The 56672-nt window shown below is 51.2% G+C and carries 58 protein-coding genes (2 of these 58 cut by a window edge); 42 read left to right on the top strand and 16 right to left on the bottom strand.

Translation table 11 applies throughout. From position 1 onward, the window contains the following. On the bottom strand, positions 1–1370 hold the 5' end (the start) of the coding sequence (locus Q4551_RS10085; protein WP_303433494.1) for an alpha-2-macroglobulin. Its footprint begins 3670 nt before the window's first position; the window shows 1370 of its 5040 coding nt (coding positions 1–1370); the start codon lies at positions 1368–1370; its stop codon lies beyond the left edge, outside the window. Between the two features lie 311 nt (positions 1371–1681). On the opposite strand from Q4551_RS10085, the gene Q4551_RS10080 reads away from it, so the two are divergent. The 8 genes from Q4551_RS10080 (at position 1682) to Q4551_RS10045 (ending at position 7836) form a co-directional block, all read left to right on the top strand. Beyond that, positions 1682–2899 (top strand): argininosuccinate synthase, encoded by a 1218-nt coding sequence (locus Q4551_RS10080; RefSeq protein WP_303433492.1) that lies wholly within the window; start codon positions 1682–1684, stop codon positions 2897–2899. A 244-nt stretch (positions 2900–3143) separates the two neighbouring features. Continuing rightward, positions 3144–3575, top strand: a complete 432-nt coding sequence (locus Q4551_RS10075; RefSeq protein ID WP_303433490.1) for a hypothetical protein — start codon at positions 3144–3146, stop codon at positions 3573–3575. 163 nt (positions 3576–3738) lie between these two features. Further along, positions 3739–4395 (top strand): peroxiredoxin-like family protein, encoded by a 657-nt coding sequence (locus Q4551_RS10070; RefSeq protein ID WP_303433488.1) that lies wholly within the window; start codon positions 3739–3741, stop codon positions 4393–4395. A 41-nt stretch (positions 4396–4436) separates the two neighbouring features. Continuing rightward, positions 4437–4907: a DUF302 domain-containing protein gene (locus Q4551_RS10065; protein WP_303433486.1), complete on the top strand. Its 471-nt coding sequence runs from the start codon at positions 4437–4439 to the stop codon at positions 4905–4907. Positions 4908–5455: 548 nt separating this feature from the next. Continuing rightward, entirely contained in the window at positions 5456–5677 is a 222-nt protein-coding gene (locus Q4551_RS10060) for a type II toxin-antitoxin system RelE/ParE family toxin (RefSeq protein ID WP_303433484.1), read from the top strand. After that, the gene (gene nadS / locus Q4551_RS10055; protein WP_303433482.1) at positions 5670–5957 is read left to right on the top strand and encodes a NadS family protein; all 288 of its coding nucleotides are present in this window, start codon (positions 5670–5672) and stop codon (positions 5955–5957) included. The genes Q4551_RS10060 and nadS overlap by 8 nt, the downstream gene beginning before the upstream one ends. Positions 5958–6457: 500 nt before the next feature. Beyond that, positions 6458–7501, top strand: a complete 1044-nt coding sequence (locus Q4551_RS10050; protein WP_303433481.1) for a YHYH protein — start codon at positions 6458–6460, stop codon at positions 7499–7501. A 17-nt stretch (positions 7502–7518) separates the two neighbouring features. After that, entirely contained in the window at positions 7519–7836 is a 318-nt protein-coding gene (locus Q4551_RS10045) for a hypothetical protein (protein ID WP_303433479.1), read from the top strand. 191 nt (positions 7837–8027) lie between these two features. Here the strand turns inward: Q4551_RS10045 and Q4551_RS10040 are convergent, their stop codons facing one another. Then, positions 8028–8912, bottom strand: a complete 885-nt coding sequence (locus Q4551_RS10040) for a LysR family transcriptional regulator (RefSeq protein ID WP_303433477.1) — start codon at positions 8910–8912, stop codon at positions 8028–8030. Between the two features lie 140 nt (positions 8913–9052). On the opposite strand from Q4551_RS10040, the gene Q4551_RS10035 reads away from it, so the two are divergent. Then, positions 9053–9826, top strand: coding sequence for a ferredoxin--NADP reductase (locus Q4551_RS10035; RefSeq protein WP_303433476.1), 774 nt, complete (start codon positions 9053–9055; stop codon positions 9824–9826). A gap of 9 nt (positions 9827–9835) precedes the next feature. Here Q4551_RS10035 and Q4551_RS10030 read toward each other — a convergent pair whose 3' ends face one another. Next, positions 9836–10411, bottom strand: a complete 576-nt coding sequence (locus tag Q4551_RS10030; RefSeq protein WP_303433475.1) for a MarR family winged helix-turn-helix transcriptional regulator — start codon at positions 10409–10411, stop codon at positions 9836–9838. 169 nt (positions 10412–10580) lie between these two features. Here Q4551_RS10030 and Q4551_RS10025 point away from each other — a divergent pair, with 169 nt between their 5' ends. The 8 genes from Q4551_RS10025 to Q4551_RS09990 all read left to right on the top strand — a co-directional run bounded on the left by Q4551_RS10025 (position 10581) and on the right by Q4551_RS09990 (position 20779). Beyond that, complete coding sequence (locus tag Q4551_RS10025; RefSeq protein WP_303433473.1) at positions 10581–11438, top strand: DMT family transporter; 858 nt, start codon at positions 10581–10583, stop codon at positions 11436–11438. Between the two features lie 160 nt (positions 11439–11598). After that, positions 11599–12690 carry a phospholipase A gene (locus tag Q4551_RS10020; protein WP_303433472.1) on the top strand — a complete coding sequence of 364 codons (1092 nt, stop codon included), beginning with the start codon at positions 11599–11601 and terminating at the stop codon, positions 12688–12690. 28 nt (positions 12691–12718) lie between these two features. Continuing rightward, positions 12719–13840 carry an ATP-NAD kinase family protein gene (locus tag Q4551_RS10015; protein WP_303433470.1) on the top strand — a complete coding sequence of 374 codons (1122 nt, stop codon included), beginning with the start codon at positions 12719–12721 and terminating at the stop codon, positions 13838–13840. Between the two features lie 97 nt (positions 13841–13937). Continuing rightward, positions 13938–15824 carry a DUF1800 family protein gene (locus tag Q4551_RS10010; RefSeq protein ID WP_303433468.1) on the top strand — a complete coding sequence of 629 codons (1887 nt, stop codon included), beginning with the start codon at positions 13938–13940 and terminating at the stop codon, positions 15822–15824. Positions 15825–15842: 18 nt separating this feature from the next. Beyond that, positions 15843–17426, top strand: a complete 1584-nt coding sequence (locus tag Q4551_RS10005; protein WP_303433467.1) for a DUF1501 domain-containing protein — start codon at positions 15843–15845, stop codon at positions 17424–17426. A 189-nt stretch (positions 17427–17615) separates the two neighbouring features. After that, positions 17616–18281 (top strand): DsbA family oxidoreductase, encoded by a 666-nt coding sequence (locus tag Q4551_RS10000; protein WP_303433465.1) that lies wholly within the window; start codon positions 17616–17618, stop codon positions 18279–18281. 239 nt (positions 18282–18520) lie between these two features. Then, positions 18521–19855 carry a ferric reductase-like transmembrane domain-containing protein gene (locus Q4551_RS09995; protein WP_303433464.1) on the top strand — a complete coding sequence of 445 codons (1335 nt, stop codon included), beginning with the start codon at positions 18521–18523 and terminating at the stop codon, positions 19853–19855. A 54-nt stretch (positions 19856–19909) separates the two neighbouring features. Further along, the gene (locus Q4551_RS09990; protein ID WP_303433462.1) at positions 19910–20779 is read left to right on the top strand and encodes a CPBP family intramembrane glutamic endopeptidase; all 870 of its coding nucleotides are present in this window, start codon (positions 19910–19912) and stop codon (positions 20777–20779) included. Between the two features lie 48 nt (positions 20780–20827). On the opposite strand, the gene Q4551_RS09985 is transcribed toward Q4551_RS09990, so the two are convergent. From Q4551_RS09985 to Q4551_RS09975, 3 genes are all read right to left on the bottom strand, one after another. Then, positions 20828–21601, bottom strand: a complete 774-nt coding sequence (locus Q4551_RS09985) for a type IV pili methyl-accepting chemotaxis transducer N-terminal domain-containing protein (RefSeq protein ID WP_303433460.1) — start codon at positions 21599–21601, stop codon at positions 20828–20830. Between the two features lie 382 nt (positions 21602–21983). Beyond that, a complete protein-coding gene (locus Q4551_RS09980) occupies positions 21984–22409 on the bottom strand; it encodes a hypothetical protein (RefSeq protein ID WP_303433458.1) in 426 nt (141 codons plus the stop codon). A 123-nt stretch (positions 22410–22532) separates the two neighbouring features. Continuing rightward, positions 22533–24158, bottom strand: a complete 1626-nt coding sequence (locus tag Q4551_RS09975) for an NAD(P)/FAD-dependent oxidoreductase (protein WP_303433457.1) — start codon at positions 24156–24158, stop codon at positions 22533–22535. Between the two features lie 238 nt (positions 24159–24396). On the opposite strand from Q4551_RS09975, the gene Q4551_RS09970 reads away from it, so the two are divergent. Beyond that, positions 24397–24684 (top strand): DUF3817 domain-containing protein, encoded by a 288-nt coding sequence (locus Q4551_RS09970; protein ID WP_303433455.1) that lies wholly within the window; start codon positions 24397–24399, stop codon positions 24682–24684. A 101-nt stretch (positions 24685–24785) separates the two neighbouring features. Here Q4551_RS09970 and Q4551_RS09965 read toward each other — a convergent pair whose 3' ends face one another. Genes Q4551_RS09965 through Q4551_RS09950 form a run of 4 tightly spaced genes read right to left on the bottom strand, consistent with a single transcriptional unit; the run spans position 24786 to position 26987 of the window. After that, positions 24786–25148, bottom strand: coding sequence for a hypothetical protein (locus Q4551_RS09965; RefSeq protein WP_303433453.1), 363 nt, complete (start codon positions 25146–25148; stop codon positions 24786–24788). Between the two features lie 60 nt (positions 25149–25208). Further along, on the bottom strand, positions 25209–25589 hold the full coding sequence (locus tag Q4551_RS09960) for a roadblock/LC7 domain-containing protein (protein ID WP_303433452.1): 381 nt from the start codon (positions 25587–25589) through the stop codon (positions 25209–25211). After that, positions 25576–26154: an ATP/GTP-binding protein gene (locus tag Q4551_RS09955; protein ID WP_303433451.1), complete on the bottom strand. Its 579-nt coding sequence runs from the start codon at positions 26152–26154 to the stop codon at positions 25576–25578. The genes Q4551_RS09960 and Q4551_RS09955 overlap by 14 nt, the downstream gene beginning before the upstream one ends. Positions 26155–26156: 2 nt before the next feature. Next, positions 26157–26987, bottom strand: coding sequence for a BLUF domain-containing protein (locus Q4551_RS09950; RefSeq protein ID WP_303433449.1), 831 nt, complete (start codon positions 26985–26987; stop codon positions 26157–26159). Positions 26988–27592: 605 nt separating this feature from the next. Here Q4551_RS09950 and Q4551_RS09945 point away from each other — a divergent pair. From Q4551_RS09945 to Q4551_RS09935, 3 genes are all read left to right on the top strand, one after another. Next, positions 27593–28138, top strand: a complete 546-nt coding sequence (locus tag Q4551_RS09945; protein ID WP_303433447.1) for a Spy/CpxP family protein refolding chaperone — start codon at positions 27593–27595, stop codon at positions 28136–28138. Positions 28139–28369: 231 nt separating this feature from the next. Then, positions 28370–28561 carry a hypothetical protein gene (locus Q4551_RS09940; RefSeq protein ID WP_303433445.1) on the top strand — a complete coding sequence of 64 codons (192 nt, stop codon included), beginning with the start codon at positions 28370–28372 and terminating at the stop codon, positions 28559–28561. A 53-nt stretch (positions 28562–28614) separates the two neighbouring features. Continuing rightward, positions 28615–28746 (top strand): hypothetical protein, encoded by a 132-nt coding sequence (locus Q4551_RS09935; RefSeq protein WP_303433444.1) that lies wholly within the window; start codon positions 28615–28617, stop codon positions 28744–28746. Between the two features lie 129 nt (positions 28747–28875). Here the strand turns inward: Q4551_RS09935 and Q4551_RS09930 are convergent, their stop codons facing one another. Continuing rightward, the gene (locus Q4551_RS09930) at positions 28876–29442 is read right to left on the bottom strand and encodes a hypothetical protein (protein WP_303433442.1); all 567 of its coding nucleotides are present in this window, start codon (positions 29440–29442) and stop codon (positions 28876–28878) included. A gap of 274 nt (positions 29443–29716) precedes the next feature. Then, on the bottom strand, positions 29717–31057 hold the full coding sequence (locus Q4551_RS09925; RefSeq protein ID WP_303433441.1) for an RsmB/NOP family class I SAM-dependent RNA methyltransferase: 1341 nt from the start codon (positions 31055–31057) through the stop codon (positions 29717–29719). Positions 31058–31191: 134 nt separating this feature from the next. Here Q4551_RS09925 and Q4551_RS09920 point away from each other — a divergent pair, with 134 nt between their 5' ends. Further along, on the top strand, positions 31192–31755 hold the full coding sequence (locus tag Q4551_RS09920) for an alkylphosphonate utilization protein (RefSeq protein ID WP_303433439.1): 564 nt from the start codon (positions 31192–31194) through the stop codon (positions 31753–31755). 165 nt (positions 31756–31920) lie between these two features. On the opposite strand, the gene tsaA is transcribed toward Q4551_RS09920, so the two are convergent. After that, positions 31921–32733 (bottom strand): tRNA (N6-threonylcarbamoyladenosine(37)-N6)-methyltransferase TrmO, encoded by an 813-nt coding sequence (gene tsaA / locus Q4551_RS09915; protein ID WP_303433437.1) that lies wholly within the window; start codon positions 32731–32733, stop codon positions 31921–31923. A 124-nt stretch (positions 32734–32857) separates the two neighbouring features. On the opposite strand from tsaA, the gene Q4551_RS09910 reads away from it, so the two are divergent. From Q4551_RS09910 to Q4551_RS09870, 9 genes are all read left to right on the top strand, one after another. Beyond that, the gene (locus tag Q4551_RS09910; protein ID WP_368501383.1) at positions 32858–33910 is read left to right on the top strand and encodes a DUF2333 family protein; all 1053 of its coding nucleotides are present in this window, start codon (positions 32858–32860) and stop codon (positions 33908–33910) included. A gap of 319 nt (positions 33911–34229) precedes the next feature. Next, positions 34230–37277, top strand: coding sequence for a TonB-dependent receptor (locus Q4551_RS09905; protein WP_303433435.1), 3048 nt, complete (start codon positions 34230–34232; stop codon positions 37275–37277). Positions 37278–37375: 98 nt separating this feature from the next. Further along, complete coding sequence (locus Q4551_RS09900; RefSeq protein WP_303433434.1) at positions 37376–38953, top strand: hypothetical protein; 1578 nt, start codon at positions 37376–37378, stop codon at positions 38951–38953. A gap of 228 nt (positions 38954–39181) precedes the next feature. Beyond that, positions 39182–39946 carry a DUF3450 domain-containing protein gene (locus Q4551_RS09895; RefSeq protein WP_303433432.1) on the top strand — a complete coding sequence of 255 codons (765 nt, stop codon included), beginning with the start codon at positions 39182–39184 and terminating at the stop codon, positions 39944–39946. Then, on the top strand, positions 39946–41316 hold the full coding sequence (locus tag Q4551_RS09890; protein ID WP_303433430.1) for a MotA/TolQ/ExbB proton channel family protein: 1371 nt from the start codon (positions 39946–39948) through the stop codon (positions 41314–41316). The genes Q4551_RS09895 and Q4551_RS09890 overlap by 1 nt, the downstream gene beginning before the upstream one ends. A gap of 4 nt (positions 41317–41320) precedes the next feature. Next, positions 41321–41842, top strand: coding sequence for a MotA/TolQ/ExbB proton channel family protein (locus Q4551_RS09885; RefSeq protein WP_303433428.1), 522 nt, complete (start codon positions 41321–41323; stop codon positions 41840–41842). A gap of 17 nt (positions 41843–41859) precedes the next feature. Further along, a complete protein-coding gene (locus tag Q4551_RS09880; protein ID WP_303433427.1) occupies positions 41860–42270 on the top strand; it encodes a biopolymer transporter ExbD in 411 nt (136 codons plus the stop codon). Positions 42271–42272: 2 nt separating this feature from the next. Beyond that, complete coding sequence (locus tag Q4551_RS09875) at positions 42273–42899, top strand: energy transducer TonB (protein WP_303433425.1); 627 nt, start codon at positions 42273–42275, stop codon at positions 42897–42899. 11 nt (positions 42900–42910) lie between these two features. Next, complete coding sequence (locus Q4551_RS09870) at positions 42911–44206, top strand: tetratricopeptide repeat protein (RefSeq protein WP_303433424.1); 1296 nt, start codon at positions 42911–42913, stop codon at positions 44204–44206. An 83-nt stretch (positions 44207–44289) separates the two neighbouring features. On the opposite strand, the gene Q4551_RS09865 is transcribed toward Q4551_RS09870, so the two are convergent. Then, complete coding sequence (locus Q4551_RS09865; RefSeq protein ID WP_303433422.1) at positions 44290–44946, bottom strand: hypothetical protein; 657 nt, start codon at positions 44944–44946, stop codon at positions 44290–44292. A gap of 100 nt (positions 44947–45046) precedes the next feature. Between Q4551_RS09865 and Q4551_RS09860 the strand changes: the two genes are divergently transcribed. Beyond that, positions 45047–46168: an enoyl-CoA hydratase/isomerase family protein gene (locus Q4551_RS09860; RefSeq protein WP_303433420.1), complete on the top strand. Its 1122-nt coding sequence runs from the start codon at positions 45047–45049 to the stop codon at positions 46166–46168. Positions 46169–46203: 35 nt separating this feature from the next. Here Q4551_RS09860 and Q4551_RS09855 read toward each other — a convergent pair whose 3' ends face one another. Then, the gene (locus Q4551_RS09855; RefSeq protein WP_303433419.1) at positions 46204–47073 is read right to left on the bottom strand and encodes a folate-binding protein YgfZ; all 870 of its coding nucleotides are present in this window, start codon (positions 47071–47073) and stop codon (positions 46204–46206) included. A gap of 177 nt (positions 47074–47250) precedes the next feature. On the opposite strand from Q4551_RS09855, the gene Q4551_RS09850 reads away from it, so the two are divergent. Continuing rightward, positions 47251–47505 (top strand): succinate dehydrogenase assembly factor 2, encoded by a 255-nt coding sequence (locus Q4551_RS09850; protein ID WP_303433417.1) that lies wholly within the window; start codon positions 47251–47253, stop codon positions 47503–47505. Beyond that, entirely contained in the window at positions 47489–47917 is a 429-nt protein-coding gene (locus tag Q4551_RS09845) for a hypothetical protein (RefSeq protein ID WP_303433415.1), read from the top strand. The genes Q4551_RS09850 and Q4551_RS09845 overlap by 17 nt, the downstream gene beginning before the upstream one ends. Positions 47918–47944: 27 nt before the next feature. Here the strand turns inward: Q4551_RS09845 and nadB are convergent, their stop codons facing one another. Further along, entirely contained in the window at positions 47945–49570 is a 1626-nt protein-coding gene (gene nadB, locus Q4551_RS09840; RefSeq protein WP_303433413.1) for an L-aspartate oxidase, read from the bottom strand. A gap of 191 nt (positions 49571–49761) precedes the next feature. On the opposite strand from nadB, the gene rpoE reads away from it, so the two are divergent. The 8 genes from rpoE to rnc all read left to right on the top strand — a co-directional run. Next, positions 49762–50349, top strand: coding sequence for an RNA polymerase sigma factor RpoE (gene rpoE, locus Q4551_RS09835; protein ID WP_303433412.1), 588 nt, complete (start codon positions 49762–49764; stop codon positions 50347–50349). 20 nt (positions 50350–50369) lie between these two features. Continuing rightward, positions 50370–51098: a sigma-E factor negative regulatory protein gene (locus Q4551_RS09830; protein WP_303433411.1), complete on the top strand. Its 729-nt coding sequence runs from the start codon at positions 50370–50372 to the stop codon at positions 51096–51098. Further along, positions 51095–52114, top strand: coding sequence for a MucB/RseB C-terminal domain-containing protein (locus tag Q4551_RS09825; protein ID WP_303433409.1), 1020 nt, complete (start codon positions 51095–51097; stop codon positions 52112–52114). Before Q4551_RS09830 ends, Q4551_RS09825 begins: the two co-directional genes overlap by 4 nt. Before the next feature lie 6 nt (positions 52115–52120). Next, complete coding sequence (locus Q4551_RS09820; protein WP_303433408.1) at positions 52121–52543, top strand: SoxR reducing system RseC family protein; 423 nt, start codon at positions 52121–52123, stop codon at positions 52541–52543. Between the two features lie 96 nt (positions 52544–52639). Next, positions 52640–54034 carry a DegQ family serine endoprotease gene (locus Q4551_RS09815; protein ID WP_303433406.1) on the top strand — a complete coding sequence of 465 codons (1395 nt, stop codon included), beginning with the start codon at positions 52640–52642 and terminating at the stop codon, positions 54032–54034. Between the two features lie 156 nt (positions 54035–54190). Then, positions 54191–55990 carry a translation elongation factor 4 gene (lepA, locus tag Q4551_RS09810; protein WP_303433405.1) on the top strand — a complete coding sequence of 600 codons (1800 nt, stop codon included), beginning with the start codon at positions 54191–54193 and terminating at the stop codon, positions 55988–55990. Further along, positions 55990–56349, top strand: coding sequence for a DUF4845 domain-containing protein (locus Q4551_RS09805; protein WP_303433404.1), 360 nt, complete (start codon positions 55990–55992; stop codon positions 56347–56349). Before lepA ends, Q4551_RS09805 begins: the two co-directional genes overlap by 1 nt. Beyond that, positions 56350–56672, top strand: the beginning of a protein-coding gene (gene rnc, locus Q4551_RS09800; protein ID WP_303433403.1) for a ribonuclease III. Its footprint extends 364 nt past the window's final position; only the first 323 of its 687 coding nucleotides appear in the window; the start codon lies at positions 56350–56352; its stop codon lies off the right edge, out of view.

Here is a 56672-nt window from a genome sequence, read left to right as displayed (position 1 = left end):
CCGTCGGGGCGAGTGACAATGGCCTTGAGTTTGGGCTGACGAATTTTTTCGCCATCCTGGCCGCGCAGCAAGGCGGAAAACTCCGCGGTTTCGCCTCCTCGATACAAATCACGGGGGCTGTAAATAAACAGCTCCTGCTGATGGGGGGAGCGTTGGCTGAAATGAAAATCCGACAGGTCAATGGCACTGGTTTTCAGCGGTAACAGACTGACCGATTTTCCTTTGCGCACCACCAGTGCGGTACTGTTGGAATTACGACCATGAAGCAAGGTGTTACGAATACTCAGTTGGCCGCTCTGGTTGGTTGTACCCAGCCGGACGGCGGAGCCATCCCTGGACAGCAGTTCCACCTTGGCATTGGCAATTGGCTGGGTGGTTTCCAGGCTTTGCACCAGCAGTTCTGATTGATTGGCGTATTGATGCAGGTGCAAGCCGAGATCGGTCAGGCTGTAATACGTGGTGGCTTGTTGGGAGTCAAAGGTGCCGGGGATATTCATCACGACCAGGTAGACACCCGGTGCCGCCAGCTCGGGAATATCACCAATAGGCAGGTTGATCTGGCGGCGGCGGTTTTGTTCGTCGGTCAGCTTGAAACGGCCTTCATATTTCAGCTCGGCCACCTGTGACAGATACTGTCGGGTCCAGCTGGATGAGCGGATGTTTTTACCAAGATAGAGACCGGCCTGATGCAGTTGGTCATCCTGCATGCGGAAAAAACTGACATTGGCTTCAGGGACGTTTTGGGTAATAACCGGCAAGCCTTGCTGGCTGCTGAAGGCCAATACCCGGCCATCGCTGGCAAACGCCAGACTGGCGGGAGCTGCCTGGGTGTTAACGGTTGCCTTGCTGCTGCTGTTTAATACTGAGCCGTTGATGCCTTTCAAACCGGCGCTGACGGTCAGCTTGTATTGGGTTTCTGGCTCGGCACCCAGCATGTACAGAATGCGGCGATCATCCGACAGCACCCAACTTTTGCTTTTGGAGCTGTTGACGTTGATATATTCATCGAATGCCTGACGGTCGTCCAGTGGTACGGAGAACTGGATATGCACCGTGCTGCCGCCGTCGTAACTGGCTTCGCTGATACGCACGACCGAGAGCGGTATACCGTCGTAACGTTGTTGAATATCATCGGTTGGTATGGCATTGGCGGACTCAACGCCAGAAGTCGGGTCAGAAGTCGAGTCAGAAGTCGAGTCAGAAGTCGAGTCAGAAGTCGAGTCAGAAGTCGAGTCAGAAGTCGAGTCAGAAGTCGAGTCAGAAGTCGGGTCAGAAGTCGGGTCAGAAGTCGAGTCAGCGGTTGCCGTTGGGGCCGCCGGGAGCGTCTCTGCAGCGGCAGCAGCTTGTGCCGGCGCAGAGGTTTCACGCACAGCAGCATTATCTGTTTCTGGTTCCGATTGAGTACAACCGCCGGTGACTGTGATGACAGCCAATAGACCAGTCAGCGCGAGATGAGCGCAAGCCTTGCGCAGTAACCCGTTGGACATTTCCCTTCCCCCAAAAATAATGGGGCGGAATTAAGCCATATTTGCATGTGGGTAGCCAGTGACACCATCACACCAGCTGGCTAAAAGGGCGCAGGGCCGATAGAATGTCGCCCTTTTCTTTTCCCGGTCGTTTCATCCTCATTCTGATTGAAATGCCGGAGCCTTCCCAAGGCTGAATTCATCTGGAGAATTTCATGTCAGACATCAAAAAAGTGGTGCTGGCCTATTCTGGTGGTCTGGATACATCCGTGATCGCCAAATGGCTGCAAACTGAATACAACTGCGAAGTCGTCACCTTTACCGCTGACCTGGGTCAGGGCGAAGAAGTAGAGCCTGCGCGCGCCAAAGCAGAAGCGCTTGGTATTAAAGAAATCTTTATCGATGATCTGCGTGAAGAGTTTGCCCGTGACTTCGTTTTCCCGATGTTCCGCGCCAACACCATCTACGAAGGTGAATACCTGCTGGGCACTTCGATTGCACGGCCATTAATCGCCAAACGTTTGATCGAAATCGCCAACGCAACCGGTGCCGATGCCATTGCCCACGGCGCAACCGGTAAAGGTAACGACCAGGTGCGTTTTGAGCTGGGAGCCTACGCTCTCAAGCCCGGCGTTAAAGTAATTGCGCCATGGCGCGAATGGGAACTGACTTCCCGCGAAACCCTGATGGCTTACTGTGATGAGCACGACATCAAGGTCGAGAACAAAGCCGGTAAAAAATCCCCATACTCCATGGATGCCAACCTGCTGCACATCTCCTACGAAGGGGATCTGCTGGAAAACCCGTGGAACGAGCCGGAAGAAGACATGTGGCTGTGGTCTGTTTCACCGGAAAACGCCCCGGACGAAGCAACTTACCTGACACTGACCTTCAAGAACGGTGATCCGGTTGCCATCGATGGCGTGGAGAAATCCCCGGCCACCATTATGGAAGAACTGAACAAACTGGGTGGCGATAACGGCATTGGTCGTGTCGACATTGTTGAAAACCGCTACGTCGGCATGAAAGCCCGTGGCTGTTACGAAACCCCGGCCGGTACCATCATGCTGAAAGCACACCGGGCGATCGAATCCATCACCCTGGATCGTGAAGCGGCGCACCTGAAAGACGAGTTGATGCCGAAATACGCCAACCTGATCTACAACGGTTACTGGTGGTCGCCAGAACGCAAAATGCTGCAAGCCGCCATCGACGACACTCAAGCCGTCGTTAACGGCGACGTACGGGTGAAACTGTACAAAGGCAACGTTATTGTGGTTGGCCGTCAATCAGAAGGCTCGTTGTTCGATGAAGCCATCGCTACCTTCGAAGACGATGCCGGTGCCTACGACCAGAAAGACGCCGCAGGCTTTATCAAGCTCAACGCCTTGCGTCTGCGCACGGCTGCCAAAAAAGGCCGTGGCATGCTGTAATAGGGTCTGTAGTGGATGACCGCAAGACCAGAAACGGGAGCCTCGGCTCCCGTTTTTTATTGCCTTATGCCAGGCTCGCTCCAGATCAAACGGTGGGTGATGTAGCAAGCAATAAGCAGTAGCAACGGAAACAAGCCCTAAAGCCCGCTTGTGACTGAGAGAATGGGGTTGGGTATTTATAGAACGGCTGATAGAACAGCGGATAGAACGGCTAATAAAAGGGTAAAGGTGAAAGGTGAGTCAGATGAATAGATTGATTGGGTTATTGTTGGTTGTTTTATCATCGGTTTCTTACGCTAAAGACATCGATTCTGCCGCTGGTTTTCTGGCCGATTTTTTATCCGGTCATTACACCCTGGTCGGCAAGGCGGTTAATTCCGATGCCACTTACACCGGAAAAGTCACCCTCTATCAGGAACATGGTGCTCTGAAGGTGAAACGAGCGATCAATAACCGGGTTGTTCTGGCAGATGCAACGCTTGAAAAGTCATTCAGCGGCGATGCCGATGTGCTGAAGATCCAGTTTACGGATAACGGCGTGAACTATAAGGAAAGCTGTCTGTTCAGTGGCGACCTGGATAATTATGCTCGCATCAGCTGTTATCTGTATATGGCGGATGGAGAGACCAATAGCCGTGGACTGGAAACATTTTTTATCGACCCTGTGCCGCGCTAAGCAGTGAACACCCAGCGGCGGATTAACACACCTGCGGATACGGACAGCATTGGATTTACAGCGCCATGGCCCGTTGATATGGTCCGTTGGAATAATTGTTCAACTTTACTGACGCATTGTGGTCTGTACTCTGGCCCAATCCCTTTAGCTTGAAAGGAAAACCATGACCAGTCTCAGACAGCAAACCGACGCCCAGATCGAGAAAACCCGCCAGGCAAATCCTGTGTTTATGCAAGCCATTGAAGACGTGCTGGAATCCGCCCGGCGCTTTGAAGCTGGCAGTGAGGCCATTGCCGTCGGTCAGACAGCTCCCGATTTCAGCCTGCCCAATGCCAGTGGTGAACCTGTTTCACTGGCTGCCTTGTTGGCCAACGGGCCGGTGGTGATCGCCTTTTACCGGGGCAGCTGGTGCCCTTACTGCAACCTGGAATTACGGGCATTGCAGGCTCGGCTGGCAGACATTCATGGATTGGGTGCAGAGTTGATCGCAATCAGCCCACAAATGCCGGATGAGTCGTTAACACAGCCTGAACGAGGTGCCCTGGCCTTTCCGGTATTGTCGGATCAGGATGCCCTGGTGGCTGCTCAGTTTGGTGTGGCCTGGCAAGTACCGGATATCATTCTGGAGCATATGCGGGTCGATCGAAAACTGGATCTGGCCGATCTTAACAAGGGTAATGGCAGCATCTTGCCGATTCCGGCGACATTTGTACTGGATCGCCATGGGGTGGTGGCTTGGCAGTTTGTTGATGTCGACTACCGCAAACGTGCCGAGCCAGAGGATGTGGTTGCCGTACTGCAACAGCTGGCCGGTGAATAATCCCATGGCATGTTATCGATGGCTTAACAGGACCTATCAACATGATTAAATCAGTTTCAATCAGCCTGCTACTGGTGGCTGCGACATTTTCGACGACCACACAGGCTGCCGACGCAGCAGCGACTGACAGCCTGGTTCGCTATGAAAGCCGTTATTCGGTCGCTGAAACCGCCGACCGGTTTGAGCATATCGTCAAACAAAAAGGCCTGACGTTATTTACCCGGATAGATCATCAGAAAAATGCCCGTGGCGTTGACCTGGAGCTGAGGCCTACCGAAGTGATTATTTTTGGTAATCCAAAAGTCGGGACCCTGCTGATGCAATGCGCCCAGGATATGGCGATTGATTTACCGCAGAAAGTGTTAATCACAGAGGATGCCGATAATAAGGTCTGGCTGTCTTATAACAACCCGGAATATTTGAAGAAACGTCATCATATAACGGGCTGTGATGCGGTCATCGGTAAAATATCCGGTGTACTGGGCGCACTGTCACAAGCGGCGGTTCAGTAAGTATCAGCGATAGAAAAACATGCATGCGCGTTTTTGTGTTACTCGCTGTGCTCAAACATTAACACAAAAACACTCCGGCTTTGGCGCAGCTGAAGCGGGTGTTAGTACTACAACCCCATTTATTGATGATCTATAATCCAATGGATTACAATAAAGTCTATGCAGACAATTGTAGAGCTCCATGAATTCCAGAAACGCTCTGAAGGCTTACTCAAGCCTGATGAAAAGTCGAGCATTATTAATTACTTAGCATCTCATCCTCAGTCCGGTGATCTTATGCAGGGTACTGGAGGGGGCATCTATTTAATCCGGTGCTCACTCTGGGCTACCGGATGGTTTCGAATCACGAAGCCGACTTGCAGGCCTGACGGGTCAAGTCAAAAGTCGGCGACACCGAGTCGAGATCATCCGGCAGCCCCCGAAGGGCGCGGGTTGCCGCCGTCCAGTGCGGTGTTGACGAATTTGAAAAGGACTCGTCATTTCGCTGCATTCGTCGCCTTGCCCTGAACAACGGCAACACTCGCGCAGAGCCGTGCAGGATTAAATAGATGCCCCCTGGAGGTATCAGGAAGCTTCGATGGTCTGCTCAAGGAAAGGGGAAAAGTGGTGGAGTCAGAGTGATTTACTACTATCTCAATGGCGAGATTCCACTCTTTCTTTTAACGTTTTTTGGCAGGGGCGAAAAAGCTAATATCAACAAAGCCGAACGCAATGAACTTGCTAAGTTAACTCAACTTTTACTCAAGCACTATGGTGGTTCAAATGGCTAGCGCTTTCTCAAGTATCAAACAGGGCTTATCCGAGGCAATTGAGTTTTCTGAGGGTAAAGTTAAAAAAGCCATCGTTCACGAGTTTGGCCCGGTGGATGTAAAAAATATTCGGGCAAAGGTTGGCATGTCTCAAAATGAATTCGCATCTGCCTTTGGTATTAGTGTAAGTACGCTTCGCCATTGGGAGCGTGGTGACCGCACTCCACAAGGCCCGGCATTGGTTTTGCTTAATGTAGTCGCCAAAGAGCCTGGTGCTGTTCTTCGAGCTTTGGCCTCTTAAAAAGTGCTAACAAGCATATCAAATTCGCGGATCTTCCCCGTTTTAACAGACGCTAGCGGGGAACTGGAAATGCAGCCAGATTTCTAAACTGGATAGAAGATATATTGAACCAATAATTCGTGCGGACACTTCTTGCCAACTGAGCATTCTCAAGGAAAATTACTCGCTATGCTCCCGATTTTCCGGTGAGTAAGGCGTTATGTGAATCAGTATTCATAGTGGTGTCAGCCGGGGCCGTTGTGACCAAGCCATCCCAGAAAACAGATTGGGGTGGCGCAGGTACTTTGCTTATCCTGACAGTTATCTTTGGGAAGTAGCGTATAATCTGCTGTTTTGGGTCGGGCCATCAGATGAACAGCCTGTATAACAAACCGCAGAAATACGCGGGAAAGTCAGGCCTTCGGACGCCCTTGTCAGGGTGTTGCTGTGCTCTGTGTTATGCCGCCAACAGCGTTACATATGCTAGCCTCAAACGGTAAAGAAATACCAGGAGTAACGGAATGAAGTTTATAAACGCCTCAAGGCTTAGCCAATATATAGCCTTGCCTTTTGCTTGTACTTTCTTATTGGTTGCATGTGACCGTTCCTCTATAGAGACCGAGAATTCAGATTTAAATAATGAAAAGACCATAATGACGCAAGGTCTGGATATTTCTTTATTTAAAGATGAAGCATTTATTAAAGATCCTGAAATAGTCGATTGCGAAACAAACGCTGGCACCAAAACCACTTGTTACAAGTTAGTCTCATCAGGTGGCCCCGCAGGGCGTGAGCCTGGTGATTTTTGCCCAAGAAATATCACTGATGGGGCTGATGTATCGGGTGGCTGGTTTAGTAAAGATGGAGCCGGGGATCTGGTTGATTTAAGCGGGGAATTTATTGCCAATCTGGCAAGCTATTATGATGACCCTAATTGGAAACTCTATGATCCAGAGACAGGTAAAGTACGTTATACCGCGACAAAAGAGGCGTGTTTTGGGGCTGCAAAGCCCGATGTAGAGGAACAATACAAACAAAACTGTATCGAGTGTGAATTGGCTTACCTTGATGATGATTTTTCACGCACATATCTGATTCCTACCCAGCCTATCCAGGCTGCCAAGCCTGAACGTGTTCGAACCGTAGGTATTGCACTTGATGGAGCTGAGCTTGCAGGGCCTGCTCCGGTTGATGCTATTTTAGGAAGCTACACCATTGCTGCCTTTGATGATTGCGGTGGCCACATCAATGCACATCAATGGTATCATTATCATTCAACAACAGGTTGTACCGATACGCCGGTTAGTGATGACGGATATGCGCCACTGATCGGTTATGCGCCTGATGGCTATGCTATTTACGCTATGCTTGATGCCCTGGGTAATGAGGCTGAATCGCTCGATGAATGTCGCGGCACGAGCGACTCTGTCCGTGGATACCACTATCGTGCCGCCAGCCCTAGTGAAAATATGATTATTGGTTGTATACGAGGTGAGTTTGTCCTGCCTGAAGGCGGCCCTCGCGATGGTCAACGTCCACCACCTCCACATGAAAAACAACACTAATAAATGAGGTTGATTTGATGAAAAACAATTTATTCAGCATCTCTATTTTGTTGTTATCCAATGCGATGTGTTCCTGGGCTTATGCACATTCACTTCCACTCAACAGTATGGCGATAGAAGCTTGCCAAGCGAAAGAAAAATCTCAAGATTGCCAATACTCAGGTCATCATAATGATTTGTATATTGGCACCTGCCAATTAGCAACGGAAACAAAGCTTATTTGCGTAAGAAATAAACCAATTCAAAAAATTGAAGATGATATGGTGAAGCTCGAAGTAAATAAGAAAATCGAAAATTCCAATGAGCATAACCAGCAAATGCAAACGACACAGTAAACTGCGCGGCTGATTTGGGCGTTATATCCCATGCCGGGAGCTATGGAAACCATAGCGATCATTCTCTTTCTATCGTTTATCGGATTGGCAGCACTGTATCTGTGTGTCGCACGGCAGAAAGTGCTGCCCCGCCGGATGCAGGTGGTTATTAACGAAGCCAGCCAATGGCTTGACTGAATAGGGCTTGAAGGTCAGTCCAGCGCTGCATCACACAGTGCCAGCCAGGCAGTCAGTCCGGCGGTTCTGAATTTCTTTTTGTGCAATACGATGTACAGGTTGCGGCCAAAGTCCCGTTGGGGAGTACTGACTTCGCAAAGGTCGCCACGGCGAAAATTATCTTGCAGTGCAATACGCGATAAACAACTGATGCCCAAACCAGCCTGAACCGCCCGTTTAATGGCTTCAGTGTGTTCCAGCTCCATGGCAATGTTCAGATGGGGCAGCAAGCCGTACATTCCGCGGTCAAATGCTTGCCGGGTGCCAGAGCCTTCTTCTCGCAGAATCCAGCGTGCTTGTTGCAGCTGGTTATCTTCGGCCTGTTCTCCCTGGGCGAGAGGGTGGGATGGGTGGCAAAACACGACCAGTTCATCGGTTTGCCAGCGGCGGATATCCAGTTCGGGCTGGTTGATTTCCCCTTCGATCAGGCCGATATCCAGTTCAAAATTCAGTACCTTGTTGACGATATGTTCGGTGTTGTCGACGGTGAGGGTGACTTCGGCTTCCGGGTGTTGCTGCATGTAATCGGCGACCATGCGGACCGCGAGGTAGTTGCCGATGGTCAGGGTGGCGCCAACCCGTAATTTGCCGGTGCCCTGGTGTTGCAGCAATTTGTTTTGCAGCGCCATGGCCTGCTCTGCGAGTGCCATGGCTTCGGGCAGCAGCAACCGCCCTTGTTCATTCAGTTGCAAGCGTTTGCCAACCCGGTCGAACAGTTTGAGGTCAAACTGGGACTCTAGGTCTTTCAGGGCACTGGATGCGGCGCTTTGGGACATCGCCAGGTGATCGGCAGCGCGGGTGAGATTACCGCTCTGGGCAATGGCTATAAATACTTCCAGCTGGCGCAGGGTGTATCTCATCTTCGGTATTTCCGATTATAGATATTTGAACTCCTTGTTTTACCGAAAAGTGGGCTGGCAGTACAGTGTGACCATCAATTAATGCACAACGGGTGGTTTGTACCCGTGCAGCCAACGCCATTTATCGCGAGAGAGTCATCATGAGTAAACTGATCAAGGAAACCGTCACCAGCGTGCACCACTGGAATGAAACATTGTTCAGTTTTACCACCACGCGTCATCAAGGGCTACGTTTCAAGAATGGTCACTTCACTATGATCGGTCTGGAAATTGAAGATAAGCCGCTATTGCGGGCGTACAGTATTGCCAGTGCCAATTATGAAGATGAGATGGAATTTTTCTCCATCAAGGTGCAAGACGGCCCGCTGACTCAGCACCTGCAAAAGCTGGCGGTGGGGGATGAGCTGCTGGTGGGGACCAAGCCGGTCGGCACCCTGATTGCGGATAACCTCTTGCCAGGCAAGAACCTGTATTTGCTGAGCACCGGCACCGGGTTGGCGCCGTTTATGAGCATTATCAAGGATTACGAGGTTTATCAGCAGTTCGATAAGGTGATTTTGACACATGGGGTGCGGCAGGTAAGTGAGCTGGCGTACAAAGACCGGATTGAAAATGAGCTGCCCCAAAATGAATATTTTGGTGAAGAAATTCGTAATCAGCTGATTTATTACCCCACGGTGACCCGTGAGGCTTTCCGTAACCAGGGGCGGCTGACGGATCTGATTACATCCGGGAAGTTATTTGAGGATATTGGTCTGCCAGCTCCTGACCCGGAAACCGACCGTTTTATGCTGTGTGGCAGTCCGGCAATGCTGAATGATTTGACCAGCATTCTGGAAGGATTGGGATTTGAAGAAGCCCGTGCTGGTAAAGCAGGGCACTTTGTTATCGAACGGGCATTTGTGGAAAAATAGCGAATTTTCTCAAGGCTCGACAACGTTTTCAGACTGCTCCCCCGCTTCTGGCAGTTGGCCCGGTTCGGCTTGTCGATCCGGGCTTTTTTGCGTCTGCTGGTAACAGGCCAGCCATTGACGCAGTAAGGCGTTGAGCTGTTGTTGTTCGTCTTCCTGCAGCAGGCCGGTCAGTCGCTTCATTGTGGCAGCGTGACCCTTGAGTGCCTTTTCTGTGACTATCTTGCCTTGTTCGGTCAGCTGTACCAGCAGTGAGCGGCGGTCCTGCTCACTGGGCAGGCGCTGGATCAGTTTGGCTTTTTCCAGTCGATTCAGGCGATTGGTCATGGCCCCAGAAGTCAGCATGGCACTCTGGAACAGCTTGGTGGGGGTTAGTGTCCAGGGTTCACCACTGCGCAGCAGGGTCGCCAATACATCAAATTCTCCCGCGTTTAAGCCGGATTGTTTATGGCTGTCATTGATTTCCTGACGGAGTAAATGACTGAGCCGGTAAAAGCGTCCCATCAGCTGCATCGGGCCGGTATCGAGGTCGGGCTTTTCTGTGGCCCATTGGCTGGCAATAAAATCGACGTGATCGGGGTGGCTCATGGTGATTCCTCGGCGTGCAGCCGGACAGTCGGTAAAGAAGGTAACAGACGGCTTATTTTGCTGCCTGTGGTGAAGATAGTCGACAGCGAGGGGTGGGTAAAGTATCTTTACCTGAAATATCTTTGTTTGAAGATAAATTCAAAGCTGATTCATTCGGGAACCTGTGTTTATGTTGAAGTACGGCCTTATTGCCTTGATTGCTCCACTGCTGTGGGGCACGACGTACTCCGTTACACAACACTGGCTAAGTGAGGTGGACCCGATCTGGTTGTCGGCTTTGCGTACGTTATTACCCGGCGTGATGTTATTGCCATTTATTCGTATTGCCCCTTTGTTGCTGCGCTGGCGTCAGGTGGTGGTCTTGGGCACGTTTAATATCGCCCTGTTTACCGTCTTGCTGTTTAAAGCGATCCAGCTGTTACCCGGTGGCGTGGCGGCGACATTGGTGTCGACGGTACCGCTACAAATATTGCTGATTCGTTGGCTGCAAGGGCGAGCACCGGCACTGAGGCAGTTGCTGGCGGCGGTCGGTGGTGTTGCGGGTGTGGCGCTGCTGGTGTGGCAGGCTCCGGAACCGCTGAACTGGCTAGGGGTGATGTATGCGTTGCTGGCGGGGTTGTCGATGTCGATTGGTATTTTGCTGATTCCCGTGCTGGGAGCTGGTATTGCGCCCTTGGCAATGGCGACTGGCCAATTCCTGTTTTCTGGCGTGAGTTTGACCGTGTTGGCGTTCATGACTGCTGCACCGTTGCCAGAGATCACCTTACCGGCGGTGTTGGCGATGGGCTGGATCGGGCCGCTTGGGATGGGCGTCGGTTATTTCTGCTGGTTTCGGGCCATGGGGCATATTCCGGTGGAGCGTTTGAGTTTTCTTGGTTTATTGAATCCACTGGTCGCCGTGCTGTGTGGTCTGATGTTGATGGGGGAAACGATGACTCCGACCCAGTTGCTGGGCATGGTGGTGGTGCTGGCGTGTGTTGTGGCGGCCCAATGGCCAGTGAAAAAAGCGGTAATGGCACCGGTGTGAGCGAATTGTGGCAGGTGCAGATGGCAGGTGGTGTCCGTCCGTCATGAAGAATCATGGAGAAGGGAGAGTGGCTGAACTATCCTGTAGCAGTCTCTACTTTCTCGTGGTCGTGCCTGTGATAACAATCCTCCCTGTTGGTATATTTTGCTGTTGGCGAACGTTGGCTCGTGGGCTGTTGCTGGTGATGTTGCTGGGCAGTGCCCGTCTGGCTGCTGAAACCGTGGTGAGCCCATCGGCTGAGGTTGCCGGCACGGAGCTGGCAGACAAGCCCGAGGAGTCCATCAGCGCGTCCCGGTTATGGCGGGATGAGTTAAATGACCAGCAGGAGACTCCGTGGCTGGAAGATGAACCCCTGAAAACAGAAACCGTAGACGTCGAGATGATCTCGCCGGATGAATTCAAGCCGGCGATCCAGAAATATTATCCGCAGATGATACGTAAACGTCAGGTCGAAGCCTTGGCAGCGAACAGTCCTCATGTGTTGTTACCTCATCGGCCTAATTATGTGATGCCACTCACCTATCAGAGCAGCCCGAACAATCAGGAAGTCGAACGCCTGTTCGAGCATTATTCTGCCGATGATACATCGTATGACGGGGGCTTTGATCATGTGGAAGTGGTGATGCAGTTCAGCATCAAGTACGAATTGCTGGAAGGGATTCTGACCAAGCTTGATCGACTTGAAGTCGCCTATACCAACCGCTCTTACTGGCAGGCCTATAACTCCGATATTTCCAGACCCTTTCGGGAAACCAACCACGAACCAGAGATTATCTACTCCTGGCAGCCGGGTATTGACTGGCTGGATCGCGTGGGTATTGGTTTGAATCACCAGTCCAACGGTCAGACCAGTTCGTTATCCCGTAGCTGGAACCGGGTTATTCTCGAAGGGGCATCCGCTTTTTCGCATGGAATCTGGATGGGCAAGGTTTGGTGGCGTATCCCCGAAGGCAAGCAAGCCGATCCGTATGATCCATCCGATAACGATAACCCGGATATTGAAGATTATCTGGGATATGGCGAGCTGCGTTATATGCGGGTTTATGGTCAGCGCTCCGTGGGCATTATGTTGCGTAACAATCTGGATACCACAAACAATCGTGGCGCCGTCGAAATGGATTTTACGTTTCCTCTGACGCGCAAGCTCAAGGGTTTTGTGCAGTATTTTAATGGTTATGGCGACAGCCTGATTGACTACAACCATTGGCAGGAGCGGCTGGGAGTCGGTATCAAGCTGACGGACTGGTTATAATCATGACTTTTACCGCAACGGGAACGATATGATTCGACTGGGCTTGATTGTCAATCCATTGGCTGGAATCGGTGGGTCGGTGGGTCTGAAAGGCAGTGATGGTGCGGAGACTATTGCCCAGGCGCTGGCATTGGGGGCTGAAAAAAAGGCCGGATTACGGACGTTGCAGACTCTGCAGCGACTGGCTCCGCTGAAGGATCAGTGCCAGTTTGTCAGCTGCCCTGGGGATATGGGAGCGACCTGGCTGGCACAGGCCGGGATGACTTGTTCGCTGCTGGATCTGCCGTCAACTGACGGCCGTCAGAGCACTCGTGACGATACTCTGAGCGCGGCGCGCCTAATGCTGGATGAAGCTCTCGATGTCCTGTTGTTTGCTGGCGGAGATGGTACCGCCAGAGATATTTGTAGCGTGGTGGCTGATCAGTTGCCAGTGCTGGGTATTCCCGCCGGGGTCAAGATCCACTCCGGGGTATACGGCATTACACCGGTGGCCAGTGCAGAGGTGATTTGCCAGCTGGTGAACGGCGGGCTGGTGGATATCCGTGAAGCGGAAGTACGGGACCTGGATGAAGACGCCTTTCGACAGGGTGAGGTACGGGCACGACATTATGGTGATATGCGAGTGCCAATGGCCGGACATTTTATCCAGGCGGTCAAACAGGGAGGCGTGGAGCAGGAAGCACTGGTTCTGGCGGATATCGCGGCCACGGTACAGCAGGAAATGGACGATGGCTGTTTGTATCTGATCGGCTCAGGCAAAACCACCCAGGGGATTCTGGCAGAGATGGGGCTGGACGGTACATTGCTGGGCGTAGACGCCGTGCTTGATGGTCAGCTGATCGGTCGTGACCTGAATGAGCAGGGTATTCTGGCACTGCTGGATGTTTACCCGCAACGTCAGGCGGTGTTGAGTGTGATGGGAGGACAGGGGCATATTATTGGCCGTGGCAATCAGCAGTTCAGCCGCACGGTGCTGACGCGTATCGGTCGTGACAATATCCTGCTGGTATCGACCAAAACCAAAATCACCGCGTTGGCAGGCCGACCGCTGGTGATCGACAGCGGAGACAGTCAGTTTGATGCACATTGGGCCGGTACCATGGAAATCCTGACCGGTTATCAGGACCGTATCTTGTATCCTGTGGGCTAGTAGGCAGTTATAGGTAAGAAACTGCTTGGCTGGAGGGAACCTATGGATTTTGTGGTCGTCTCTGTAATTCAACCGCTCAACATGAAGGAGCCGAAGGATGCCTGTGCCAATTCAGCTATATTGCTGCGCGGTTTTGAGTGTGTTTCAAGCCCAAGTAACTTATGTTGTTCAAAGCAGGCCGAGCAGACCGTCAGTATGGCTGTTGGCTACCATTTTGTCAGTGTTGGGTTCATGGGTACAGGCAGGCGAAGAAAGCGTTGATCGGTCTGCAGCGATTAAGCTATTACAGCAGGCCAGCTTTGGCCCTAGTCCTGATAGTATTGCTGCAGTGATGTCGAAGGGCATTGAAGACTGGGTTGATGAGCAGCTGGTACTGCCACAAAAATACAGTCAACTGCAGCGTACGATTCAACTGGCGTTAATGGAGGACCCTTCCCGGAATTGGTTTGAAACATCCAGTTTTAATTCTCAAGCAATACCTCGTGTACGAGACTTTCAGCAATCAGCTTGGTGGGAGCAAGCACTGACAGCTAAGGATCAACTACGCCAGCGAGTGGCTTTTGCATTAAGCCAATTGGTTGTAGTTTCTATTAATGAGCCGCCATTACAGGTGCGAGCAGAAGCCTTGGCGGCATATAACGATTTATTGCTTAAATATGCCTTTGGCAATTATCGGGATCTGCTGTCAGCGGTCACTTATTCTCCGGCAATGGGTATTTATTTGTCTTATCAGGGAAATCGTAAATCAAACCCAAAAACCGAGACATCTCCAGATGAAAACTATGCCCGCGAGCTGATGCAATTATTTACTATCGGGCTGTATAACCTGAATCTGGATGGTTCCATTAAGACAGATAAACAGGGTAATCCGATACCAGTTTATACACAGACAGATGTTATGGAATTGGCCAGAGTATTGACTGGCTGGGACCTACGAGGGAACAAGCACTATGGTGGCAGAAACCAGCGTCAGATTTTGGTTGTTGAGCCACTGGAATTCACCAAAAAGTTCCATGATTTTGGTAGCAAGATACTGTTGGGTGAGCCAATCGAGGCGAACCTGACAGGTAAGGCGGATATTGAAAGAGCCTTGGATATTTTATTTGCCCATCCGAATGTGGGTCCTTTTGTCAGTAAACATCTGATTCAGAGGCTAGTGTCATCGAACCCATCACCAGAGTATATCGGCAGAGTCAGTACTGTGTTTAATGATAATGGCAAAGGAATACGAGGTGATATGGCAGCAATGGTTCGGGCTATTTTACTTGACTCTGAAGCTAGAGACCAAACCTCTGAGGCGATGAAACTGAAAGAGCCAGTGCTGGCATTGTCGGCAGTGTTGAGAATGCTTGATGTTCAGCCTGCAGAGCCTTGGGAATCGATTCATGGTGGGCAGATGCATGATGTGATTTGGTTTCGTGATCTGGGCATTGGCCAAAATGCTTATCGCTCTCCTTCGGTATTCAATTTTTATTCTGCCGATTATCAGCCCTCTGAAGCAGGCTTTGTCGAACGGCAGTGGGTTGCTCCAGAAGCTGAAATTCTGGATGTTGAGGCCTTGGTTGCATTCAGTAATATCCTGCGCCACATATTATTGAGGAATGACAAGCAATCGCTGGCTATTCGAGGTGAAAAATATGCACGTAATATTAATAAACAACGCCGAAGACACCACGTCAATTTATTGGTAGATACTGGACCATGGTTGAAACGACTGGAATTGGCATTGGAAAATGACAGTAATGGAGACTTTTTACGGTTGAATAGCGATAACGTGGCACGCCGTCGAGCACTGGATGCGGTATTGGATCAACTGGAGTTGCCTATGTTAGGAAAAACGATGCCAGAGCCAGCCAGAACACGTCTGATTGAGTATCTTATGGTGCCTCAGAAACCTAAGAATCCTCGTTTGGAAGCACTCCAAATTATAGAAGATAGTATCCGGTTATTGGCTGCCATGCCGGAATATTGGACTCAGAACTAATTTCGAGGAGTATCTACCATGTCAGACCAACGTCCTTTCTGCGGGTCTCGTCGTCACTTTCTGAAACAATTAGCAGCAAGCGGATTATTATCAGCGACGGGAACTGGCATAACATATCGGGCCTGGGGAAATGACTCCGGTTCTTTGTTGTTACCTACAGATACAGGCTATAAGGCTTTGGTTTGTCTGTTTTTATCTGGTGGCAATGATTCCTGGAATTTGTTGATTCCATCCGCAAATGAAAGTAGTGAGGTGGATGTCGGTTATGGTTATCAAACATATGCTTCCCGCCGTGCTGGTATGGCTGTCAAGCAGCAGCAGCTGGATCTCCCTCCTGAGCAGGTTGGTAGTGCAGCAGCGAATCCGTATTATGATCAAAACAATGTCGTTGGTAGCTATTTCAAGGGGGTGTATCGGGTAGGTAAGCAATGGTCGGTTAACGGATGCGCACCAGAATTGGCTCGTTTGCAGCAGCAAAATCAGTTGGCTTGGATTGTTAATTCGGGGGTGTTGGTAAAGCCGATCAATCGTCAACAGTATGGATTGGGAGGCTTACCATCCTTTTTGTTTGCTCATAACCATCAGCAGCGCTATCTAGCGACAGCAGATGGCACAGCTACTGAATCGCTGGGCTGGGCTGGGCGTTTGGCAGACATGTGGCTATCGGGGGCTGCCAAGGGGATTAATAGTGGGCATCTGCTGGGTATGAATATGGCGATAGGGAGGAGAAAGCCGATGTTTGCATCAGCACTGGCTCCAGAGAGAGTTATCCCGATTGGTAAGCCTTTAAAAATGGATAGAATCAGCAAGGTTGGTTCGGAGAATGAACAACACCGAGCTGATGTGCTGAATGCTTTGAATGCTTTTCCTCGTCGAGGTTTATATGAACAACTGTTTGCTAACCGCCAGCAAACGATCATTGAGATGCAGACGTTGCTGGATGTGGAGTGGGGCAATACACAGGACTATTCGTTATTACAATTGGGCAGTTATGGTGAGTCATTGTTCAGCATACCAGACGCCGGTTTGATTGGTCTCAGTAGTGAAGTACATGCTGGATTGATGCGGCAGCTTGAGACTGTTGCTCGTATGATAGAAATTGGCAAACGGCAAGGTTTACGGCGTCAGGTATTTGCAGTCTCGCTGGGGGGGTTTGATACTCATGCCCAGCAAGCCAATAAACATCCATTGTTATTGCGTAATCTGAGCTTGTCTATCTGGCACTTTCAGCAAGCAATGAAAGAATTAGGCATGGAAAATAATGTTACTCTCTATAGTCAGTCAGATTTTGCCAGAACTCTGCAAAACAATGGTGATGGTACGGACCATGCTTGGGGAGGGCAGCAATTTGTTGTTGGCGGAGCTGTTAACGCTGGTATTTATGGGCAGGTACCGGATTTACGTACAGAAAGTCTGCAGTCTGTGCCAGATAAGCGAGGTCGAATGATCCCGAGTTTGGCCAATGAACAAACGTTGGCTTCTTTGGCAAGCTGGTTCGGTGTTAGTGATTCTGATATGCCGTATTTGTTTCCACATCTGGCTAATTTCCAGAGTTCAGAATCAATATCTTCAGCTTGGCTGGATTTGATGAAGAATGGATAATCTGGATGTTGGACTACATGTATTACAAAAAATAGGGACTGGCTTACTATATAACAAGCCTTCTTGATATTCTGGATATCATTTTTTTAGTAATGCCGGCAAGTAACTGCTTTAAATATTGGGCAGATGTATTATTTTATACGTACTATTATTGGGTGGCCTAACCACCATTCCAATAAAGGAGTTGTTATGTCTCAGTCTTTAGTGATCGATTTTGTGTCCGATGTGGTATGTCCCTGGTGTGCCATTGGTCTTGCCAGTCTGGAGCGGGCATTGGAAGCATTGGATGATGACGTGGATGTTTCGATTCGTTTTCATCCTTTCGAATTGACGCCGGGCATGGGCAGTGAAGGTGAGTATGTCGGGCCATATTTATCAAAAAAATATGGTCTTTCTGCCGCACAGGTAGCCGACAATCAGGCGCAGATTACTGCTCGTGGGGCGGAGGTTGGTTTTGTATTTGATTTTCGGGACGACAGTAAAAAATACAATACTTTCAAGGCGCATCGGTTATTACACTGGGCTGGGTTGCAGGCTGGTGATGCTCAGCTGGCGCTAAAAAAAGCCTTGCTGCTGGCGTATTTCAGCCATAACCAGAATCCGGACGATATTGAATTGTTGTGTGATCTGGCCCAACAGGTGGGGCTGGATGCTGAAGCTGCGCGTAGCGTGTTGGAAAGTAATCAGTATGCTGAAGACGTGCTGGATGCGGAGCAATATTGGCAGCAACAGGGCATCAGTTCGGTGCCAGCGATGATTTTTAATAATAGCTATCTGGTGTCTGGCGGTCAGCCGGAGACTGCATTGACTCGGGTGATACAGGAAGTTTTACGACGCTCCGAGGCGGTTGACTAGCCTTTTTAGGCTGGTGGCTGGTGGCTGGTCAGGTTGATTGAGTCACCAGTGGTATGTTTTTGGTCAAAGTGGTTTCCAGTTGTACTCAAGAGGTTTAAGTTTGGGCCGTTAATTTCTGACTTTCAGAGTTTTGTTAACGCTTTATTAACCTTTGTTCGTACAGAATTCACCGATAGACATAAGCTGGTTATCAACCCGCTGTACATGTTGATCTGAATTGACTGAGTATGGAAACCTCTATGAAATCCGCTACACGCCTGTATATCGGCTTGCTATTGACCACGACCCTGTTGTGGTTGTTAGCCGATACTCTGCTGCCTGATCCTTTTACCTATTTTTCCTTTCGCCATGTATTTAACCAGTACAGCGGCGTTATCGCGATTACCGTTATGAGCCTGGCCATGATACTGGCCGCCCGTTCTGCCTGGCTGGAAGTCCACCTGAATGGCCTGGACAAGATGTATCGGCTACACAAGTGGCTGGGTATCACGGCATTGGTCGCCTCAGTCTTGCATTGGTGGTTTGCCAAGGGAACCAAATGGATGGTGGGCTGGGGCTGGCTGGAACGACCGGAGCGCGGGCCAAAACCGGAACAGGTGTACGGGCTGATTGAAGGAATATTCCGTAGTGTGCGCAGTCTGGCCAAGGATGTTGGCGAATGGGCGTTTTATGGTGCGGCGTTGTTGATGGTGCTGGCGTTGATCAAGCGCTTTCCCTATCACTGGTTCAAAAAAACGCACACCCTGATTGCGGTAGCGTATCTGGCTCTGGTTTTTCATGCGGTGGTATTGGTGGAGTTCGATTACTGGTCACAACCGATTGGCTGGTTGCTGGCTGTGTTGATGTTGGCAGGAACGGCCGCTGCCTTGTGGATTCTGGCAGGCCGGGTCGGCAAAAGCCGCACGGTGGCTGGCCAGGTGGAGGAAGTGACTCGTTATCCGGAGATGCAGTCGATAGCTACCCGTATTCGTCCTGAGCGTGGCTGGCCGGGTCATCAAGCGGGGCAGTTTGCCTTTTTGAAAACCTGCGCTGATGAAGAACCTCATCCTTTCACCATTGCATCGGCCTGGAATCCGGCGGCTCCGGTGTTGGTGTTTATCAGTAAAGCGTTGGGAGATTACACGGCCCGTATGCTGGATGAGCTTGCTCCCGGTACGGCGGTCTCGGTGCAGGGGCCGTATGGTTGTTTCAATTTTGAGGATAGCGCTACGCATCAGATCTGGATTGGTGGGGGGATTGGTATCACGCCTTTTATTGCCCGCATGCAGCAATTACAGCAGCAGCCCGGTTCACAGCAGATTGACCTGTATTATGCGGTGGCCGAAATCAATAGTGACGCTCTCGAGCAGCTGCAAGCTGCTGCTGATCAGGCTGGTGTTACATTACATCTGGTCTTGTCTGGCCAGCACCAGCGTCTGACCACCGCGCAGATCATGGCGGAGCTGCCGACGTGGCGGCAGGCGAGTGTCTGGTTCTGTGGCCCATCGGTATTTGGTCAGCAACTCAAGCGTGATCTGAGTGCTGCCGGTATGCCCAGGGACCAATTCCATCAGGAGATGTTCGAAATGCGTTAGCCCGGCGAATGCCAGCTGCCTGTTCTGTATGATCACTGCCTGAGGCATATTTATATGCCGTTTAATAAGGGGTACTCCGTGACGGTATGGCGCTGGTTAACACCGGGTTTTGTGTGGCAACAGCTGGACTGTATTGATGATGAGGTGAGGGCGGAAAAAGCAGCGTATACCTTGTCTGATCATCAGTACGAACGGCATCGGGTCTGGATGGTCGTGGGCATTGCCTGTCTGTGTCTGACCTTGGTGCATTACGGTAAATACAGTTCGAATCTGGAAGCCTTGATCCGTTGGCTGGATGCTGGCTGGTCGGCTGACGGGCGCTGGATCAACGATTTTATGCGCAGCCAATATCGGTCGCTGTATGGCTATTGCTGGTGGGGAGGCATCCACCTTGTTGGTTTTATCGTGATACCGATGCTGACCATCAAGTGGCTATTCAAACAGCGATTGGGACAGTATGGCTGGCAATGGGGTGAGGTACACAAGCACTGGCCTGGTTATCTGTTTCTGGCGTTACCGATTATGGGGTTTGCTGTGATCGCCAGTTTTGGGGATGACTTTTCCAGGCATTATCCTTTTTACCCGCAGGCGCATCGTAGCGGCCTGGATTTGCTGTCTTGGGAGCTGATTTATATTACGCAGTTTGTGGCGGTGGAGTTCTTTTTTCGTGGCTATTTGGTGAATGGGTTGCGGCGTCAGTTTGGTAGCCTGTCGGTAGCGGTGATGTGCTTGCCTTACTTGATGCTGCATTTTCCGAAGCTCTGGCCAGAGTCGTTGGGCGCTATTTTATTCGGTTTTTTTCTGGGCATCCTGGCCTTGATGTCACGCTCGATCTGGGGAGGAGTGGCGGTGCACGTGGCGATTGCCCTGACCATGGATCTGGCCGCGCTGATTCAAACGCGCGGTTTGCCAGATCACTGGTAGCTGCATAGACAGGCTGTTTTCTTGTTTCTGGTGTATCTGTTGGGTCTGCTAGTCCGCCAGCTGTTCATACATGATGGCGACTGCGGACATCTTGTTAAAGATGGACTCACTGGTGACGGAAATCACGGTCGGAACAAAATGGCCCTGTTCATCCAGCTTGAAGCCGGAATTGGAGAATTTCCATTGCGATTTCACCTTGGCTAACGCTGTAGAGATCTCCGATGTATTGGCATTTGAGTCGGTCAGGGAGTTAAGGGAATCATCAAATTCTTTGACCGACTGATCAAAATCCTGCTTCAGGTTTTTGCCATCGACGTTCCAGTACAGGGCAAAATAATACTTGGCAATTTTCTGTGTCAGGGTGGTGCCGTGTTCTGATACTTCAATCAAATGAGCAATCGGTGAGTTGGATTGACGGGCGATGGTCGCCACAGCCTTGTCACAAATAACCAGCAATTCTTCACTTTCCTGAATGATGGCGGTAGCGTTGGCCTGATTTGGCGGGGTAATGATGGCACTGCGGTAGTGCTCCCAGACATTACCAATTGCCTGAATGGATTTGCCAGCAGCGTTGTTCTCGGAATATTCCATCAGTGATTGATAGCGGGCTTCAAAGGTGGCAATGCTTTCATCCAGATCTTTCATCGCTTCATCGGGGCGGATACCTGCACCAATAGCCATATAATCCTTGGCCATACGTTGCGATAGCATACACAGGCTTCCGGTCAGGTATTCTGCTTCAGATAGGGTTAAATCGGCTGCGTGTGAACACAGCGGGAAAAGCAAGGAGAGTGTTAAAGCAGAAGAAGCCAGATATTTCATAGGGTCATATTCACAGTATATTAATAGATGCCTTGACCGGAGTGAACGTGCCAATGAGCGCTGGCGTGGCTTACTTTAGGTCAGTAATTGTTAAATTGTAGTACAACAAAAATGTTTGTATGTTTTATTTTGTGATCAGCTTTGTGTCTTTTTGTGAATGCCACAACAGGGGGCGCAGACCATATCAATAGGCAGTACGAACGGCAGTACGAACAGATCCCACCGTTATCCTGACTGGGCAGTCGGCAGCAGGCTGCGATACATATAGATCGTGGTGTTTGGATTGTGGTGTTAGCGACGATGGCGAGTGGGGTTCGGTGAATCCGCCTGGTAATGCAGTCCCGGGAGTGGCTCCCGGGAGCGTAGATCTTCAAATTTCAAATCAGCTGCACAAACTCAGCGTCATTTTGCATTCTGCCAGTACTTGCTGGGCAAAATTAATATAGTCACGAGTGACCAGACCTTCAGGCATGGATTCACGCAACATCAGTACGATGGTCCAGATCCCTTCGGTTGGCATTTGCATTGGCAAGGAGGCAGAGCAATTGCGAAAACAATGTTGCCCGTCGAGACTTCCCAGTGGTTGGCTGGCAATCAGGTAACCGGAGAAATCACCGCCGCGATAATCCGATTCCAGGGCCCATATTTCCAGTACCAATCCACCGCTGACGCTGTCGGCACTGCGGCGGCTGGCCACCTCGGCAACATCCAGGTAGAGGGTTTCACCTTCAATGTGATAACTACAGACGCCGTTGAGCGCCAGTTCTTTTTCGGCAGATGCCAACGGAATTTGCATCAGAGTAGCCATGAACAATATCCTGCGGGGAGTATAGGAAGGAGGCATATCATAGCAGGGAAAATGACCAACAGCAGAGGGCCGGAACAGATAAAATATCCTGTTTCTGGCCTCTGATATGATTGCTAACGCATGTTAGTTTTTGGTGGGTACTGCTTGTGCCTGATTGATGCTGAGGGCCATGGCTTCAGCAACTTTAATGCCGTCGATAGCGGCTGACATAATACCACCGGCATAGCCTGCCCCTTCTCCAGTTGGGAACAATCCCTGAGTATTGATGCTTTGTAATGTCTCGTTATCGCGCTTGATGCTGATGGGAGCGGACGTTCGGGTTTCTACTCCGGTAAGCAGGGCGCCATCGAATGAAAACCCTTTGATTTTCTTGTTGAATTCCGGAATGGCTTCGCGGATTGCATCGATGCAGAAGTCCGGTAACGCTTCGGATAAATCCGTCAGCTTGATGCCTGGTTTGAAAGAGGGTTGTACGGTACCGAGTCGGGCCGGTTTTTCGCCGCGCAAAAACGCGCCAACGGTTTGTGCGGGAGCATCGTAGTTACTGCCGCCCATGACATAGGCATGGCTTTCCAGTTGTCGCTGGAACTCGATTCCCGCCAGTGGGCCGCCAGGATAATCAGAAGGATCGATGCCGACGACGACGGCACTGTTGGCATTACGCTCGTTACGGGAATACTGGCTCATGCCATTGGTAACGACACGGTTTTCTTCCGATGTGGCGGCGACAACGGTGCCACCAGGGCACATACAAAAGCTGTAGACTGAGCGGCCGTTCTTGCAATGGTGTACCAGTTTGTAATCGGCAGCGCCAAGAATCGGGTTACCTGCGTTCGGACCAAAGCGGGCCTTGTCGATGACGGATTGTTCGTGCTCGATGCGAAATCCTACAGAGAAGGGTTTGGCTTCGATATACACCCCCCGATTCAGCAGCATTTCAAAGGTATCACGGGCGCTATGGCCAACGGCAAGGGCAATATGGCGGGCATTGATCCGCTCACCACTGGCCAATGTAACGCCCGTTACCTGGCCGTCGTCAATGTGCAGGTCATCCACCCGGGCGCTGAAACGTATTTCGCCGCCGAGCTCAAGGATGCTGGCGCGCATTTGCTCAACCATGGAGACCAGCCGGAAAGTGCCGATATGAGGCTTGCTGATGTAGAGGATTTCTTCTGGTGCTCCGGCAGCAACAAATTCTTGCAGTACCTTGCGGCTGTACTGTTTGGGGTCTTTGACCTGGCTATAAAGTTTGCCATCTGAAAATGTCCCGGCACCCCCTTCACCAAACTGGACGTTGGATTCGGTATTCAACTCCCGCTTGCGCCAAAAACCGAACGTATCCTTGGTACGTTCGCGGACTTCTTTGCCACGTTCCAGAATCAGTGGCTTGTAACCCATTTGTGCCAACACCAGGCCGGCGAGTAACCCGGCAGGGCCAAAGCCGATAATGACAGGCCGTTCATCCAGAGACGCCGGTGCCTGGGCAACCGGGTGATAGTCCAGATCAGGTGTCGCTTTGACCTGTTGGTGATCGGCGAAGGTTGCCAGTAGCCCGGTTTCGTTTTGTACGTCTACATCCAGTGTATAGATCAGGCGGATTCTGGTTTTTTTGCGGGCATCGTAGCCACGACGAAAGATCTGAAACCCAAGTAACTGCTCTGCCGGTATATTCAACAGCGATAATATGGCGTCTTCCAAAGCCGCATCATCGTGATCTAGGGGAAGCTGGATATTGGACAGTCGTATCATGGGGTATGGGTGTACTCAAAGAATAGGTTGGCATTAAAGGTCGAAATTCTACGTCAAAATGGTGTAAAAATCTGCGCTTGGGCGACCAGAAATGCCCTTGGCCTATTCGCTGAAAAGCGGAGCGATCCCATGGATTCACAAGGCTGCCAGAACGACGTTGGCGGATCGTATCCATTCAGAGGTTGAAATTTTCCGGCGAACCAAAGAGCATGGGCGCATTACATTATAAGGTGTTGTTATGTTGTCTTTTTTTCGTACGGTCAGCTTGCTGGAAGGATTGTCGTATCTGGTAATCTTGAGTGTCACTCTGGGGCTGATTTCACGTGATTATGTCTCTCTGTTAGGGATGACACACGGCGTGTTGTTTATGCTGTACATGGTCTGCTCGCTGCTGGTAGTCAATAAGCAACAGTGGTCAGTTGGTGTTTGGGTGCTGGTGTTGCTGGCTTCTTTGATCCCCTTTGCTTTTATTCCGGTTGAACTCTTTTTACGTAAACAAGCGGTTCGCCCGGTAGCTGCTTCCTAGCCTGCAGCAACAGGGGGTGATTCGGATATGATCTGGCGCAGCGGTCTCGTTCAAGGGCTGCGCCAGAGACGGATTACCGTATGACTACGGTACCGGTATGGTCAGATACGTTGCAGTTGCTTTTCCAGGTCATGCACCTTGCGGCGAGCAAGTGCCAGGTTGGAGGTACTTTTGTTCAGTACCAGGTAGAGGAACAGCCCTTCGTTGCTGATGCTGGGGCAAATAATATGTAACTGGCTCTCCAGCGTGATCAGAATATCTTCAATTCTTCCTTGGACCCCCAGGCTGGCCATCACTTTTAACTTGGCTTTGACTACTTCACTGTTGCCTGCTGCAGCCAATTCCAGGTCGACGCCACTGCCGGCACTGCCCAATAGCATGCCTGATGTGTAATCGACTACGGCAGCTCCCATTGCACCGTCAATATTTGCCATGCCGTTGACGGTATCACTGATCGTTAACATATGGATCTCCTTATCGTATTTTATGATGTGTGGTGCTCTAAAATATTTTATATGGGATTGTTACTCTCTGATTTCAATTCGTTTTATAATTGCTCTCAATTGGCCAATGTTCATGCTGTCTGTTGCAGAAGCTGTCAATATATAATCATTTTCCTGGATCGTTAAGGATGTAAATATGATATTTCCATTGTCAGACTCAATGAATGCTGTCTGAAACGGCTTGGATAAAATTTGGCGTGCAACTGCATTACTGACGGAGTAAAGGGTGCTGGAGGCTGCAGCCATGGTATCGGCTTCAAATGATATGCCATTTTTGAGGATGTTGATAACAGGAAAGCCATCGAGTGTAGACAGACAGAGGCATTCTATCTCACTGTGTCTTGCCAAGTGTTCTGAGAATATTGCTTTTATTTTTTGATGTAAATTGTCAGAAATCATCATTGGGGTTGGCCTCTGTTGTTATACATTTTTCATCTATTTGAAGCGACAAGAATATTTCCAATAATAACAATGAAGACTCCTTGTCTCGAGGGTCTACCGGGATGATAGGGGCAACCAATTGATGTTTGGATAAAACATGTTCAATATAATCGATTAATACTTCCATATCATCAGTTGGAGCCTGTTCACAGTGACTGATACCGATAATCAGTGGCGTTTTGGTCTGTCCTGGCTGGAAAAAGGTGAGAATCTGGTCGAGTTCCTCCAGGTTAAGGCCGTCACCGTATTTTACCAGGATAAATAATCCCCATAGGCCATTGCGAACCATATTCCACAGCATGCTGAAGCGCTTTTGTCCTGGTAGTCCATATAAACCAAGAGCTGTCTGTTCATCGAGTGACAGGCGGCCGTAGTCGATGCCAACGGTTGTAAACTCTTTACCAATATCGACGCTGGAGCGGGCTTCAGTAGCGAAGGGTGAAATTTCACTGATGGTTTGGATGATCTGGGTCTTTCCAGCGCCTACTTCGCCAACAATTGCCAGTTTTTTATAAATTTGATCCATCTTTACATCGCCTTGCGGGAACTGGTTAGAAAGCGCTTCATCAGTGAACCAAAACGATCCAGTGGGGCGGGCTGGCTAACAGATTTTTCAGCTACCTTGAGGTGTTGTTCTGCTGGTGCTTCATTGACGATCAGGACCCCCAGCTTGATGAGTGCCGACAGTAATGCTTTCAGCTCGGTTTCCGATGCCCAGATACCCTTGTTGTATAAGGTCTGATAGGAAATCTTATGATGACTTAATAAACTGCAGGTTTTCATGATGGGGGGCGTGAGTTGTAACTGGGTCGGTTTTGGCCAGGCTGAAAGACTCAATAATTTATGTTCAAAATCAATACTGGCGGGTGATTGTGGCGACTTAGTACAGGCAAGAGGAGACGCTTCAGATATACTGGGATGCGAATGTTCTGGAGGTTCGGGTGGTTTGGCTGAGGGGAAAAAAGTATCAAAAATAAGCTGATCTTCTGGTGAGCCAAGAGTGATAGAAGGAATGACTTTTTTCCTGAGATTGAAAAGATAGTCAGCATGGGCTTCAGATTGCTTGTCAAAAAACTTCAATCGCCAATGAGTAAATATTACCTTGTTGATATTCTGATTGAACAAAATGGAAATATATTTAATACGATGGTCACGCCGGATTCGATACAGGTTGGTGGCTAAACTGTCAGGGTTGCCTTCAAGAATCAGCAGGAAATTATCATCAAAAGCAATAAATATACCATTTGACTCATGTGACAATCTGTACGATCTTAGTTCGTTGAATATATCGAGAATATAGGCTGAGTGATTGTCAAAAGCCCCGGTCTGAAGGGTTCCTATGCATCCAATTCGCTTCATAATATTTGACCACCTTTCCTTTGTAGGCTATTTGAACGATCACTTATGGGCCATTGACTATGGCATGACTGCTATAAACACGTGGTGCTATGCGATATCTAAGGCTGATTGATCATGGTCACTGCTCCTGAATGAACTTACTCTCCCTTAAGTCATTACATTATAAATGGTTATTACTCCTTTAAAGATAGTTGGGTAGCTGGATGCAGACTTTAAAAATCGTTGCGCGGTGCTTCGGTCTGCTGTGATTTTTTGATGCTAGCAGCCATTGCATCAGGCATCAACCGGTTTTGGGGTTGGTTGGCAGGTACTCATTGAGATACTTATTAATAGTCAGGAAGGTTCCGATACTTCGGATAAATTTCCCTTATATCTACTTCTACGGAGTAGTAATGGCTGGACTGCTCTGCTTGGAGATAGTTCCCAATTAAAAAGCCAAAGTGTCAGGGAATTGCCATGTACTGTGTAGCGATGCAAAGCTGTGCAATACCTGTCCTGGTGCCATTTTTAACAGCTGATTATTTCCTATACTCGGTACAACGCTGATGATTTGAATCATTCAGCCATGAGCTCCAACAGGAGCAAGGAATCGACAGGAGATAATCATGACACATATTTTAACGAACTCTCGTAAAGCAGTTGCTGGTGGCATGCTGGCTATTTTGCTGGGCACCACATCGATCATGGCGATAGCGGCTGATGACCGACCAGATAAAGCCAAGGGCATGAAGGATGGCCAGGCTTGCGTTGACGAAAGAAGTGGTGGTTTTGGAATGCATCGTCGCGATCAAGACGGTATGGGTATGGGCCAGGGCATGGAACGCATGGACGGACGGTACAAATTGGCGTTTCGTGGCCTCGACTTGACGGATAAGCAACGTGACGATATTCGGGATATCCGCGATAGCATGCAGAAAGATCGTTGGGCTGTGACTGGTAAAATGATGGATGCGCACAACAAGATTCGTGATTTGCGCGAGGCCGATAAGTTTGATGCAAAAGCCATCAACAAAGCCTACGAAGAGCTGGCTGAGCTGCAACAGGAAATGTTCATGATTGGTGTTCAGGCCAAAACCAGCATGGTGTCTTTGTTGACTACTGAACAGCGTCAGCAATTGAAGGAAGAGCGTCATCATGGTGCTCGCGGCTAATGGCTTAGTCTCTGGGCTTTTCTGATTTGGCTCCACGCCTGCGCGTGGAGCTTGATTGCTTCGTACCACATCTGCAATACATCCTTCTGTATCACCCCTCTATCAATCCAGATCGGCAGTTTGGGCTTTTCAAGCCACTGTGATGGTTGTGTATGTCAGTACCAATAAAAGCATATCTAAAAGATATATTTTGTATATACTGTTGCTATCTTTGGACGTGAGGGGATTTCCATGGCTGTAGATGAAACGGATAACAAGCCTGCCAGGCGTAAGGCAAGTAAGAAAGATGCCCAACTGCTTATTCGTATCAGCAGCGCAGAGCGGGATGAATTCATCAGTCTTTGTGAAGAGCTGGATACCAGTGCAGCCCGAGAGATCCGCCGGTTTATTCGTACGTTTGTACGAGAAAACACCCACGATTAAAGATAATTCACGCGTAACAATATCAGTCAGTAGTACTGACAGGAGCGATAAGTATGAGCAAGAAAACCAACGTATCCAAAAAAGTCGTTAGCCTGAAGAAAGCGATCAAGGCACGCAAAGCCAAAGTTGCCAAGCATGAAGGCAAACTGAAGCAACTGAAAAAGCAGCTGAAAAAAGCCGCTTGATATCCGTGATCGTCATGGCCGTTTAGCCTGCCATGAACGTGACCGCGACACTGCCAGTCTGGCGGTGACAGAACCCCGCCTTGTGCGGGGTTCTGCGTTTTGGGGGAAAGCAATCCATTAGCGCCCTCGCTAGCGAATCTCAAGATAAGGCAGCCAGCGTGATTTGGGGTCTGTTTCATCACGTTCTGCTGCGCTGATGGGCGGAATATCGAGGTTGTCCGGGGGAGAAGCCAGCAGGTTCAAATCCACGGCTTGTGCTGTTCCCTTGATGATTCCGTCTTCAATCCGCAAGTCGTAATAAATACCGTTCCAGAAGTTGGCACCAAACTCCGCTGGCTGTTTATACATAAACAGCAGGTCGTGGGAGAGCCAGACAAGGTTGTCCGGGGTCAGGGTATGGGGTTGGGTGTAGGGGTACGACAGATGGCACATCAGTTCTGGTCCTTCGAGGCATTTCATCTCTTTCATGGAGAGGAAAAAGTCCTTGAACTTGTTATGGTGCCGCTGCAGCTGATAGCTGATCTGTGTGCCGCTGGTATCAAACGTCACCCGACCTATATCGATGGCATTGCCTTTTTTATCGATCAGGAAAATGGTTTTTTCACCATCCAGAGCGTTTGCGTAAGCTCCGGGGATATAAACCGTCGTGATGATGAGGAAACTCATCAAAATAAATGCTCTGGCTTGTTGCAACATACAACCTCCTGCAGGGGCGTCGCTTGCGTTGTTATTATTGTGCGATATATGAACAGTCTGGGCAGTGTATCGGGCAGTCAGGGGATTACCATGCTGCTTGGGTACTGGATTGGATGTCGATCAGGTATTAATGGTGGTGAGGCGCTGTTGCCAGGCATGGCAGCAGCAGAGTGTGTGATACCGCGCTGGCAAGCGGTGGAGCAGGAAGGTTTGAGTTGCTGCGAGGACGTGTTGATTGACAGTGACGGGCCAGTGGCCCGTCCTGTCAGGGATATCAGGCTTTGCTGAAAACCGCGCAAAACATGGTATCGCTATCGATGTCAGGAGCACCCAGCAGTGTCTGTTTGACCAACACAAAGTCCGGATTGGCTTCGAGAAAACGATGACAGACGCTTTCGTTTTCTTCCACTTGCCAGCTGCAAGTGGCGTAGATCAAGCGGCCGCTGGCACGCAGTGCTTTGGCGGCACGGTCGAGCAGGTTGAACTGTAATAGATGCAGTTCTTTGGTGTTGTCTGGCGTCAGGCGCCAGCGCGCGTCCGGATTGCGGCGCCAGGTACCGGCATTGGTACAGGGAGCATCAACCAGAATACGGTCAAAGCCTTGTTGGCGGGCAATCTCGATGGGCAGGCGCAGCGGTGCTTCGCCATCCCAGACAAAGTTGCGGATATTGGCGATGGCGGCGCGTTTGGCGCGTTTTTTTAATTCATCGAGCTTGTACTGGTGCAAATCCGTGGCAATCACCGCGCCTTTTTTACCCAGCGCAGAAGCCAGTGTCAGGGTTTTGCCACCGGCTCCGGCACAGGCATCCCAGATTTTCTGTCCTGGCTGGACATCAACCAGCTCACAGATCAACTGGCTGGCAGCATCCTGGATTTCAACTCTGCCGGCTTTGAAGGCATCACTGCGGGTGACGTCATTGCCGCCTTCGGCAGCGTGAACGGTATGGGTCTGGCCATCCAGGCTGACAGGGTACTGACGGACGATGACGCCATCACGCTTCAGCGCCCGTTCGAGTGATTCATCATCGGCACTGGTTTTACTGGCGACCTGACGCAACCACAGTGGTGGTCGGCGGGTTTGTTGTTCAATCCAGTGCTGCAGGGTGTCGTCGCTCCAGCCGGATTTTTCGGCCCGACGTTTGAGCGCCGGTTCCCAGCCTGGACGCAGACCATGCCATAACAGAAACAGGGCGTTGTCTGCAGACTGCGCCACCCGTTGGCTGAATTCGGCAAAATGCTCGCGGCGGGCTTTTTGCTGGGCGATTTCCGGCAGACGCCAGTCGGCTTCATTGCGTAACTGCAGCCAGTACCAGAAATGTTGCGGGTCGGCCTCGGTGGTGTCATTCGGCGACCAGGATTGATCCCATCCGACCCAGTCGTCGAACCCCGGGTCCTGGAAGCTATGTTCCAGCGCGTCGGCCAGTTGGCGATAACGCATGGCGTCCATCATGGCGTTGTCGATCGCCATGCGGTAACCACCGTGATAACGCTTCTGGTATTTGGCGCGTTGCTTCAGCCAGCGGTCAAGCGGCGGGTGAGGGATGGTATCCAGCCAGTCCTGCCAAACGGTCAGCAGGTCGGAGTAGGTAATCAGAAAAGTATCCTGGTGGGTCATTCGGCGTTCACAGCTGTAAAAAATCAGTGCCCAGTTTACCCGAATATACGGTGATCGTTGTGCTGTTTTGTGTGTTCGCTGGTAATCCCGTTTTCATAAGGCATAATGCCCGCTTTTTCTGAAGGGGTAATCCGATGAGCATTGAGCATACTTTGCTGGAACGTAGCAACCACAGCTGTGAATTATGCGGTGCGACAGATGATCTGTCGCCGTGGGCAGTGCCGCCGCAAGAGCTGGCGTCGTCGGATAACCATATTCTGTTGTGTCCCCACTGTCTGGCGCAAATTGAAGGGGCCGAACTGGATCAGAATCACTGGCGTTGCCTGAACGACAGCATGTGGAGTCAGGTGCCGGTGGTTCAGGTGATGGCTTACCGCATGCTGAAGCGCTTGAGCACTGAGACCTGGGCCCAGGATCTGATGGACATGCTGTATCTGGAAGACGATACCCGCAAGTGGGCCGAAGCCGGAGCAGCCGCTGAGGATGAGGAGCCAACCCTGGATGTGAATGGTGTGGCCCTGGCGGCCGGCGACAACGTGACACTGATCAAGGATCTGGATGTCAAAGGTACCAGTATGACGGCGAAACGCGGCACCGCGGTACGAGGGATTTCGTTAAGCGATAATCCCAAGCACATTGAAGGTCGTGTCAATGGCCAGCGGATTGTGATTATTGCGGCTTACTGCAAAAAATCCTGATACGCCCAATGTTTGCGCCCTGTGGGCTAAAAGCAAATCACCGACGGGGCTGGGCCTCGTCGGTGTGTTATGTTCGTTCCTTTATCCTTTATCCTTTATAGTCTCTTATAGTCTCTGCGTATTATCTCTTCTGTTTGCTGCTGGGCAGCCCCGTCACTGATTGAATCATTTTCCTGCCGGCGTATTCAGCTCAATCACAGGCTGAATTCGGTTAATACAAATACAGCCACTTGTCGGGTAATACCAGCCCACTTCTATATCCCATAGCCGAGTGCCGTATTGACGCTCAGGCGCTGGTTGCTGATACGCCGGTTTGGGGTCTTGGCTGAGGCATTGTTCAATCAGATCGACCAGGGGGTTGCCGCTGTGTTGCTGCAGTTGTTGGGCCGTTGCCAGGGCATCGGTGTCCCAGTGCACCTGAATGGGTTCAGGGGCATCGGCGGCAATATGATTCCAGGCCTGATCGATATGATCGGCATAAGGGACATAGGGTTTGATGTCGATAATGGGAGTCTGATCCAGCAAGTCGACTCCGCTGACGGTCAGGGTTGTGGCGTTGATCTGCTCGATTTTGACCAGGGATTGACCAATGGCATTGGGGCGATGGCTGCTGCGGGTCGCAAATACGCCGAGTTTGCTGTTGCCGCCCAGACGCGGTGGACGAACCCGCATTCGAGGTGTACTGCCCGGTGCTGCCATGGCCTGGTGGAACAGGAAGATCAGCCAGACATGACTGACCTGCTCAAGGCCATCGAATGCCAGCGGATCATCAAATGGTGGCAGCAGGGTGATTTCTCCCCGGGCAGCCGGTGCCAGCATGGGCTGCCTCGGGATGGCAAATTTTTCACGGAATGGCGTATGGGCAATGGCAACGGGTGATAAAGAATACATGGTGCTGTGATGTCTCGGCTGCAGCGGCCCCTTGCGGAGCAAAATATCAGTATATCGGGTGGCTTGTTGCGTTGCAGTGATTGTCATGGTTGTTATCCTTGCAGGCCCATGACAATGAGCATGTGAAGTCGCGGGGGAACATGGTTAAATTGGCCATAGCGCTCTCCGCTTTCAGAGAGCTGATGTTGGACTGAATACAGGATACGGTTGAATGAGTGAGCAAGCAGAACCAGGCGTTTCGTCTCTGACAGCACGTCTGCAAAATTGGTGGTCGGATGGTGGTGCCTGGCGTACCGGTATATTGGTATTGTTGGCGGTCTGTTTGTTGTTGTCTGTGGTGCTGGGGTTTATCTGGAGTAATGAACCCGATGCCTTTGCCGTCAGGGAATCCGCCAATACCCGTGCCGAAGCCATGGGCGTGACACCGGTGATCGGCTTCACCACCACCAGTACCCTGATTACCATTACCGACACCCTGTTGCATAAGTCGGGTGGGTATTTGAGTAATGACATTTTTCCTCCGGGTCTCTGGCTCGATAATATTCCCAACTGGGAATTTGGTGTGTTGGTGCAGGTACGGGATTTTTCCCGGGCGCTCCGCAAGGATTTCAGCCGCTCCCAGAGCCAGTCGACCGAAGACAAGGATCTGGCCATCGCGGAACCACAACTGAATTTCGACAGTGACAGCTGGGCAGTGCCGTCTACCGAGTCGGAATACGGCCGTGGTCTGAAAGCGCTGGAAGCCTACTTGCAGCGTTTGTCTGACCCGAACGAACAAACGGCCCAGTTTTATGCCCGCTCTGACAATCTCCGGCAATGGCTGATGGACGTTGAGACCCGTCTCGGCAGTTTGTCGCAGCGCCTCAGTGCATCGGTTGGCAAACGTCGCCTGAATACTGATTTGGCCGGTGATACGGCGGCCCGCCAGGCAACCCCGAACGACTACGATCAGGAAGTAAAAACCCCGTGGCATAAGATTGACGACGTCTTTTATGAAACCCGTGGAACGGCTTGGGCCTTGTCTCATTTATTACGGGCGATCGAAGTGGATTTTAACGACGTACTGGAAAAGAAAAATGCGCTGGTGAGCCTGCGTCAAATCATTCGTGAGCTGGAAGGTACGCAAGAACCCATCTGGTCTCCAGTGATTCTGAATGGCAGCGGTTTTGGTTTGTTTGCCAACCATTCACTGGTGATGGCATCTTATATCTCTCGGGCCAATGCGGCGATTGCCGACTTGCGGGAGCTGCTGTCCCAGGGCTGATGGTTGTTCTGTGAGCTGACAAGCAGTCAGACCTGTCCGGGTCTGGCTGTTTTGCTTTATGTTTGCTTATCGTTTTATCCTCTCTGTTTACTCCCCCGGCTTCCGCCTGCCAATGTGCTTGTCACACAAGTGTCATATTCAAGCAACCTTTTTGAAATATTACAGAAACATACTGCAGCCTGAAAATAGGGTGCGGGTGCTTGTTTGCTTGCCGTTTATCACCGAAACAATGTTGCAACCTTAATCGGTTGTTGGCGTTCGTTGTCGGCAGATCAGACCTCCCCCGAACTTAATATCTTAAAATCCTTCAGGGGGCTCAATGAAACCGACTCGAGTGTTGCTTACCGCAGCGTCAACGCTATTCATTTCTCAAGTGATGGCTGGTGAAGCCGTGTTTTATATCACCGAAGACGGTGCATCCATCCGTGATGTAGCAGTTAGTGTTGATGGACAAAAGCAATTGATCGGTAAAACCGGTTTTGTCAGTTTTGATATCAACAGCGGTACTCACAGTGTCGAACTGTCCAAGTATGGCGAATGGCTCGGTGAGTTTGAGTTCAGTACCGAGAGTGTTGATCAAAATGCCGAAATCCAGATAGATGTTCTGGGTGGTGAAGCGCTGGAAGACGTCTTTGTTTACACGCCAGGACAAGAAGAAGTACCGGCGTTAGGGCAGATTTCGGGTTATCTGGAATCAGAAGAAACCGGTGGTGCTGTGGCGGGTGCCAGCATCTCGTTGTCCGGAACAGATATGGCGGTAGTGACTGATGAAGATGGTTACTTCAGCTTTGAATTACCACGGGGCAGCTACGATGTATCGATTGCTCACCCGAACTATGGCCAGCGTGACGTCAGTGACGTACGAGTGATGGCCAATGTGAACACCGGCGTTAACCTGACGCTGGGTATGTCGGGCAACGGCGTGATCGAAGAAGTCGTGGCTGTTGGTTCCTACATTCCTTCAACCGCGACTGCGCAACAGCGTGATTCATCAGCGGTGCTGGATGCTATTGGTTCGGAGCAATTCTCCCGTTTTGGTGATTCCGATGCGGCATCGGCTTTGAAGCGTGTAACCGGGGTTTCTGTCGCGGATGGCAAGTATGCGGTTGTTCGTGGTCTGAATGAACGTTACACCTCTGTACTGTTTAACGGTGCCATGGTGCCCAGCCCGGACCCTACGCGTCGTGTTGTGCCTTTGGATTTGTTTCCATCCGGTGTTATTTCTTCCGTCAATGTTGAAAAAACATTGATTGCCAATCGCCCGAGTGATGCGGCCGGAGCAACTATTGATGTCCTGACAGGAGATACGCCGGAGGAGTTTGAAGGCAAGTTGTCTGTCTCTATGGGCTACCATGATGGTACGACTGGCGAGTCAGTGAATGCACAGAAAACCTCTGGTATGGAAGTATTGGGCTTTGGCAGTTCAGATCGTGACCTGTCTGGCTCCGCCAAAAGCTCCAGCGGTGATATCACTGGTTCCGATGGCGCCCAGTTGCTGGACGTTTCCCAGTGGGAAACCGAAGACACAACCATGTCCCCTGATGTCAGCATTGAGGGAAGTGTGGGGGATCTGATTGGTGATTACGATCTGGGTAGTCTGTCCTATAAGGTAACCGGTCGTTATTCCAATGAATGGGATTACACCGAAGAAGATCGCGCCAACTATTCTGCCATTGATGCCAACTCCTACAGAGAAGCGGATGAGTACATTCGTTACCGTGCGGTGAATCTGATTGACCTGAGTTTTGGCGGGACCTTGGCTCTTGAGTCGGACAACTACACGCTGAATTCCAATACCTTGCTGCTGCGTCAGACCCAAGCCGACAATGTGGAAGAAAAAGGTGCTCGTGGCGAATACCGTCAATTTACCATTCAACGTGAATATACCTGGCAGGAACGTGAGTTCTTTACCCAGCAGTTCACGGGTCAGCATTATTTTGATGACTTTTACAGTGCGCAGCTGGATTGGGGGCTGACATACGCCAAGGCTTCCCTGTATGTGCCGGACAGCCGCTCATACACCTTGATTGATGAAAACTCTTCCATTGCTATTGATTCGACTTTTAATCCTCTGGCCGAAGACTACAGCGACAGCGCGGAAATCGATTTCTCCTCCAAGCCAACACGGGAGTGGACGGATCTCAACGATGACTCCGTCAACTTTACTCTGGATGGTCAGATCGCAGCTCTGGATGACGATGAATATCAGCTCAAGATTCTGGCCGGTGTCAGCATCATGAGCCGTGAGCGTGACGTTGAGTCCTATTCATTCCAATACGATGCCGACAACCTGACTGCTGAACTCAGCAGTGCGACTGATATCGTTGACGTGATCAATCAGCAGAACTTTGAAGACGGTTATCTGAGTGTTCGTAATAATTCGGATGACAATGCCTCTTATACCGGCAGCTGGGATTATTCGGCCTTTTATCTGATGCCGCGTCTGGAGTACTACGACAACTTTACTATCGAAGCGGGTGCTCGTCTTGAGAACAGCAAGATGGAAGTGGAGACATCTGGCAGCAGCCCGACAACGGCAGAAATTGAAACCAACGATGTTTATCCGAGCCTGAACGCTACCTATTTTGTGACCGAAGATTCACAAGTACGTTTTGCTTACAGTACATCGGTCAACCGTCCTGACTTCCGTGAGGTTGCTCCGGCGCAGTTTACGGATTCGGTATCCGGTGATCGCTATGTGGGTAACGAGAGTCTGACAGAATCCAGTATTACCAGCTTGGATTTGCGTTATGAATATTATTTCTCTGATGCTGAAAGTGTAAACGTTGCGATATTCCGTAAGGATTTCGAAGATGCTATTGAACGGACTTCCAGCATTATCTCTGGTAGTACCAACGAAGTATTGTATTCCTTTGATAATAACGGAGATGCCTATGCTCAAGGTGTCGAGCTGTCTGCTTCAAAAGATATCGAAATGCAGGATCTGAACCTCCGGCTGTCTGGTAACGTGGCCTATTTTGATACGGAAATTGAAACCTTTACCGACTCAGGAAACCTGGACGAAAGGCGCCGTATGCAAGGCCAGCCGGACCTTTTGGGTAACCTCCAGATCGCTTTGGATGAATATGAGTCCGGCCGTGAATATACCTTGGTCATGAACTATACCGGTAAAACTCTGAGTGCCGTTAATCCGGATGATTTGCTGGATAACGAATATCGTGAAGCTCGTATGGTTCTGGATATGAACTTCAAACAACCGATTATCATGGATGAACTGGATCTGAAAGTGGCACTTAAAAACCTGACAGATTCCGAGGTAAAGGAAACCCAGGGTGAAGGTGGAAGCCTGACCAAACGTTATAAACCTGGACGTGAGATAAAAGTCTCTCTCTCTTATCAGTTTTAAATAAAATTTAAGAAATCGTAACAAAACAGTCATCTGCTGCCCCTAGAGTGGGCAGCATCCGAACCCTGTTGGAATATTTGGAATAAAAGGAACAAATGATGAGCAAAGATCTCCTGAAAATGTTGTCCATCGCTGTTGCCGCAGCTTCTTTGGCCGCTTGTGGTAGCAGTGACAGCGACAATGACAACGATAACGACAATGATGATACTGGTTCTGATGAAATCAGCTACAACACCAGCGCCAACCCATCATTTTCTTTTGACCAGACTACCTACGTCGGTGCGGTAGATCCTTCTGCATCTGAAGAGTGGTACGGTTTCGCCATGGCTGGTTCTTACCCGGCTGCTGCTACAAACATCGATACTTCTTCAAGCGCTGCAGGCACTTTCTCTGCTGATGTTACCTTTGCTCCAAGCATGGATGGCATCACCGCCGCTTCTTCATGTCCTGCTCTGGACGGTAACTCAGCGCTGACGATCGAACAGGATGGAACTGTTGTCGTTGATGGTCAGACTTTCCCTGTTTGTACCATAGAAGGTACTTTCACTGCCGATGCTGAACTGACCAACACAGTCGTCTGGTCGATGGTTGATCGTGTGAACGTAGGTAACGGTAATGGTCTGCAAACTGTTGATACTACATTTGCAGATACTGACCTGACTATCCAGGCCGGTACTGTGTTCATGAACCAAGCCGGTTCTTCCATGGTTGTTACTCGTGGTTCAACGATCAACGCTGTGGGTACCGCTGCTCAGCCAATCGTTATGTCTGGTATTGAAACAACGACTGATTTCGGTGGCGACACTGAATGGGGTGGTCTGGTTCTGCAGGGTTACGCTTACAACAACAAATGTGGCAACCCAGAAACTGAAAGCGTGTGTAACGTTTCCGGTGAAGGTGCCGCTGGGTACTTCGGTGGTTTCGACAACTCTGACAGCTCTGGTGCTCTGGAATATGTGATCGTTACTGAAGCAGGTCTGGAAATCGCTAACGGTGATGAACTGAACGGTATCGGTTTCATGGCTGTCGGTTACAACACAACTGTGAGCCATGTACAGGTTCATGGTAATAAGGATGACGGTGTTGAATTCTTCGGTGGTGCTGTAGATGCCACTTACCTGGTGCTGACAGGCAACCAGGATGATGATATCGACTGGGATGAAGGTTACGTTGGTAATATCCAGCACGCTCTGGTCGTCAAATACCAGAACCAGGACAGCAATGGTAACCATGTTTTCGAACTGGATACTGCTGGTGATGCTGATGAGTCTCTGTATCAGGAATCGAACCCTACTGTGGCTAACGTTACTGCGATTGTAGACCTGAGCACTGCCACTTACGGTGCTGGTAATATCGGTAGCGGTATCCATCTGAAAGCCGGTTCTGAAGGTCGTTTCTTCAACAGCTTGCTGGTAGGTGATGTTGCTAACTGTGTATACCTGAACGATAGCACGGTTGAAACTACTGTAGCCGGTGAAAACAGTGGTGTGATTGATTCTGCATTCCAGAACATCCACTGTGGTACGGTCAACACGCTGGAAAACAATGGCACCTTCACTCTGGATAGCCTGGTTACCCTGTCTTCAGTAACACTGAACGACATGCTGGCTGAAACAGCTATCGGCGCTGTATCGGCTACGATCGCTTCTGCTGAAGTAGATGGCACTGCAGACTGATTTGACTGTCTGAAACAGACAAATCCAAACGGCGCCTTCGGGCGCCGTTTTTATTGGTGTTGCTCACGTTATTGTCATCTATCACCGTCATAATTAGCATCAACACAAGATAGAGCGCGGCGCGCAAGCAATGTAACAGAAGTGTCATGTTGCTTGAGTAGTCTGCGCACTCAAATTGGGGAGTCTGTTTTTATAACAGGCATCACGGAGTCTATACGGGTAATACATATGCCAATGCAACTGCGAACTCGAAATATTCTGGCCGCAGCCATACTCAGCGCCGGTGTTGTGTTTGGCGCTACGGCCGCTGATGTCAACACGGCGATCGACAAGGGTGTCAACCGCGTCAGTAACGCGCAGGCGTCTCAGCAAAAAATCGATTCCATCGATAGCAGCATTCGTGCGGCAGAGCGTGAATATCGTGGTGTCGTCAAGGAATCCGATGGTCTGAAAGTATACATCGAGCAACTCGACAAGCAGCTTGCCGCTCAGGAAGAAGAGCTGGCTGGTATTGAAGAAAGCATTGAACAGGTCACACTGGTTGAGCGTCAGGTAACACCTTTGATGCTACGTATGATTGATTCGATTGATCAGTTTGTACAAGCCGATGTACCGTTTCTGCTTGAAGAACGCACTGGGCGTGTCAACGCGCTGAAAGCCTTGATGGGACGTTCCGACGTCACCGTGGCAGAAAAATACCGCAAGGTGATGGAAGCCTACCAGGCTGAAATCGATTATGGCCGTACCATCGAATCGTTCCGGGGCACCCTGGAAGGCCGTGAAGTGGACTTCTTGCGGGTTGGTCGTATTTCCCTGATGTATCAGTCTCTGGATGGCAACGTTCTGGGCGTCTGGAACAGCGCCGCAAAAGCCTGGGAAACACTGGACCCATCGATGAAAAGCAAGCTGATGGCAGGTATCCGTATTGCACGTGAGCAAGCGGCTCCCAGCCTGATCAAAGTACCTGTTGCAGCAGCTCAGGAGGCCAAATAATGAAATTCAAGGCACTATTACTGTCAGCTACGCTGGCTTTGGGTATCAACACCGCAGTGGCTGCTGAAGCCGTTTCTGTTGATTCCCTGTTGAATCTGGTGAAGCAGGGACAGGCCCGGGACAATCAGGAATTTCAACAACGCCTCAAGCGTTTTAATTCCGACAAGGCCACCCAGGAAAAAATGCTGGCCGATGCCCGTAAAGAACGTAACAACCTGCTGAAAGACAGCGAAACCAAGGAAAACAAATTTCAGACCAACGAAACCACGGTGGCAGAAGCACAAGAGCGTCTGACTAACCGCATGGGTTCGTTGAAAGAATTGTTTGGTGTACTGCAGCAAGTGGCGGGTGATACCAAGTCGATTTTTGAAGGATCGGTTATCAGCTCTGAGCTGCCAGGCCGTGATGCTTTCCTGAAAGACCTGATCATTACTGCCGGTTCATCTTCCAAGCTGCCATCCATCGAACAGCTGGAACAGCTGTGGTTCGAGATGCAGCGTGAAATGACTTACAGCGGTCGTGTTGCCAAATACAACGCAGATGTTGTTATCCCCAGTGGTGAAACGGTACAGAAAGACGTTATCCGTGTGGGTGGGTTCAACGTTGTGTCCGGTGGCAAATACCTGAACTGGGATCTGGAAGCCGGTCGTCTGGTCGAATTGGACAAGCAACCTGGTGGACGTTACACCGACCCGGCTACCGAACTGGCTGCTGCTTCAGGTACCGACCTGACCAGCTTCTGGATTGACCCGTCACGTGGCCAATTGCTGAAAATCATGGGCCAATCACCAGAACTGGGCGATCGTGTCGACCAGGGTGGTGTTGTGGGTTACATCATTATTGCACTGGGTGGCATTGGTATCCTGCTGGCGATTTGGCGGATGCTGGTGTTGATGCTTGAAAGCGGTCGTATCCGCAAGCAAATGGCTACTGAAACCCCGAGTGATAATAACGCTCTGGGTCGCGTGATGGCGGTTTTCCAGGCCAATAAAGATGCCGATATCGAAACACTGGAATTGCACCTGGGTGAGGCCATTTCGGCTGAAATACCGAAGCTGACCCGTGCTATTGGCTGGATCAAGATTATCTCTGTAGTAGCACCGCTGCTGGGTCTGCTGGGTACGGTGACCGGTATGATCGATGTGTTTGAAACCATGTCGCTGTTTGGTACCGGTGATCCGAAACTGATGGCTGGTGGTATTTCCCAGGCACTGGTTACGACGGTTCTGGGTCTGGTGGCTGCAATTCCTTGTGTGTTCTTGCACACACTCACCAACAACCGCAGTCGCGAGTTGATGATGATTCTGGAAGAGCGGGCGACAGGGATCCTGGCGCGCCAGTCCGAACAACAACACGCTAAAGCGGCGTAATCTCATGTTGGGTGAACTGTACGAACCCGTTTACCTGTTCATGGAGCGTGGAGGCGATGTCCTCTACGCCATCTGTGGGCTGGTTTTTATTCTGTGGTTGTTGGTTCTTGAGCGTGTTGGCTACTTCCTGTTTGTTTATCGGACGTCGCTGACGTCGGCGATAAGCGAATGGGAAGGGCGCAACGAACGTCGCTCCTGGGCAGCGCACCAGATCCGCCAGGATCTGATCAGTCAGCTGTCTTTTGAACTTTCTGCCAATATGAGCACTATCAAAATGTTGATCGGCCTTGCACCGCTGTTCGGGTTGCTGGGTACTGTCAGTGGCATGATCGAGGTATTTGACGTGATGGCGTATCTGGGCAATGGCAGTCCCAAGGCCATGGCATCCGGTATCTCCAAAGCGACGATTCCGACCATGGCAGGTATGGTAGGTGCTATTACCGGTGTGTTTGCTCAGTCCTTGCTGGATCGCTATATCAAGCGTGAAAAGATCCGCATTGAAGACAAGCTGACCTTCGATCACTAATTCAAGAGAAGATTGCTATGAGACGCGGTTTTTCAAATTTGACCCCACAGGCTGAAGAGGGCGAGATCGACATTACTCCCATGCTGGACGTAGTGTTTATCATGCTGATCTTTTTCATCGTGACGGCTTCTTTCGTAAAAGAATCCGGTATCGAAGTCAATCGTCCGGATGCCAGTACATCCAACGCCAAACCACGGGCGAATATCCTGATTGCCATCAATGACCTTGGCGAAATCTGGATTAACAAGCGCCGGGTTGATGAAAGCCAGGTACGGGCCAACATCGAACGGATGCACGCTGAAAACCCACAGGGTACGGTGGTGATTCAGGCAGACGAAGAAGCCAAGACCAAGCAGTTGGTCGCAGTGATGGATGCTGCTCGGGCCGCCGGGGTATATGACGTATCTCTGGCAACAGAGGAGCGCTAGGTATGTTCCTGACCCTGCTACGCTTTGGTGCAGCCCTGGCCGTTGCAGCGGTTGCGACCTTTGCCGTTTTCTGGATGATGCAGAGCCTGATCAGTACTGGCGGCTCTGTACTTAACGAGAATGATTTTGGCCGCATCGAAAGCTTTGTCATGAGCAAGCCGGATGATGAGGTGCAAACCAAGGAACGCAAACCGCGCAAGCCACCGGCTGCAGCAAAAGAGCCGCCCAAGCCGGATATGCCCAAGCCCCAGATTGCCAAGGCATCAACCGATGGGTTTGATGTTGGCGGATTTGATATGGGTGCCGAGCTGAGCGTTGATGCCGGGTTGTCTGGTGGTTCCGGCGATGGTGATTTCTTGCCAATCGTCAAAGTGGCCCCTAACTATCCACGTCGTGCGGCACAGAAAGGTATCGAGGGCTATGTGGTGGTTGAATTTACGGTAACCAGTCTGGGTACCGTGATTGACCCTGTCGTGATTGAAGCCGCGCCACCGAATATCTTTGATCGTGAGGCGATGGCGGCAGTGAAGAAATTCAAATACAAGCCCAAGGTGGAAGATGGAAAAGCGGTTGCCGTCACCGGTGTTCGTAACATTATTCGCTTTGAACTTGAGAAAAACGGCAGATAACCGGAGGTAGCATGAAAAAGCCAATTGCCTTGTTGAGTGCCGGCCTGATGGTATGCTCGCTGTCTTTTATCAGTGTGGGTGCCGTCAGTGTTCAGGCGGCAGAGCAGTCCAGCGCTGAATCCAGCAAAAAACGTGTGCGTCGCTCCGCGACCATGCGTCCGGTTATTTACAAGAAACTGGACGGCGCACGTGAGCTGGCTGATGCCAAGAAATATCAGGATGCGTTGAAAGAACTGCAGTCGCTGGAGAAACGCAGACGTAACTCCTATGAGACCGCCATGACGCATAACATGTATGCGTATGTGTATTTCAATCAGGAAAAATACAAGTCAGCGGCTGCCGCTTATGAACAGGTTTTATCCGTTGGCAACATTCCGGAAAGTCTGGAACAAACCACGCTGTACAGCCTGTCGAAGTTGTACTTGATTCAGGAGGACTACAAAAAAGCACTGGTTCCTCTGAACAAGTGGTTCGGGATCGTCGAGTCTGCGAATGCAGAGTCCTTTGTCCTGCGGGCGCAGATTTATTTCCAGATTGAGCAATACAGCAAGGCGTTGCCGGATGTGAAGAAGGCCATCGCCATGACCAAGGAAACGGGCAAGATGCCCCGTGAAAACTGGTTGATGCTGGAGCGGGCTGTGTATTACCAGAACAAGGACTTCAAAAACCTGGCCCGGTGTCTGCAAGACCTCGCGACCTTGTATCCGAAATCTCAATACTGGGTGCAACTTGCGGCCGTTTACAGTGAGCTGAACCAACCGAAGAAAGAGCTGGCAACACTGGAAACCGCTTTTGAGCAGGGTATGCTGACCAAGGAAAGTGAGCTGGTGAATTATGCACAAGCGCTGCTGGGTCAGGATATTCCTTACAAGGCCGCCAGTATTCTGACTTCAGGGATGGAAAAAGGCGTGATCAAGGAAAGCGCTCGCAGCTTGTCGTTACTGGGTGATGCCTGGATGCTGGCGAAGGAATACGATCAGGCCATTGGTGTGATGACCAAGGCAGCGGATCTGTCGCACAAGGGCAGTGATTATTTCAAGCTGGCGCAGATTCATACTGAGCGTCAGGAATGGAATCTTGCCCTCAGCAACGTCAAGTTGGCTATCGCACAAGGCGACTTGACGCAGCCACATTCGGCGCTGATTCTGCAGGGATTGATCCTGTTTAATCTCGATGAGTTAACGGCGGCCAAAGGCACGTTTGTTAAAGCCCGGGGTTATGACGCGGCAACCAAGACTGCCGACCAGTGGATCAAATATATCGAAGACGAAGAACAGCGTCGGGCATATATGGCCGCTTCATCCTGATAGCAACAGCAATAGTCACAAAAAAACCGCTCTTGTAGCGGTTTTTTTGTGTCTGTTTATCTATCGGCATCGTCCGCCTCCAGTTATGACTCCAGAATAGAGACCAGCTCTCTGGCTTTGTTTAACGCCGGGCTGATGCTTTCTGCCTCCAGGATACTGTCGGGGCGATAGATCAACAAAAACCCGTCGCTCAGTTCAATATTGATCGAGTCATGCTGCTCCAGCCACTGACAGAGATCGCCGTTCAGTTTGATACGGATGGCATGAGGCTTGATCGCTGAGATTTTCCACTGTTGTAATGTGGGCGGCAATTCAGCGCTGGCCAGCGGGATGCAGCGGTCTGGCATTGGGTCAACAAACTGGTCGCGGGAGTAGGCGCCGGGGTTGTAAGGGCTGGCCCGGAATCTCCCCACATGCTGGTGTTTGCATTCGATCAGCAGCAGCGTTTGCTGGGAGATACCATGAGCCGTAATCATCGGATAATCGAAAATCTTGTAGGCTCGTTGCTGCCAGTCTCCGCGCAGCTGGTGGCGGCCATGGCGAATCTGGCTCTGGTGGAACAGCTCAAAGCCTGCTGCCCTGAGCTCCCGATCCAGCGCCGCATATCCCTGATACTCTGCTTCCAGATGTGGTGCCAGTTGACGGCGTGATTTCCCTGCGGCGTTTTGGGTCAGATACAAGAGCGCCCCCAAAGTGCCTGCCAGCAAGAACACAATCAGCACAGATAAGACAATGGTCATAACAGATTCGTTTTGGCTCGTATTTCCGTGGAGTGTACCATCTCACCGGTCTACCCGAGCTGGAATGATCCGGCCGGTCTCCAGTCCAAAGGAATCGAGTGTGAGTACATCCTCCGACGTTACATTCAAAACACTGTCTGCCCGGGGTGGCTTCAAGATAGGCTTGGTGAGTCTGACTCGCGCCAAGTCGATGAATGCCTTGACCCGGGAGATGATTCAGGCCATTGGTCGTCGCCTGGCCCGCTGGCAACAGAGCAAGCGTATTGTTGCCGTGGTGATTCAGGGAGAAGGGCGCTGTTTCTGCAGTGGTGGCGATATTCGTCAGTTGTACGACGGTATTGCCGATGGCGATGAAACAGGGCTCAAACAAGCGGATCAGTTTTTTGAGCTGGAATACAAAACCAATATCCAGCTGCACCGTTTTACCAAACCACTGATCGCCTGGGGCCATGGTTATGTGATGGGCGGCGGGCTGGGATTATTCCTGACGGCCAATCATCGTATTGGCACTACCTCAATGCAGCTGGCCTGGCCGGAAGTGCGTATCGGCTTGTTTCCGGATGTACTGGGAAGCTGGTATTTATCCCGTATTGAACCGGCGTTGGGGTATTGGATGGGGCTGACCGGGATGCCGATCAATTCGACCGATGCGCTGTCGCAACGCCTGATTGACTACCAGATGGCCGATGGTGACCTGGAACCCTTGATCGGGCAACTACGTCGCCTGGACTGGACGGAACGCACACCGGATAACCAACTGTTGGTGCGGCATTTGTTGGGTAACTGGTCAACGCCGGCGGCAGCAGACAAGCCTGAGAGTGACTGGTTACGTACCGGAGCGACGATCACCGAGATGATGGTACCGGTTATCCAGCAAGGACTTGTGGCTCTGCCTGCCGCTGATGCGGATCAGGATGCCTGGGTTCAGCGTGGGTTGCACCAGCATCATGCAGGTTGTCCAGCCACGGCCCGATTGCTGGTTGCCCAGTTGGCGCTCGGCAGGCACATGAGTCTGGTTGAAGCAGCCCGGCTGGAGCTGGTTATGGCCTGGCAGGCGTGTCGTCACCCGGATCTGGTGGCAGGTATCCGGGCGTTACTGATTGACCGGGGAGCATTGCCGCAGTGGCAGCATGCGACCCCTGCCAGTGTGCCGGATCAGTGGGTCAAAGCCTTGATGACATCGCCCTGGAAGCGTGATGAGCACCCGTTCGCTAATTTGTAGCGTGCAACGGGTGCCTTGACTTCGAGAGTGACGTGTTACTCCGCGGTTGCTGGACTGATAGCAAAAGGCAGTGGGGTAACCGTGATTGGCGTTCCATCGTCAAGGGTCAGAGGTTCTTCTGGCTCACCGTTCAAAACCAGTAAACCACCGGTACCGTGCCAGCTGGCCACTTCGCCAACCGCTTTGATACTGGTCTTGACCGGGCTGAGCAAATCCGGAGTGGCTTCGTCCGCGCAGGTCGCTTTGACCAGTTGCTTCTTGGCTTTACCCAGATACTGCACTCGGGCGACTACTTCCTGCCCGGTGTAACAGCCTTTTTTGAAATTGACGCCATCCAGCTTGTCCCAAGCGATATGCTGCGGAATCCAGTGTTCAACACTTTTTTGAGTGACCCATACCAGCCCGGCCTGAATATCCTGCTGCTGCCATTCCGGCTGCGCTAATGGTGTGCTGTCTGGTGTTGTAGGGGCGGTATCCGCCCAGCATTCAATCCTGCCATCCGGCCAGTTCAGCAGTAGAGCATCGTGCTGTTTTTGCAGTGTGCGTTCGCTAACCGCAGCAGGTACGGATGTTTGATAGCCGAAGATGGCCGTTGACAAGGGAGTCAGTGACACCTTGTAAAAGACGGCATACTTGCTGAGGTGGCGCTGGAATAACTCCGTTACATCCGTCGCGAGCCGAAATATAAAGCGGTCATCCGTATGTGCCAGCATAAAGTTGGTCACCATCCGGCCTTTGGCATTACAGCAAGCGCCAAGGGTCCACTGGCCATCGGCCAGCCCGGTTACGTCACAGGTCAGTTGGCCTTGCAGTAGTCGGGCCGCATCCGGGCCGGTCACTTCCAGTAATGAAAAGTCTGACAAGCGGTTGTCTGTTGCTATTGGTGTAGTCGAGATCGTGTTCATAAATTCCTCCTTTCGGCCAGTGTACTCCGGTTTGTATTCGGGGTGCATGATTCGCATTCAATCTCTGTATGGCTGTCGCCTGAGTAAGTGACGGGGATGGTGTTGTTTTTGGTGTGCGTTGCAGGTTCAAGGATGGGGTGGCGCTGGTATACTGGCGCCATTGAACAGGAGAGTAATGTGATCGACGAAACTGAAGTTAAACGTCTGTGGTGGCACAGCCGTCGCGGGATGCTGGAACTGGATGTATTGCTGGTGCCCTTTGTTGAAAAAGCCTATCGCACCCTGGAGCGTGAAGACCAGTTGCGTTATCAGGCGCTGATTGATCATGAAGACACGGATTTGTTTGCCTGGTTTCTGGAGCGGGTGATTCCGGATGATCCGGAAATGCACAAAATAGTGGTGCGGGTACTGGAGCATGCACGCAACCCCTGAGCTATTGTGGCGGTTGCATTCCAGCCTCTGGCAAACCGTCCTGGATGTGCTGGCCTTGCTGACACTCTGCTCGCTGCTGCTGGTGTATCAGTATGGCGTGTGGCTGGCGTTGTCCGCGGGTCTGTTGGTATTGGCCATATACGCTGTCTGGTATGGCAAACAGGATCCGGTGGTTGGCTTGCAGAAGCTTGGCGTTATGGATGAGTCCGCCAGTATTCCTCATTGGCGACTGATCCATCGCAGTGGCTATACCCGAATGGTACGTTGGCGGGCAGGGAGTGTCCGGCGCAGCCATCTGCTGATCTTGCGTTATTCTGTCTGGCCCTGGCAGGGGCTGGTACTGCGCCGTTGTAATTTTGACTCGGAGCAGCACTTCAAGGCGCTGCAACGGGTGTTGTACAGCGAACTGTAAATCGTCACAGTTGGTTCTTGTGTAACGCTACAGCTCACCCAGTTCTCGTAAATGTTTGGCAGTGACGACGGTATCAAAGGCTCTTGGCAGTGGCTCTGGATAATCCCGGCTGTAATGTAGCCCCCGGCTTTCACGGCGCAACAGGGCTGAGCGGATGATGATATCGGCGACATCGACCAGGTTACGTAATTCCAGCAAGTCGGCGGTAACCAGATGGTTGCTGTAAAACTCCTGGATTTCCTGTCGCAACAGCTGCACGCGGTGTTTGGCGCGTAACAGGCGTTTGGTGGTACGGACAATCCCGACGTAATCCCACATGAAACGCCGCAATTCATCCCAGTTGTGGGCAATCACGACGTCTTCATCGGAATCGGTCACCAGGCTGGCATCCCAGGCCGGTACATCCGGAATATCCGGTACCGAGTTCAGGCTTTCAATAATATGGGTAGCCGCTGAACGGGCGTAGACCAGACATTCGAGCAAAGAGTTGCTGGCCAGGCGGTTGGCACCGTGCAATCCGGTACAGGCCGTTTCGCCAATGGCGTACAGTCCGTCGATATCTGTGCGGCCAAAATGGTCGGTGACGACGCCTCCACAGGTATAGTGCGAGGCTGGTACAATCGGAATGGGTTCATTCAGGATGTCGATGCCGAGTTCGAGGCAACGTTCCAGAATGGTGGGGAAGTGCTGGCGAATAAAGTCGTCCGGCTTGTGGCTGATATCCAGATACAGACAGTTAGCTCCGAGGCGTTTCATTTCGTGGTCGATGGCACGGGCAACGATATCCCGGGGTGCCAGTTCGCCCCGAGCGTCAAAACGATCCATAAAGCGGCTGCCATCGGGCAGTAACAGCTTGCCGCCTTCACCCCGTACCGCTTCACTGATCAGGAAGGATGTGGCGACCGGATGGTACAGACAGGTGGGATGAAACTGGTTGAATTCCATGTTGGCGATACGGCAACCAGCGCGCCATGCCATGGCAATGCCATCCCCCGAGGCGATATCCGGGTTGGTGGTGTACAAATACACTTTGCTGGCACCACCAGTGGCCAGCACGGTGGCCCTGGCGGTAATGGCGGCAACCTTGCGAGTGTCCTTGTCGAGGAAATAAGCCCCGATACAGGCTTGGCCATCAAGTCCGAGCTTGTCTCGAGTAATCAGGTCAACGGCGATATACTGGTGTAACAGATGCAGGTTGGGTTGTTCTCTGGCACGCTCGATCAGTGTGTCGGAGATGGCCAGCCCGGTGGCATCGGCGGCGTGGATAATACGGCGGGCGCTGTGACCGCCTTCCCGGGTCAGGTGGAAACGCTGATCGCCTCCCTGTTCGGCAATACCGTCCAGGGTGAAGGGCACACCGCTATCGATCAGCCACTGGATGGCAGAGGCTGAGTTTTCTACCGTAAAGCGCACGGCAGATTCGTTACAGAGTCCGGCACCGGCAATCAGGGTATCAGAGACGTGGGCGTCGACACTGTCGGTGGCGTCGAGTACGCCAGCCACGCCCCCTTGTGCCCAGCGTGTTGAGCCGCTGTCCAGTTGGTCTTTGCTGATCACTGCCACTTGCAGGTGAGAAGGTAATGATAACGCCAGTGTCAGGCCAGCCGCTCCGCTGCCAATGATGAGGACGTCGAAGGTCAGTTGTTCGCTCATGGTCATCTGATTTCTGTTAACGATAGGGGTTTATAATGCCAGCCAAAGCGCTGACAGAATACGTGTCAGGGAAATATTCCTGAACTTTTCGCTCGGCGCCCAGTCTTCCATTTACAGCCACAGTGGAGGCCCGTACAGTGACCAGCGCAGCAATTTTGACAAAACAGCCCAAGAAGGCGTCGGAACAAGGCATGACAGATCATCAAAATACGGACCGGCAACTGGTCGCAAGGGTTCAGAAAGGTGATCGTCGCGCCTTTGACTTGCTGGTGCTCAAATATCAGCATCGTATCCTGTCTTTGGTTGGACGTTTTGTGTCCGATTTTGCTGAAGCACAGGATGTTACCCAGGAAGCGTTTGTGAAAGCCTACAAGGCTTTGCCCAATTTTCGCGGTGATAGTGCGTTCTATACCTGGATGTATCGGATCGCTGTAAACACTGCCAAAAATCATCTGGTCAGCCGTGGTCGGAAGACACCGACCCATGACATCGATCCGGATGATGCCGAATTTTTCGGCGATTATAGCCCTATGCGTGATATCGAAACACCGGATGGGTTGTTGCAACGGGACCAGTTGCGCGACGTGGTGTTTGGCGCCATTGAGGCATTACCCGATGATCTGCGTATGGCCATCACATTGAGGGAAATGGACGGACTCAGCTATGAAGAAATTGCTGAAGCAATGGATTGTCCAATTGGTACGGTTCGCTCCCGGATTTTCCGGGCTCGTGAAGCGATAGACAAGAAAATGCAGCCATTGCTTATGGCCACTGCGTGACGGTCTGGAAGGTAACAATAATGAACGATCGTATGAATGAATCTATCTCGGCCCTGGTTGACGGAGAAGCCGATGAACTTGAAGTTCGTCGGGCTTTGAACCAGCTTGAACAGGATGAAGAACTGCGTGAGCGCTGGAGCCGCTATCAGCTGATGGGCGCGCTGATGCGCGAAGAACCGGCCACTACGGTCGACTTGTCTCGCGGTATCATGCAAGCCATTTCAGGTGAGCCGATGGATGAAGTACCGGCCCGACAAACCGCTGCTCATGAGCCGGTTCCGTCTGTCGACGTTGCGGAAACCGAACACAGCCATTCATGGCGTAAACGCAGTGGCTGGATTGCTTCTGGTGCCGTGGCTGCCTCGGTAACTCTGGCGGTATTGATGAGTGTCCGGGTGATGGATGGCGCAAGCTCGGTGCAACCGGTTTCTGTTGCGGCGGTGGATACACCCAGCCTGAATGTACAGAGTGCTGAAAGCAAGATGGTGGCGGGATCGGATATTGCCACAGACTCAGCCCCGACGCTTGAAAGTGGTTTTGGTCTGAACGGCAGCAATATCAGCCTGGTTTCCATGGATGCCGGCGAGCTTTCCGACACACTGACAGAAGAGCAGTTAAGCTCTGCCCAAAGCCGATTGCATGAATATGTGATGCAGCACAGTGAGCACGCGGCACTGAATACTGGCAGAGGACTGATGCCATTTGCCCGGGTTACCAGCTTTGAACAAGGCGGAGATGCCCAGCAGTGAGAGCCGCCTGGTGTGTTCTGACCCTGGGGCTGGCGCTGGTTAATCCCGTTAATGCCAGTCCGGCAGGTTCGGATAACCAGATTACCGATAACGTTATAGCCTCAGTACATGCCTCCGGTCCGAGACAGTGGCTGGCCCGCATGTCTCACGCCATCAAGGAAGTCAACTACCAGGGGGTACTGGTATTCGGCAATGACCGGCTCTGGCACACCATGGCCATCAGTCATGCGATGGTCGATGGTGTTGAATATGAAAAAATCTCTCATCTGACCGGCCACCCCCGGGAAATAATCCGGGTCGGACAGGACGTCAGTTGTACCCACCCGGATGATCAGGCATTACGGATGTATGATCAGACCGCCAATCTGTTGTCTGGCATTGACCCGGATCTTCCGGCCCTGGGGTCCTACTACCAGATTCGACAAGCCCGATCCGAAAGAATTGCTGGCCGGGATGCCTTGCAAATCCAGGTAGTGCCGAATGATACTTTCCGTTTTGGCCAGAACCTCTGGCTGGATAAAGAAACCGGTTTGTTGTTACGATCGGATCTGGTTGACCAGTCGCGCCAGGTGATCGAGCGTTATCAGTTCGCCGAGATCCGTATTGGCCAGAGCATTCCATCCACCGAGTTTGATGCACCGCCAGACAGCCATCAGTATGTCTCTCATTTGGGGGCTTCAGCGGCGACGGCGTTAATCCAGCATCAGCAAGATTGGTATCCGGACTGGGTACCCCCTGGTTTTACCCGGTCAACGGAGTCCGATGCGACAGCGGGTGCAGCGTTATTGTACAGTGACGGTTTGTCGGCCTTTACCTTGTTTGTTGACCAGGTTGAGCAGGACTCCATGCCGGATATGAGCCGGCGCTGGGGCGCAACGGCGGCGGTGGTACGGCATCAGCGTGCTGGCGAACGCAGAATGAGGATTACAGTTGTTGGCGAGTTGCCGATGGCAACGGCCAAGCGTATTGCTTTGTCGGTACGTTATGCGGGTAATCATCCGATTTCAGAGAGGTAACCATCCATGCCACGTGAAATGGTTGAAGTAAAAGAAGTCGCAAACGGCGGCGTCTGGGTTGAAGGTCTGCAACAGAGCGCTTGTGGCAGTTGTAATTCACGGGCGGGCTGTGGTCAGGCGACACTTAGCAGTATGGGCAAGCCAATACGACTGTGGGTTGCCACAGAATACGTGTTGGAACCCGGTCAGCAAGTGGTGCTGGATCTGCCGTCTGGCAGTCTGGCTGCCAGTGCAGCGACGCTGTATGGCGTGCCACTGGTGGGATTGATTCTGGGAGCTGCGGCTGGCCAGACTTCTGGCGGTGATGTCGCTGCCTTGGTGGTCGGCGTTCTGGGGCTGGCAGGAGGCTTGTTACTGGCGCGTTATATTGCCAATCTGAAACGCCAGCAATGGCTGCCGGCAATTGTTTCTGTGTGTTCGGAATTCTAGCCACAAAATCGACTCTATAATCTCTGCTTGTTACGTTGGTTCACCATTCCCTTGGTGTTAATCATGATCTCGTATTGCCGTTAAAAAGGGTTATCTATGACCAGGATATTCAAATTACTGTTTCCCGTTGTGTTATTGCTGGCATCTGCAGTGCACGCCAGTCTGCCGGATTTTCGTGATCTGGTGAAAGAAGCGTCACCGGCAGTGGTGAATATCAGTACGATACAGCATGTCAGTAGCGGATCCAGCAGTTCGTATCAGCAACGTTATGGCCTGCCGGAAGATGTTCCGGAAATATTCCGGCACTTTTTTGGCGTGCCGTCACCTTCCCCTCGTGGAGAGCAGGAAAAAACATCTTTGGGCTCCGGTTTTATCGTGTCGCACGATGGTTATATTCTGACGAATAACCATGTGATTCAGGATGCCGACGAAATTATCGTGCGGCTCAACGACCGGCGCGAACTGGAAGCCAAACTGATCGGGGCCGACAAGAGTTCTGATCTGGCTTTGCTCAAGGTTGAAGCCGATGATCTGCCTATCGTCAGGATGGGAGACTCCGACGCTCTGGATGTGGGGGAATGGGTGGTGGCTATTGGCTCGCCGTTCGGTTTTGACTATTCCGTAACCGCGGGGATTGTCAGCGCCAAAGGACGCAGTTTGCCAAACGAAAACTACGTGCCGTTTATCCAGACCGACGTGGCGATCAATCCGGGTAACTCCGGTGGGCCATTGTTTAACCTGGATGGCAAGGTAGTGGGTATTAACTCTCAGATTTACACGCGTTCCGGTGGGTTTATGGGGGTGTCGTTCGCCATTCCGATTAACGTCGCCATGGATGTGGCGGATCAGCTAAAAGAAAGTGGCGCCGTAAGTCGTGGCTGGCTGGGTGTCGTGATACAGGAAGTCAGCAAGGATCTGGCAGAATCGTTTGGCTTGGAGAAAGCCGCGGGTGCACTGGTTGCCCAGGTGGTACCAGACAGTCCTGCAGAGCAAGCCGGGTTGAAAAATGGCGATATTATTACCCGTTTTAATGGCGAAACCATTTACCTGTCATCAGACTTGCCGCATCAGGTCGGGCGGGTTCGTCCCGGTACTGAGGTCCGTATTGACCTGGTCCGTAATGGCAAACGCAAGCGCCTGAATGTGGAAGTAGGGACGCTGTCGAATGATAAAACACAGACACTGGCATCCAACACGACGCCGGGAGAGTTCAGTAGCGATGCAATCGGGGCGCTGGTTGCCGACTTGAACGACAGCCAGCGTCAGAAACTGGGCTTTGATGGCGTGCTGGTCAAGGCGATCAAGGATGGCCCAGCTGCGGTTTCTGGTTTGATGCCGGGAGATGTGATTACCATGATTTATGGCGAAAGCATTAATAATCTGGATGATTTCAAACGGGTTGTGAGTGGATTGCCAGGGGATCGTAGTGTGCCTATGCGTATTGTACGCCGCGGTTCGGCACTGTTTATTCCACTGCGAGTTCCGAAATAACCTCGCAACCGGGTGCAGATAGCGATACAACAACGTCAGGTTGCCGTTGTTGTATCTGCAACCTGGTTGGCGATCCGGGTTGACTCTTTATTAGCCATGTATGACGCTTTCAAGTAAAATCCCGCCCCATTTCTTTTGCTGCCTGGATGTAATTCTGTGAGCCACCTGGACCACATTCGTAACTTTTCCATTATCGCCCACATCGACCATGGCAAATCCACGCTGTCGGATCGGATTATTCAGATCTGTGGCGGGTTGACCAACCGTGAAATGCAGCAGCAAGTGCTCGATTCCATGGATATTGAGCGTGAGCGCGGTATTACCATCAAGGCGCAAAGCGTGACGCTGGATTATGTTGCCAAAAATGGCGAGACCTATCAGCTGAACTTTATTGATACGCCGGGACATGTTGATTTCAGCTACGAAGTGTCGCGTTCATTGTTTGCCTGCGAAGGGGCCTTGCTGGTGGTGGATGCTGCCCAGGGGGTTGAAGCCCAGTCGGTTGCCAACTGTTACACCGCCATTGAGCAAGGCCTGGAAGTGCGGCCGGTTCTGAACAAGATGGATTTGCCGCAGGCCGACCCGGACAAGGTTGCCCAGGAAATCGAAGATATTATTGGGCTGGATGCTACTGAAGCGGTACGTTGCAGTGCCAAAAGCGGCCTGAACGTCGAAGATGTACTGGAAGATCTGGTGGCCCATATTCCGCCTCCGGAAGGCAATATTGATGGCCCGCTGCAAGCCCTGATCATTGACTCCTGGTTTGATTCCTACCTTGGCGTTGTGTCTCTGGTACGGGTAAAGAACGGGGTTATGCGTAAAGGCGACAAGATTCGTCTCAAGAGTACCGGCAAGGATCATCTGGTTGATGGGGTGGGCATTTTCACACCCAAGCGCCACGAAAAGAAAGAGCTGCGTACCGGTGAAGTGGGTTATATGGTTGCCGGTATCAAGGACATTCATGGGGCGCCGGTGGGGGATACCATCGTTGGAGCCAAGTTCCCGGATACGGCAGCGTTACCAGGATTCCAGAAGGTCAAACCACAGGTGTATGCCGGTTTATTCCCGGTGAGCTCGGATGACTTTGAAAGCTTCCGCGATGCGTTGGAAAAACTCTCCCTGAACGATGCTTCGCTGTTTCACGAGCCAGAAAATTCTGATGCGCTTGGGTTTGGTTTCCGCTGTGGATTCCTGGGCATGCTGCATATGGAGATTATCCAGGAGCGGCTCGAACGCGAATACGACATGGATCTGATTACCACTGCGCCAACGGTGATTTATCAGGTGGTTACCCAGAAGGGCGATATTCTGGAAGTGGATAACCCGTCCAAGCTGCCAGATATTGGCTCTATCACGGAAATGCGTGAGCCGATTGCTGAAGCCAATATTCTGGTACCACAAGAATATCTGGGTAATGTGATCTCGCTTTGTATCGACAAGCGTGGCGTGCAGCTGGATATGCAATACACCGGCAGCCAGGTGGCATTGAAGTACGAATTGCCAATGGGTGAAGTGGTGATGGACTTCTTTGACCGCCTGAAGTCGGCCAGTCGTGGCTTTGCCTCGCTGGATTATAACTTCAGTCGTTTTGAAGCGGCGCCATTGGTGCGACTGGATGTGCTGGTGAATGGAGAACGGGTGGATGCGCTGGCAGTGATTATGCACCGTGATAATGTCCGCCGTCGGGGCGCGGCCTTGACCGAAAAAATGAAAGAACTGATTCCCCGGCAGATGTTTGATGTTGCGATTCAGGCGGCGATGGGGAATCAGGTAGTTGCCCGCACCACCATCAAGGCGCTGCGTAAAAACGTGACAGCCAAGTGTTATGGCGGTGACGTCAGTCGCAAGAAAAAGCTGTTGCAGAAGCAAAAAGACGGCAAAAAGCGTATGAAACAAATAGGCAGTGTTGAAATTCCCCAGTCAGCATTTCTGGCTGTTCTCAAGGTGGATGACTAATGAAAAAGCAAGCAGGCATGTCGTTTTACTCTGTCATTATGGTCTTGGTGATGGTTGGTGTGCTGGCCAAAGCGGCCATCGCCGTTATGCCCATGTATTGGGATGACCGCATGTTGCAGCAGGTGCTGGATACCTTGCATAGTTCAAAAACCATCACGGCGACCACGTCGGTCAAAGAAGTACACAAGGTCATGGCAGCGCGTATCAGCTCCAACAACCTGAATATTACTATCGATGACATGGTAGTGATGCGCACCAAAGGCGCAGTGACCATCGACTGGACTTACGAAGTCAAAGAACATTTCATGGGCAACCTGTATGTTATTGGCCAATTTACTCATCATGAAGAATTTCAATAAGTGAATGACCCTCTGTTAAAACTTTCCCAGCGCCTGGGCTACACCTTTAAAAATGAACAACTGGTGACTCTGGCGCTTACCCACCGCAGTAAAGGTGGTACCAACAACGAGCGCCTTGAATTTCTGGGTGACTCCATTCTTAATTTTGTTGTTGCTGAAGATCTTTACCAGCGTTTTGATCAGGCTCGTGAAGGCAAACTCAGTCGCTTGCGTGCCCGCATGGTCAAGGGTAAAACCCTGGCCGACCTGGCTCGTGAATTCGACCTGGGAGATTTCCTGATTCTGGGGTCTGGTGAACTGAAAAGTGGTGGACATCGGCGCGA

The sequence above is a fragment of the Oceanobacter sp. 5_MG-2023 genome (genome assembly GCF_030548165.1).
Lineage (GTDB): Bacteria > Pseudomonadota > Gammaproteobacteria > Pseudomonadales > Oceanobacteraceae > Oceanobacter.
This window is presented reverse-complemented; position numbering and strand designations above follow the sequence as displayed.

Coding starts and splice junctions, on each gene's coding strand:
- Q4551_RS10000 (WP_303433465.1), top strand. CDS start 17,616: ATGTCTCAGTCTTTAGTGATCGATTTTGTGTCCGATGTGGTATGTCCC.
- Q4551_RS09920 (WP_303433439.1), top strand. CDS start 31,192: ATGAGCATTGAGCATACTTTGCTGGAACGTAGCAACCACAGCTGTGAA.
- Q4551_RS09865 (WP_303433422.1), bottom strand. CDS start 44,946: ATGACCATTGTCTTATCTGTGCTGATTGTGTTCTTGCTGGCAGGCACT.
- Q4551_RS09905 (WP_303433435.1), top strand. CDS start 34,230: ATGAAACCGACTCGAGTGTTGCTTACCGCAGCGTCAACGCTATTCATT.
- Q4551_RS10015 (WP_303433470.1), top strand. CDS start 12,719: ATGATTCGACTGGGCTTGATTGTCAATCCATTGGCTGGAATCGGTGGG.
- Q4551_RS09805 (WP_303433404.1), top strand. CDS start 55,990: ATGAAAAAGCAAGCAGGCATGTCGTTTTACTCTGTCATTATGGTCTTG.
- Q4551_RS09815 (WP_303433406.1), top strand. CDS start 52,640: ATGACCAGGATATTCAAATTACTGTTTCCCGTTGTGTTATTGCTGGCA.
- Q4551_RS09990 (WP_303433462.1), top strand. CDS start 19,910: ATGCCGTTTAATAAGGGGTACTCCGTGACGGTATGGCGCTGGTTAACA.
- Q4551_RS10070 (WP_303433488.1), top strand. CDS start 3,739: ATGACCAGTCTCAGACAGCAAACCGACGCCCAGATCGAGAAAACCCGC.
- Q4551_RS09940 (WP_303433445.1), top strand. CDS start 28,370: ATGGCTGTAGATGAAACGGATAACAAGCCTGCCAGGCGTAAGGCAAGT.
- Q4551_RS09950 (WP_303433449.1), bottom strand. CDS start 26,987: ATGAAGCGAATTGGATGCATAGGAACCCTTCAGACCGGGGCTTTTGAC.
- nadB (WP_303433413.1), bottom strand. CDS start 49,570: ATGAGCGAACAACTGACCTTCGACGTCCTCATCATTGGCAGCGGAGCG.
- Q4551_RS10030 (WP_303433475.1), bottom strand. CDS start 10,411: ATGAGCCACCCCGATCACGTCGATTTTATTGCCAGCCAATGGGCCACA.
- Q4551_RS10010 (WP_303433468.1), top strand. CDS start 13,938: ATGCCTGTGCCAATTCAGCTATATTGCTGCGCGGTTTTGAGTGTGTTT.
- Q4551_RS09845 (WP_303433415.1), top strand. CDS start 47,489: ATGCACGCAACCCCTGAGCTATTGTGGCGGTTGCATTCCAGCCTCTGG.
- tsaA (WP_303433437.1), bottom strand. CDS start 32,733: ATGACAATCACTGCAACGCAACAAGCCACCCGATATACTGATATTTTG.
- Q4551_RS09855 (WP_303433419.1), bottom strand. CDS start 47,073: ATGAACACGATCTCGACTACACCAATAGCAACAGACAACCGCTTGTCA.
- Q4551_RS10040 (WP_303433477.1), bottom strand. CDS start 8,912: ATGAGATACACCCTGCGCCAGCTGGAAGTATTTATAGCCATTGCCCAG.
- Q4551_RS09895 (WP_303433432.1), top strand. CDS start 39,182: ATGCCAATGCAACTGCGAACTCGAAATATTCTGGCCGCAGCCATACTC.
- Q4551_RS09975 (WP_303433457.1), bottom strand. CDS start 24,158: ATGATACGACTGTCCAATATCCAGCTTCCCCTAGATCACGATGATGCG.
- Q4551_RS09955 (WP_303433451.1), bottom strand. CDS start 26,154: ATGGATCAAATTTATAAAAAACTGGCAATTGTTGGCGAAGTAGGCGCT.
- Q4551_RS09985 (WP_303433460.1), bottom strand. CDS start 21,601: ATGAAATATCTGGCTTCTTCTGCTTTAACACTCTCCTTGCTTTTCCCG.
- Q4551_RS09910 (WP_368501383.1), top strand. CDS start 32,858: ATGAGTGAGCAAGCAGAACCAGGCGTTTCGTCTCTGACAGCACGTCTG.
- nadS (WP_303433482.1), top strand. CDS start 5,670: ATGGCTAGCGCTTTCTCAAGTATCAAACAGGGCTTATCCGAGGCAATT.
- Q4551_RS10025 (WP_303433473.1), top strand. CDS start 10,581: ATGTTGAAGTACGGCCTTATTGCCTTGATTGCTCCACTGCTGTGGGGC.
- Q4551_RS09960 (WP_303433452.1), bottom strand. CDS start 25,589: ATGATGATTTCTGACAATTTACATCAAAAAATAAAAGCAATATTCTCA.
- Q4551_RS10065 (WP_303433486.1), top strand. CDS start 4,437: ATGATTAAATCAGTTTCAATCAGCCTGCTACTGGTGGCTGCGACATTT.
- Q4551_RS09900 (WP_303433434.1), top strand. CDS start 37,376: ATGAGCAAAGATCTCCTGAAAATGTTGTCCATCGCTGTTGCCGCAGCT.
- Q4551_RS09870 (WP_303433424.1), top strand. CDS start 42,911: ATGAAAAAGCCAATTGCCTTGTTGAGTGCCGGCCTGATGGTATGCTCG.
- Q4551_RS10060 (WP_303433484.1), top strand. CDS start 5,456: ATGCCCCCTGGAGGTATCAGGAAGCTTCGATGGTCTGCTCAAGGAAAG.
- Q4551_RS09880 (WP_303433427.1), top strand. CDS start 41,860: ATGAGACGCGGTTTTTCAAATTTGACCCCACAGGCTGAAGAGGGCGAG.
- Q4551_RS09965 (WP_303433453.1), bottom strand. CDS start 25,148: ATGTTAACGATCAGTGATACCGTCAACGGCATGGCAAATATTGACGGT.
- Q4551_RS10035 (WP_303433476.1), top strand. CDS start 9,053: ATGAGTAAACTGATCAAGGAAACCGTCACCAGCGTGCACCACTGGAAT.
- Q4551_RS09875 (WP_303433425.1), top strand. CDS start 42,273: ATGTTCCTGACCCTGCTACGCTTTGGTGCAGCCCTGGCCGTTGCAGCG.
- Q4551_RS09935 (WP_303433444.1), top strand. CDS start 28,615: ATGAGCAAGAAAACCAACGTATCCAAAAAAGTCGTTAGCCTGAAGAAA.
- Q4551_RS09890 (WP_303433430.1), top strand. CDS start 39,946: ATGAAATTCAAGGCACTATTACTGTCAGCTACGCTGGCTTTGGGTATC.
- Q4551_RS10050 (WP_303433481.1), top strand. CDS start 6,458: ATGAAGTTTATAAACGCCTCAAGGCTTAGCCAATATATAGCCTTGCCT.
- Q4551_RS09970 (WP_303433455.1), top strand. CDS start 24,397: ATGTTGTCTTTTTTTCGTACGGTCAGCTTGCTGGAAGGATTGTCGTAT.
- Q4551_RS09885 (WP_303433428.1), top strand. CDS start 41,321: ATGTTGGGTGAACTGTACGAACCCGTTTACCTGTTCATGGAGCGTGGA.
- Q4551_RS09925 (WP_303433441.1), bottom strand. CDS start 31,057: ATGACCCACCAGGATACTTTTCTGATTACCTACTCCGACCTGCTGACC.
- Q4551_RS09820 (WP_303433408.1), top strand. CDS start 52,121: ATGCCACGTGAAATGGTTGAAGTAAAAGAAGTCGCAAACGGCGGCGTC.
- Q4551_RS09980 (WP_303433458.1), bottom strand. CDS start 22,409: ATGGCTACTCTGATGCAAATTCCGTTGGCATCTGCCGAAAAAGAACTG.
- Q4551_RS09930 (WP_303433442.1), bottom strand. CDS start 29,442: ATGTTGCAACAAGCCAGAGCATTTATTTTGATGAGTTTCCTCATCATC.
- Q4551_RS09995 (WP_303433464.1), top strand. CDS start 18,521: ATGAAATCCGCTACACGCCTGTATATCGGCTTGCTATTGACCACGACC.
- Q4551_RS10045 (WP_303433479.1), top strand. CDS start 7,519: ATGAAAAACAATTTATTCAGCATCTCTATTTTGTTGTTATCCAATGCG.
- Q4551_RS10005 (WP_303433467.1), top strand. CDS start 15,843: ATGTCAGACCAACGTCCTTTCTGCGGGTCTCGTCGTCACTTTCTGAAA.
- Q4551_RS09830 (WP_303433411.1), top strand. CDS start 50,370: ATGAACGATCGTATGAATGAATCTATCTCGGCCCTGGTTGACGGAGAA.
- Q4551_RS09945 (WP_303433447.1), top strand. CDS start 27,593: ATGACACATATTTTAACGAACTCTCGTAAAGCAGTTGCTGGTGGCATG.
- Q4551_RS10075 (WP_303433490.1), top strand. CDS start 3,144: ATGAATAGATTGATTGGGTTATTGTTGGTTGTTTTATCATCGGTTTCT.
- rpoE (WP_303433412.1), top strand. CDS start 49,762: ATGACAGATCATCAAAATACGGACCGGCAACTGGTCGCAAGGGTTCAG.
- Q4551_RS10080 (WP_303433492.1), top strand. CDS start 1,682: ATGTCAGACATCAAAAAAGTGGTGCTGGCCTATTCTGGTGGTCTGGAT.